At 37.3% G+C, this 57,671-nt stretch carries 51 protein-coding genes and 2 other annotated features; of the genes, 8 read left to right on the top strand and 43 right to left on the bottom strand.

All coding sequences use genetic code 11. The annotated features are described in order from the left end of the window. Positions 1 to 245 precede the first annotated feature (245 nt). From pheT to HF876_RS11915, 3 genes are all read right to left on the bottom strand, one after another. A complete protein-coding gene (gene pheT / locus HF876_RS11905) occupies positions 246 to 2,657 on the bottom strand; it encodes a phenylalanine--tRNA ligase subunit beta (protein ID WP_169360281.1) in 2,412 nt (803 codons plus the stop codon). 12 nt (positions 2,658 to 2,669) lie between these two features. After that, positions 2,670 to 3,707 carry a phenylalanine--tRNA ligase subunit alpha gene (gene pheS, locus HF876_RS11910; protein ID WP_169360282.1) on the bottom strand — a complete coding sequence of 346 codons (1,038 nt, stop codon included), beginning with the start codon at positions 3,705 to 3,707 and terminating at the stop codon, positions 2,670 to 2,672. A 47-nt stretch (positions 3,708 to 3,754) separates the two neighbouring features. Next, positions 3,755 to 3,987 (bottom strand) — a binding site (T-box leader). A gap of 55 nt (positions 3,988 to 4,042) precedes the next feature. Beyond that, complete coding sequence (locus tag HF876_RS11915) at positions 4,043 to 4,807, bottom strand: TrmH family RNA methyltransferase (RefSeq protein ID WP_169360283.1); 765 nt, start codon at positions 4,805 to 4,807, stop codon at positions 4,043 to 4,045. Between the two features lie 179 nt (positions 4,808 to 4,986). On the opposite strand from HF876_RS11915, the gene sspI reads away from it, so the two are divergent. Beyond that, the gene (gene sspI / locus HF876_RS11920) at positions 4,987 to 5,196 is read left to right on the top strand and encodes a small acid-soluble spore protein SspI (protein ID WP_169360284.1); all 210 of its coding nucleotides are present in this window, start codon (positions 4,987 to 4,989) and stop codon (positions 5,194 to 5,196) included. Between the two features lie 26 nt (positions 5,197 to 5,222). On the opposite strand, the gene HF876_RS11925 is transcribed toward sspI, so the two are convergent. Together HF876_RS11925 and HF876_RS11930 are read right to left on the bottom strand one after the other, a co-directional pair. Further along, on the bottom strand, positions 5,223 to 5,561 hold the full coding sequence (locus HF876_RS11925) for a DUF3221 domain-containing protein (RefSeq protein WP_169360285.1): 339 nt from the start codon (positions 5,559 to 5,561) through the stop codon (positions 5,223 to 5,225). A 16-nt stretch (positions 5,562 to 5,577) separates the two neighbouring features. Then, on the bottom strand, positions 5,578 to 6,168 hold the full coding sequence (locus HF876_RS11930) for a DUF2441 domain-containing protein (RefSeq protein ID WP_169360286.1): 591 nt from the start codon (positions 6,166 to 6,168) through the stop codon (positions 5,578 to 5,580). 189 nt (positions 6,169 to 6,357) lie between these two features. On the opposite strand from HF876_RS11930, the gene HF876_RS11935 reads away from it, so the two are divergent. Together HF876_RS11935 and HF876_RS11940 are read left to right on the top strand one after the other, a co-directional pair. Next, on the top strand, positions 6,358 to 7,752 hold the full coding sequence (locus HF876_RS11935) for an FAD-binding oxidoreductase (RefSeq protein WP_169360287.1): 1,395 nt from the start codon (positions 6,358 to 6,360) through the stop codon (positions 7,750 to 7,752). Position 7,753: 1 nt separating this feature from the next. Then, positions 7,754 to 8,737, top strand: a complete 984-nt coding sequence (locus tag HF876_RS11940) for a bile acid:sodium symporter family protein (RefSeq protein WP_169360288.1) — start codon at positions 7,754 to 7,756, stop codon at positions 8,735 to 8,737. A gap of 136 nt (positions 8,738 to 8,873) precedes the next feature. Here the strand turns inward: HF876_RS11940 and HF876_RS11945 are convergent, their stop codons facing one another. From HF876_RS11945 to dut, 6 genes are all read right to left on the bottom strand, one after another. After that, the gene (locus HF876_RS11945) at positions 8,874 to 10,181 is read right to left on the bottom strand and encodes a DUF4179 domain-containing protein (protein ID WP_169360289.1); all 1,308 of its coding nucleotides are present in this window, start codon (positions 10,179 to 10,181) and stop codon (positions 8,874 to 8,876) included. Further along, entirely contained in the window at positions 10,174 to 10,698 is a 525-nt protein-coding gene (locus tag HF876_RS11950) for a sigma-70 family RNA polymerase sigma factor (RefSeq protein ID WP_169360290.1), read from the bottom strand. The genes HF876_RS11945 and HF876_RS11950 overlap by 8 nt, the downstream gene beginning before the upstream one ends. A 647-nt stretch (positions 10,699 to 11,345) precedes the next feature. Beyond that, positions 11,346 to 12,311 (bottom strand): ornithine carbamoyltransferase, encoded by a 966-nt coding sequence (argF, locus tag HF876_RS11955; protein ID WP_169360291.1) that lies wholly within the window; start codon positions 12,309 to 12,311, stop codon positions 11,346 to 11,348. A gap of 143 nt (positions 12,312 to 12,454) precedes the next feature. Further along, a complete protein-coding gene (locus HF876_RS11960; RefSeq protein WP_169360292.1) occupies positions 12,455 to 13,543 on the bottom strand; it encodes a M42 family metallopeptidase in 1,089 nt (362 codons plus the stop codon). A 103-nt stretch (positions 13,544 to 13,646) separates the two neighbouring features. Continuing rightward, a complete protein-coding gene (locus HF876_RS11965; protein ID WP_169360293.1) occupies positions 13,647 to 15,569 on the bottom strand; it encodes a DUF2207 domain-containing protein in 1,923 nt (640 codons plus the stop codon). A 371-nt stretch (positions 15,570 to 15,940) separates the two neighbouring features. Continuing rightward, a complete protein-coding gene (gene dut, locus HF876_RS11970) occupies positions 15,941 to 16,375 on the bottom strand; it encodes a dUTP diphosphatase (RefSeq protein WP_169360294.1) in 435 nt (144 codons plus the stop codon). Between the two features lie 146 nt (positions 16,376 to 16,521). Between dut and HF876_RS11975 the strand changes: the two genes are divergently transcribed. After that, positions 16,522 to 16,908 carry a sigma-w pathway protein ysdB gene (locus tag HF876_RS11975; RefSeq protein ID WP_169360295.1) on the top strand — a complete coding sequence of 129 codons (387 nt, stop codon included), beginning with the start codon at positions 16,522 to 16,524 and terminating at the stop codon, positions 16,906 to 16,908. Positions 16,909 to 17,193: 285 nt separating this feature from the next. Here HF876_RS11975 and HF876_RS11980 read toward each other — a convergent pair whose 3' ends face one another. From HF876_RS11980 to hflK, 17 genes are all read right to left on the bottom strand, one after another. Beyond that, entirely contained in the window at positions 17,194 to 17,736 is a 543-nt protein-coding gene (locus HF876_RS11980; RefSeq protein WP_240949750.1) for an AAA family ATPase, read from the bottom strand. After that, positions 17,733 to 18,503, bottom strand: a complete 771-nt coding sequence (locus HF876_RS11985; protein ID WP_169360296.1) for a hypothetical protein — start codon at positions 18,501 to 18,503, stop codon at positions 17,733 to 17,735. Before HF876_RS11985 ends, HF876_RS11980 begins: the two co-directional genes overlap by 4 nt. Positions 18,504 to 19,089: 586 nt before the next feature. Continuing rightward, positions 19,090 to 19,374, bottom strand: a complete 285-nt coding sequence (locus HF876_RS11990; protein WP_169360297.1) for a DUF1294 domain-containing protein — start codon at positions 19,372 to 19,374, stop codon at positions 19,090 to 19,092. A 108-nt stretch (positions 19,375 to 19,482) separates the two neighbouring features. Further along, complete coding sequence (gene rplT / locus HF876_RS11995; RefSeq protein ID WP_169360298.1) at positions 19,483 to 19,842, bottom strand: 50S ribosomal protein L20; 360 nt, start codon at positions 19,840 to 19,842, stop codon at positions 19,483 to 19,485. Positions 19,843 to 19,889: 47 nt separating this feature from the next. Next, entirely contained in the window at positions 19,890 to 20,090 is a 201-nt protein-coding gene (gene rpmI / locus HF876_RS12000) for a 50S ribosomal protein L35 (protein WP_053588661.1), read from the bottom strand. Between the two features lie 30 nt (positions 20,091 to 20,120). Beyond that, positions 20,121 to 20,642, bottom strand: coding sequence for a translation initiation factor IF-3 (infC, locus tag HF876_RS12005; RefSeq protein ID WP_251553479.1), 522 nt, complete (start codon positions 20,640 to 20,642; stop codon positions 20,121 to 20,123). A 299-nt stretch (positions 20,643 to 20,941) separates the two neighbouring features. Further along, positions 20,942 to 22,870: a threonine--tRNA ligase gene (gene thrS, locus HF876_RS12010; RefSeq protein ID WP_169360299.1), complete on the bottom strand. Its 1,929-nt coding sequence runs from the start codon at positions 22,868 to 22,870 to the stop codon at positions 20,942 to 20,944. A 119-nt stretch (positions 22,871 to 22,989) separates the two neighbouring features. Continuing rightward, positions 22,990 to 23,216: a binding site (T-box leader), on the bottom strand. Positions 23,217 to 23,266: 50 nt separating this feature from the next. Further along, on the bottom strand, positions 23,267 to 24,208 hold the full coding sequence (gene dnaI / locus HF876_RS12015; protein ID WP_169360300.1) for a primosomal protein DnaI: 942 nt from the start codon (positions 24,206 to 24,208) through the stop codon (positions 23,267 to 23,269). Positions 24,209 to 24,217: 9 nt separating this feature from the next. Next, positions 24,218 to 25,573, bottom strand: coding sequence for a replication initiation and membrane attachment family protein (locus HF876_RS12020; RefSeq protein ID WP_169360329.1), 1,356 nt, complete (start codon positions 25,571 to 25,573; stop codon positions 24,218 to 24,220). A gap of 30 nt (positions 25,574 to 25,603) precedes the next feature. Continuing rightward, a complete protein-coding gene (gene nrdR, locus HF876_RS12025; RefSeq protein ID WP_169360301.1) occupies positions 25,604 to 26,068 on the bottom strand; it encodes a transcriptional regulator NrdR in 465 nt (154 codons plus the stop codon). Between the two features lie 118 nt (positions 26,069 to 26,186). Beyond that, positions 26,187 to 26,570, bottom strand: a complete 384-nt coding sequence (gene speD, locus HF876_RS12030) for an adenosylmethionine decarboxylase (RefSeq protein WP_169360302.1) — start codon at positions 26,568 to 26,570, stop codon at positions 26,187 to 26,189. A 274-nt stretch (positions 26,571 to 26,844) separates the two neighbouring features. Next, positions 26,845 to 27,849: a glyceraldehyde-3-phosphate dehydrogenase gene (locus tag HF876_RS12035; protein ID WP_169360303.1), complete on the bottom strand. Its 1,005-nt coding sequence runs from the start codon at positions 27,847 to 27,849 to the stop codon at positions 26,845 to 26,847. 124 nt (positions 27,850 to 27,973) lie between these two features. Continuing rightward, entirely contained in the window at positions 27,974 to 28,561 is a 588-nt protein-coding gene (gene coaE / locus HF876_RS12040) for a dephospho-CoA kinase (protein WP_169360304.1), read from the bottom strand. 13 nt (positions 28,562 to 28,574) lie between these two features. Further along, positions 28,575 to 29,450, bottom strand: coding sequence for a bifunctional DNA-formamidopyrimidine glycosylase/DNA-(apurinic or apyrimidinic site) lyase (mutM, locus tag HF876_RS12045; protein ID WP_169360305.1), 876 nt, complete (start codon positions 29,448 to 29,450; stop codon positions 28,575 to 28,577). A 12-nt stretch (positions 29,451 to 29,462) separates the two neighbouring features. Next, positions 29,463 to 32,090, bottom strand: coding sequence for a DNA polymerase I (gene polA, locus HF876_RS12050; protein WP_169360306.1), 2,628 nt, complete (start codon positions 32,088 to 32,090; stop codon positions 29,463 to 29,465). Positions 32,091 to 32,607: 517 nt separating this feature from the next. Further along, complete coding sequence (gene hflC / locus HF876_RS12055; protein ID WP_169360307.1) at positions 32,608 to 33,579, bottom strand: protease modulator HflC; 972 nt, start codon at positions 33,577 to 33,579, stop codon at positions 32,608 to 32,610. Then, positions 33,579 to 34,568 (bottom strand): FtsH protease activity modulator HflK, encoded by a 990-nt coding sequence (hflK, locus tag HF876_RS12060; RefSeq protein ID WP_169360308.1) that lies wholly within the window; start codon positions 34,566 to 34,568, stop codon positions 33,579 to 33,581. Before hflK ends, hflC begins: the two co-directional genes overlap by 1 nt. 294 nt (positions 34,569 to 34,862) lie before the next feature. Between hflK and HF876_RS12065 the strand changes: the two genes are divergently transcribed. After that, a complete protein-coding gene (locus HF876_RS12065; RefSeq protein ID WP_169360309.1) occupies positions 34,863 to 35,534 on the top strand; it encodes a 5'-methylthioadenosine/S-adenosylhomocysteine nucleosidase family protein in 672 nt (223 codons plus the stop codon). Between the two features lie 510 nt (positions 35,535 to 36,044). Further along, on the top strand, positions 36,045 to 37,421 hold the full coding sequence (locus tag HF876_RS12070; protein WP_169360310.1) for an IS4 family transposase: 1,377 nt from the start codon (positions 36,045 to 36,047) through the stop codon (positions 37,419 to 37,421). A gap of 427 nt (positions 37,422 to 37,848) precedes the next feature. Here HF876_RS12070 and HF876_RS12075 read toward each other — a convergent pair whose 3' ends face one another. From HF876_RS12075 to citZ, 7 genes are all read right to left on the bottom strand, one after another. Beyond that, positions 37,849 to 39,063, bottom strand: coding sequence for a carboxylate--amine ligase (locus HF876_RS12075; protein WP_169360311.1), 1,215 nt, complete (start codon positions 39,061 to 39,063; stop codon positions 37,849 to 37,851). A 12-nt stretch (positions 39,064 to 39,075) separates the two neighbouring features. Next, positions 39,076 to 40,608 (bottom strand): two-component system histidine kinase PnpS, encoded by a 1,533-nt coding sequence (pnpS, locus tag HF876_RS12080; RefSeq protein WP_169360312.1) that lies wholly within the window; start codon positions 40,606 to 40,608, stop codon positions 39,076 to 39,078. Beyond that, a complete protein-coding gene (locus HF876_RS12085; RefSeq protein WP_169360330.1) occupies positions 40,605 to 41,315 on the bottom strand; it encodes a response regulator transcription factor in 711 nt (236 codons plus the stop codon). Before HF876_RS12085 ends, pnpS begins: the two co-directional genes overlap by 4 nt. A 71-nt stretch (positions 41,316 to 41,386) precedes the next feature. Then, complete coding sequence (locus HF876_RS12090; protein ID WP_169360313.1) at positions 41,387 to 41,818, bottom strand: MaoC/PaaZ C-terminal domain-containing protein; 432 nt, start codon at positions 41,816 to 41,818, stop codon at positions 41,387 to 41,389. A gap of 279 nt (positions 41,819 to 42,097) precedes the next feature. Continuing rightward, positions 42,098 to 43,036 carry a malate dehydrogenase gene (mdh, locus tag HF876_RS12095; RefSeq protein WP_169360314.1) on the bottom strand — a complete coding sequence of 313 codons (939 nt, stop codon included), beginning with the start codon at positions 43,034 to 43,036 and terminating at the stop codon, positions 42,098 to 42,100. 82 nt (positions 43,037 to 43,118) lie between these two features. Continuing rightward, entirely contained in the window at positions 43,119 to 44,384 is a 1,266-nt protein-coding gene (gene icd / locus HF876_RS12100; protein ID WP_169360315.1) for an NADP-dependent isocitrate dehydrogenase, read from the bottom strand. A gap of 81 nt (positions 44,385 to 44,465) precedes the next feature. After that, positions 44,466 to 45,581, bottom strand: a complete 1,116-nt coding sequence (gene citZ / locus HF876_RS12105) for a citrate synthase (protein ID WP_169360316.1) — start codon at positions 45,579 to 45,581, stop codon at positions 44,466 to 44,468. Positions 45,582 to 45,772: 191 nt separating this feature from the next. Here citZ and HF876_RS12110 point away from each other — a divergent pair, with 191 nt between their 5' ends. After that, positions 45,773 to 46,747: an AI-2E family transporter gene (locus tag HF876_RS12110; protein ID WP_169360317.1), complete on the top strand. Its 975-nt coding sequence runs from the start codon at positions 45,773 to 45,775 to the stop codon at positions 46,745 to 46,747. On the opposite strand, the gene HF876_RS12115 is transcribed toward HF876_RS12110, so the two are convergent. From HF876_RS12115 to HF876_RS12140, 6 genes are all read right to left on the bottom strand, one after another. Then, positions 46,725 to 47,117, bottom strand: coding sequence for an FxsA family protein (locus HF876_RS12115; protein WP_169360318.1), 393 nt, complete (start codon positions 47,115 to 47,117; stop codon positions 46,725 to 46,727). The two genes, HF876_RS12110 and HF876_RS12115, sit on opposite strands and share 23 nt — an antisense overlap. Positions 47,118 to 47,211: 94 nt before the next feature. Continuing rightward, on the bottom strand, positions 47,212 to 48,972 hold the full coding sequence (pyk, locus tag HF876_RS12120; RefSeq protein ID WP_169360319.1) for a pyruvate kinase: 1,761 nt from the start codon (positions 48,970 to 48,972) through the stop codon (positions 47,212 to 47,214). Positions 48,973 to 49,009: 37 nt separating this feature from the next. Beyond that, the gene (gene pfkA / locus HF876_RS12125; protein ID WP_169360320.1) at positions 49,010 to 49,969 is read right to left on the bottom strand and encodes a 6-phosphofructokinase; all 960 of its coding nucleotides are present in this window, start codon (positions 49,967 to 49,969) and stop codon (positions 49,010 to 49,012) included. A 71-nt stretch (positions 49,970 to 50,040) separates the two neighbouring features. Further along, positions 50,041 to 51,006 carry an acetyl-CoA carboxylase carboxyl transferase subunit alpha gene (gene accA, locus HF876_RS12130; RefSeq protein ID WP_169360321.1) on the bottom strand — a complete coding sequence of 322 codons (966 nt, stop codon included), beginning with the start codon at positions 51,004 to 51,006 and terminating at the stop codon, positions 50,041 to 50,043. Continuing rightward, on the bottom strand, positions 51,000 to 51,869 hold the full coding sequence (gene accD / locus HF876_RS12135) for an acetyl-CoA carboxylase, carboxyltransferase subunit beta (protein WP_169360322.1): 870 nt from the start codon (positions 51,867 to 51,869) through the stop codon (positions 51,000 to 51,002). The genes accA and accD overlap by 7 nt, the downstream gene beginning before the upstream one ends. Then, entirely contained in the window at positions 51,870 to 52,514 is a 645-nt protein-coding gene (locus HF876_RS12140) for a FadR/GntR family transcriptional regulator (protein ID WP_481900289.1), read from the bottom strand. Between the two features lie 373 nt (positions 52,515 to 52,887). Here HF876_RS12140 and HF876_RS12145 point away from each other — a divergent pair, with 373 nt between their 5' ends. After that, positions 52,888 to 53,292, top strand: a complete 405-nt coding sequence (locus tag HF876_RS12145; RefSeq protein WP_169360323.1) for a hypothetical protein — start codon at positions 52,888 to 52,890, stop codon at positions 53,290 to 53,292. A gap of 373 nt (positions 53,293 to 53,665) precedes the next feature. On the opposite strand, the gene dnaE is transcribed toward HF876_RS12145, so the two are convergent. Then, a complete protein-coding gene (gene dnaE / locus HF876_RS12150; protein ID WP_169360324.1) occupies positions 53,666 to 56,719 on the bottom strand; it encodes a DNA polymerase III subunit alpha in 3,054 nt (1,017 codons plus the stop codon). A gap of 10 nt (positions 56,720 to 56,729) precedes the next feature. Next, the gene (locus tag HF876_RS12155; protein WP_169360325.1) at positions 56,730 to 57,662 is read right to left on the bottom strand and encodes a DHH family phosphoesterase; all 933 of its coding nucleotides are present in this window, start codon (positions 57,660 to 57,662) and stop codon (positions 56,730 to 56,732) included. Between the last annotated feature and the right edge of the window lie 9 nt (positions 57,663 to 57,671).

A 57,671-nucleotide genomic window follows, 5' to 3' on the forward strand; every position in this document is an offset into this window, starting at 1 on the left:
TCCCCTTAACGGATAAAGTAAGTATGTGTTTAGAATAAAGATAGTAATACATTTACACAAAATATTTTACATTCCCTCATCTCCGCAAGGTTTAGAGTCATCTCTGCAAGGTTCTAGCACATCTCTGCAAGGTTCTAGCTCATCTCTGCAAGGTTCTAGCTCATCTCTGCAAGGTTAGCTATTCTCCGCAAGGTTGTGACTCATTTCCGCAAGATTTTGCGTCATCTCTGCAAGGTGATCAGCCTTTATCCTCGCAGCTCGGCTCCTGCTTGCTCAGCTAATGCTTTTAGAACTTTGTTATGTGCATTAACTACTTCTTCATCCGTTAATGTACGCTCTGGATCGAAATACGTTAGAGAGAATGCAACTGATTTTTTGCCTGGTTCCATTTTTTCTCCTTCATATAAATCGAATAAATGTACACCCTTAAGCAATTTTCCACCTGATTGTTGAATAATTGCTTGCAGCTCTCCAGTAGCTTTTTCCTGATCCACTACTAATGCGATATCGCGCGTAATAGAAGGGAATTTAGAAACTGGTTGATAATACAATGTTCCAGCATCTTTGTTTAATACCTTCATTAAATTCAGCTCGAATACATACGTATCCTTTAAGTCACGTGCTTTTTGTTCAGCCGGGTGTAATTGACCAATAATACCGATCTCTTCCCCTGCCAATTGGATAATTGCAGTTCTTCCTGGATGCATTCCTTCCATTACTGTACGTTCAAAGGTTAACTCACTTGTATGACCAAGTAAATCCATTAAACCTTCAACAATTCCTTTTAAAACAAAGAAATCTACTGCTTTTTTCTCTCCTTGCCAGCTATGCTCAACCCACTTACCAGCAATAACGCCTGCTAAATGCTCTTGCTCATGAGGTAATCCAGATGCTGTTTCTCCTAAGAAAACAGAACCAATTTCATACAACGCAACGGTATCTGCTTGGCGAGCAGTGTTATACGTTACAGCCTCTAGCAAATGAGGGATTAAGCTTTGACGTAGCGTGCTACGCTCCTCACTCATTGGCATTAATAGTTCCGTTACAGGAGCAGTTTCTAAAGCAAACTTTTGTGCTACTTCTTTAGAAGTTAATGAGTACGTAATTGCTTGGTAAAGTCCTGCACCTTCCATAAAACCACGCACTTGGCGACGTTTTGCTTGGTAGGATGTTAAACCACCTGGTTTAGACTCTTCCACAGGTAACGTCATTGGAATCTCATCATAACCATACATACGAGCTATTTCTTCCACGATGTCCTCCGGAATTTTAATATCCTGACGTCTAGTAGGTGCTTTAATATATAAATATCCATTAGCTGCTTGGAATTCAAATTTCAAACGAGACAGAATAGATGTCATATCCTCTAAAGATATCTTCATTCCTAAACGACTGTTAATGAAGTCTGGAGAAACGATAACTTCAGCTGGAGATTTATCTAACTTATCTACAACTACGGAACCAGCTAGTACTTCACCATTTGCAAGCTCTGCTAATAGGCTTGCTGCACGCTCTGCTGCCATATTTACACGATTTGGATCCACACCTTTTTCGAAGCGAGCACTTGCATCACTACGTAGGTTATGGTCTTTCGATGTTTGACGTACAGATCCAGCTGCAAAGTAAGCTGACTCGATTACAACGGTTGTCGTGCCTTCATGAACCTCTGAATTAGCCCCACCCATTACTCCAGCAATAGCAACCGGCTCTTTACCGTTAGTTATTACTAAATGGTTAGATTTAAGTGTTCGTTCTTGGTCATCGAGTGTAACCATCTTTTCTCCTTCAGCTGCAAGGCGAACAACGATTTCCTTTGTTGCTAAACGGTCATAGTCAAATGCATGAAGTGGTTGACCAAATTCCATTAATACATAGTTAGTAACATCTACTACGTTATTATGAGGACGAATTCCAGCAGCCATCAGACGATTCTGTAGCCATAATGGAGATTCTTTTACTTGTACGTTTTTAACAACCTTAGCAATATACAGAGGATTTTCTTCTATTGCATCCACACGAAGCTTCAAATAGTCCTCTGCCTTTTCATTGCTTTCTGTATAAGCAGCCTCAGGATATTTCATATCCTCTGAAAGAATAGCCCCTACCTCATAAGCAACTCCTAGCATACTTAGTGCATCCGAGCGGTTTGGTGTTAAACCTAACTCTAGCACTACATCGTCCAGGCCTAATAAAGGAAGTGCACTTTCACCTGGTACAGCTGTTTCAGGAAGAACATAAATCCCTTCTGCATACGCTTTAGCTACTAGGCGACCTTCAATACCTAGCTCTTGAAGAGAACAGATCATTCCATTAGATACTTCTCCGCGTAGCTTTGCTTTTTTAATTTTAATGCCACCTGGTAGCACAGCTCCAGGACGTGCAACGATTACCTTTTGACCAGCGTCAACGTTCGGAGCACCACAAATAATTTGAGTGATTTCATCTCCTACATCCACCTGACAGATGTTTAGCTTATCTGCTTCTGGATGCTTCACTTTTTCCTTTACATAACCGACTACCACATTTGTCATGCCTAGAGAGCGATCAATCACTGCATCTACTTCTATTCCTGAGCGAGTAATTTTCTCACCTAAGTCTTTCGGGTCCAACCCTTGTGTGTTTACATATTCTGATAACCATTTCGTTGATACTAACATGTCATTTCCTCCTTACACTTCTGTTCGGTGGAATTGCGATAAGAAACGCACATCATTTGTATAGAAATGACGAATATCTTCCACTCCATATTTCAACATTGCAATACGCTCTGGTCCCATACCAAACGCAAAACCAGAAAGCTTTTTAGAATCATAACCAGCCATCTCAAGAACATTAGGATGAACCATACCTGCTCCTAGGATTTCAATCCAACCTGTTTTCTTACATACGTTACAACCACTTCCTCCACATTTGAAGCAAGAGATATCCATCTCTACAGAGGGCTCTGTGAATGGGAAGAAACTTGGACGCAGTCGAATTTCACGATCTTCTCCGAACATTTTTTTCGCGAATAAAGATAAAGTACCTTTTAAATCACTCATACGAATATTTTCACCGATGACTAAACCTTCGATTTGAGTGAATTGATGAGAATGGGTAGCATCATCATTATCACGACGATATACCTTACCAGGACAAATGATCTTAATTGGTTGCCCTTCTTTTGCTTCCATCGTGCGCGCTTGAACTGGAGAGGTATGCGTACGCAATAGAATATCCTCTGAAATATAGAAGGAATCCTGCATATCACGTGCTGGATGACCTTTTGGTAAATTCAATGCTTCAAAATTGTAATAATCCTTTTCTACCTCAGGACCTTCTGCAATTTCATAACCCATGCTTAAAAATAGATCTTCGATTTCCTCCACTACACGAGTGAGTGGGTGATGATTACCTGTTTTCACTGGTCTTCCCGGTAATGTTACATCAATAGACTCTTTTGCAAGCTGTTCTTGAATCGCTTGCTCTTGAAGTAATGTCATGCGTGCTTCTAGAACAGCAGTTACTTCCTCACGCACTACATTGACAAGTGCTCCCATTTTTGGACGTTCCTCGGCTGGGAGTTTACCCATACCCTTTAGTAAATCCGTAATCGGTCCTTTTTTCCCTAAATACGCTACTCTCACATCATTTAATTCTTTTGTGTTTTGTGAAGCTTCAATTTTTTGTAATGCTTCTTCTTTTAACTGTTGAAGTTGTGCTTCCATTTGAAAAATCCCTCCTAATTGACAAAATAAAAAATCCCCGCCCCTATAAAAGGGACGAGGACTAATTTCGCGGTACCACCCTGATTATTGCACAACTAAACGTGCAATCACTCAATTCGAATAACGGCTCTACACCGGCACACCTTTACAGTAAACACTGGTCCCGGTGGCAGCTAACGGGGTGAACTTCTATATGAATTCTCCATTTACGCTTCCAGTCTAGGCGCAAAATCCCTACATTCGAATAATCATATATACTTTTCCCGATGACAGCTTTTCTTATTTATCAAATTATTATCTATTATACGGACTTTTAAACATTTCATCAAGGGTATTTATCTCAATGTAAGCCCATAAAGAAGAATTCCTGTTGCGACTGCGACATTTAAAGATTCCGCTTGGCCCAATAAAGGAACAATAATATTTTGGTCCGTTTGTTCTAAAAGACTTGCTTGTATACCGCTACCTTCGTTTCCTACTATTAATGCAAACGCATCACTTTTCTCTACCTCATGAAACGGCGTTGAATTTTCAAATGCCGTGCCATATACTTTTACATTTTTCTCTTTTAGCAGATCGACCCAATAGCTTAAGTCACCTTTTAAAATGGGGATGTGGAAATGAGAGCCTTGAGCAGAGCGAAGCGTTTTAGAATTATACGCATCAGCTGATCCCTTTCCAAGAATAACAGCGTCTATCCCTGCAGCATCAGCCGTACGGATCATCGTTCCAATATTCCCAGGGTCTTGAACCGCATCGATTAATAAAAATTTACTCCAATTTTCTTGTTCATCTGCTTGAGCCGCATTTTGTTTACAATGTGCAAAAATGCCTTGGGTATGCTCTGTTTCTGCAAGCTCTTTTTTAATAACATCATTAATTTCTACTATTTCTAGATTGTCTACATCCCAACTGGCAGGAATTTCACTTGTATCGCTTAACATGATTGTTAAGACAAGTTCTTTTTGTTTGATTGCTTCTTCTACTAAATGATAGCCTTCAATAATAAATTCACCAGTTTTATCTCTTTCTTTTCGAACACTGAGTAATTTTTTCCAATGCTTCACTAAAGAGTTTTGAGGAGATTCGATTCGTTTCATATTTTGTACCGCCTTTTTCTAAAATGCTGCAAAACAAATAGTTTAGCATCTTTTCTTTGTAGAAGATTATATCATGTTCCTCGATTAGTTCATATGTTCATATTTATCTTCCGTCAATTCAAAAAAATTATGTATAGTTGACGAGACGTGGGGAAAGATGAAGACAAGGAGTGATGAAAATGGATTTTCAAATTCGAGAAGCAATAGCAGCTAACCTAAAGGGTAATTCAGCTACTGATATTAAAGAAGTGGTAGAAGATGCAATTAACCGAGGAGAAGAACATTTACTACCTGGTCTAGGCGTAATTTTTGAAAAATGGTGGAAATCTGCTGATGAATCCAGCAAACAAGCAATGCTAAATAATGTTTCTACTGCATTTGCTCAATAAGTATTGGCTAACGGAGACCGTAGATACTACGGTCTCTTTATTAATTCAATTTTAGTACCATGACCAGAGCTTGGTGAGCTTGTGTCCAAGGCATCATACCAAACTTTCACCTTGTCCCCAACCTCTATATTAGAGATTTGTTCGTCAAATCCAAAGGAAGAAGATTGAATAGATTTAGATGTAACTTCCTCCTTTGTTAGAATTCTATCTATTCCTGGTTGCTCTTCATAAATAAAAACATGAGCATCAGAGACCTCTGCTACTATCCCTTCCCTCACAAATTGATTTTCCTGACTTTCTTCTTTACAACCCCATAAACTAACTACGGATACAAGTATTATAAGAAACCCAAAATATCGAATCATTGTTAACCTCCCAACATTATTCATACTCTTCTAGAATTTCTACAACTTCTATTTTTCCGTCCACTAACATCTCAGGTAGTCCACTGATTACATTTCCTTGCCAATACTCTCTTGCCTGCTCTATTTTCTTTGCAAAAGATATACCATCTTCCTTTGGCAAAAAGCTAGCATCTCCCTCAAAAGTTTTACCATCAACTCGAAGCTTAACAAGCTGCAACACCTGCCGATTATAGGAATTAAATAAGTCTGCCCATTTGAGTGCATCCTCTAAGCTTTTTGTAGCATATAGACAGGATAATCTAGATGGGTAATTCGGATATTCCTCTAATCTAACCATTTCTACTATCGTTTCACGAATTGCTCTAGTCGTTTGGTCCAAATATTTATGGCCAACTTCTGCATCCTCTTTAGTTAAGTTAACCCCTTCATTTGTGTATTGGTTTTGAAAAATTTGAACAAAGTCTTCTCCCTTGGAATTTAATTGTTCTTTTTCGAAAAAGAAGTGATATAACGTATTCTTTTGGTTCTCACTAAAATCAATTATCTGCCCCACTCTCATCTTGTTTCTTGTAACAATATGATATACAACTAGTTCATTCTCCGTCATTTTTTTCTCCTTTTATTAATAAAATAGAAAACAAAACATTTCAATCCACTAAACTACTAAATTATTTTATTTATTAGATAATTTGTTCTTGATTTATATAATATACTGTATATAATTACTCTATGAGTTTGAATAATTAGAAAAATCATAAAAGTTATACATCTAAATTATAGCAAAGAGGCGAAGCGAATGAAGATTTTAATGGAAAATATAGTGGAAGCATTGCAAGAACACCTAGAGCAAGACCAGATCTCCACCAACCAAACTATCCGAGAATTACATGGAAAAGATGAATCCTACCATTCTATTAGCTTGCCAGACATTGTCGTTTTCCCTAAAAACTCGGCAGATGTGAGCAATATCATGAAGACTGCTAATAAACTTGGAGTTCCAGTCGTACCCTTTGGTCGTGGCACGAGTTTAGAAGGGCATGTGATTCCCTATGATAATGGAATAACGATCGATTTTTCTTTGATGGATAAAATATTGGAAATAAGAGAACAGGATTTACTTGTGATAGTCCAGCCAGGTGTAACGAGAACACAGCTGAACATGGAGTTAAAAAAGTATGGTTTATTCTTTTCGGTTGACCCTGGTGCTGATGCTACTCTTGGCGGAATGGCCGCTACAAATGCGAGTGGGACTACAACTGTGAAGTACGGAGTTATGAGAGATCAAGTTCGAGACCTAGAAGTAGTGCTTGCGGATGGAACAATCATACATACAGGAAACTTGGCAGCTAAATCTGCCTCTGGATTTCACTTGAATGGGTTGTTTGTTGGTTCGGAGGGTACATTAGGCTGTTTTACAGAACTGACTTTAAAGGTGTATGGCATACCAGAATTCACGACTGCTGCTAGAGCAACATTCCCTACTGTCAAACATGCAGTGGAGGCAGTAACCTCTATTTTACAGGCAGGTATACCGATTGCTCGCGTAGAGCTAGTAGATGAAAGCTCTATTCGTCAGGTAAATCAATTTAGTGAAACTAACTACGCTGAAAAGCCTACATTGTTTTTGGAATTCCACGGCAATGAAGCTGGACTTGCTCAAGATGTAGAATTTACTCAAGAAATTGTGAAGGACCATGGCAGTGAGGATATTCAATTTGAAACCGATAACGCTGCTCGAAACAAGCTTTGGGACGCAAGACATAATCTAGCCTATGCTTACATTCATGGAAACGTAGGAAAGAAGCTCATGGTGACCGATGTTTGTGTTCCTATTTCCGAGCTAGCTGACGCTGTCATATTTGCACGTAAGGAACTTGATGCTATCGGGTTGATAGGAGGCCTTACAGGTCATGTCGGTGATGGAAATTTCCATGCCCTTATCATGATTGATATGAACGATCCGGAAGAAATACAGAAGGCCGTGACCTATAACGAAAAAATCGTACGATACGCTCTGGAACGAAAAGGTACTTGTACAGGCGAGCACGGGGTAGGTGTAGGGAAGCAAAAATACCAGGCAGCAGAACACGGGGAGGCACTTCAAGTTATGGAAAAGATTAAAGTTGCTTTAGATCCCAACAATATTTTAAATCCAAACAAAATTGTAAAACTTGAAAGAGAAGGTGAGTAATATGAAAACATTAGAGAAAATCAGTAGCTTTGCTGGCAAATATTTTGCCCTCTTGGTTATCTTAATTGCTGTAATAGCTTACTTAATACCAGAAACCTTCCTGCCATTTCGTAGTTATATAACTCTCCTACTAGGGGTAGTTATGTTTGGAATGGGCCTAACGCTTAAAGCAGTAGATTTTAAGCTAATCTTAACTAATCCTAAACCAGTATTAATCGGTGTAGCAGCACAATTTGTCATCATGCCATTAGTTGCTTTTGCAATAGCCTACATGCTACAGCTTCCTAATGAATTAGCTGCCGGCCTTGTACTCCTAGGCTCTGTACCAGGTGGAACCGCATCAAATGTAATGGTTTACTTAGCGAAAGGAAATGTACCACTTTCTATTACAATGACGTCCTTCTCTACTCTCTTGGCGCCTTTAATGACACCAGTTTTACTTTTATGGTTAGCTGGGCAATGGATGCCGGTAAATGTAATGGATATGTTTATGTCCATTGTCCAAGTAATTATCGTTCCGATTGTTCTTGGTCTACTTATTAAAAAATTATTACCAACGGTTGTAGAAAAAAGCGCAAACGTTGTACCATTAATCTCTGTATTAGCTATTATCATCATTGTTTCAGCAGTAGTCGCAGGTAATGTTAATAACATCGCTTCTGCAGGATTATTAGTTTTTGTTGGGGTCTTCCTTCATAATGGTGCTGGTCTATTGCTTGGCTACTTCACTGGGAAAATGATGAAGCTATCTAGATCTGACTGCCGTGCCATTTCAATTGAGGTTGGTATGCAAAACTCAGGCTTAGGTGTTGCACTAGCAACTGCCCATTTAGGACCGTTAGCTGCACTTCCAAGCGCTCTAGGAGCTGTTTGGCACAATATCTCAGGCCCAATTATAGCAACTATTTGGTCAAAAAATGCAGCAGATTCCGAGGAAGAAGAGATGGAAGCGATCCCGTTAGAAAGTAAGCCTTCACAGATTTAAAATAGGAATGGCAGTGGATGTTCACACTGCCATTCCTATTTTGATTATCCATTACTTTAGATAGATCTCGATTTGCATTATCCAATGATAGATACATAAGAGAGCACTTACTCTCTGGAAGTACAAGTATCAAAAACTATTTGTCTGGTACCTGTAATTCAAATTCATCATACATAATAGGCTCAGGATATTGGAAGGTAGCTAAGTGTGCTCTTTCTATTTCACTTGCCTTGAATACTTGCTTAAAGCTATTACCTTCTATCCTTTTCGCAAATGGAGCTTCCTCTAGCACTAAACTATTCCCTTGTTCATCCTCTAACCATATCGGATTTCTAGTAAGTCTATTATCGTAAAGAGATTCACTGTTGACATCAAAATATACAATAATCTGCTCTTCATTTGACTGAATCTCTGTAACTGTAATAGCCCCGAAATCTCCTTGACTGAACTTAAATGGGTATTTCTGTCCTTCAAGCGGAATCATAACTTTTTCTAAGGGAAAATTGTTCTCTAGTTTATAAGGAATAACTCTAAGCTTTTTAGCTCCTTCCTTAAGTGGGCTAAAGAGATATCCTACTTGTGTTTCAACCACACCATTTTCCGTTTCACCATGTGCATCTTTTCCTAATTGGTCAAGTACATTTCCACCATCATCCACAACAAAAAATTCTAAGTCAAATGGCTGAAAATCCATTTCTTCTTTAGAATTTACTTGGACAGCTAGATCTGTACCGGCCGGACCAATTTTCAATGAGTTTATTTTGACGTTCGCTCCTTCAATCATTCTAACCTCTTCTGGACGTAAAACCATCACCTGATTCGACTGTTTCACATGGAATTGGAAATTCCAATTACCGGGAATTATTCCTATAGCATCTATCCTCATGTTCAGCTCGAATTCCTCTGGCAGCTCCTCAGTTGGATTGATTTCCACCATTCCTTTATACTTTTGTGGCGTGATAAAGTCCCCTGAATAGCTAGAACTGAAATTGATTTCTCTTCCATTTACCTCTAATGTTGGTCTTTCTAATTCTCCAATTGCAAACAATGATTCTTGTGTATAACCAAAAACAAGTCTTGTTCCGTCATAAAACATTTCAGTAATAGTTAAAGTAATACCACTATCCTTGGATGATTGATCGATTATTTGTGTTAATCCTTTTTGCCCTGCTATTTGTAAACCTTCATCTTGCACATCATTAAAAAATGTGCCAATAAGTGGAACGTGAGAAGCTATTTTAGCCATTGCAGGAGAAACACTAGCTGATCCTACAAAAATGAATAACGCCACCGCAGCTGCACCTGCCGTATAGGACACTATCTTTAGTTTAGATTTTTTCTTTTTCAACTGAGGAGCAGTATTTTGTATGATTTTATCTAGTTTTTCCAGTGGCACTTGTATATTATCCATTTCCTTCTTTAAATCTGGCCATTGCTTACTCATTTACACAATCCTCCTTCATAGTTTTTCTTAAAATCATTAGTCCCCGATGGATATTTGTTTTAATTGTTCCTTCTGGACATTCCAAAATTTCCGCTATTTGCTTAATGGAATAATCCTGATAATACCGCAACACTATTACCGACTTATATTTTTCATCTAGCTCCATAACAGCTTTTAACAAATCGATTTCGTTTTCAGGTGTAATATAAGGCTTCACTTTATTTTCAAGTACTTCTCTGTCCATCGGCACTACCCTACTCTTCTTTTTTATAAGATCTAAGGCAGTATTTATTAGGATGCGAGTCAACCAAGTTGAAAAATAACGTTCATCCTTCAGATTTTTAATGGAAATCAGCGCCTTATAAATAGTTTCCTGAAAAACCTCTAATGCATCCTCTTCATTTTTTACATACATAAACGCTATTTTATATAGCTTTACCTTTTGCTCTTCCATTAGCTCCTGGAATGCTTTATGACTCCCTTTCATGGCTTTTTGTACTTTCTTAATATCCGACAACTGAGTAATCCCCCTTTCGTTCTATACGTTAGATAAACAAGATATGTAAAACGTTTCATTTTTTTATTTTTATGTTATTGAAGCATAAATAGCATTTTACAAATTTAACCCAAACATTTTCTATGTATTGATTGTAGTTCTAGGCGGAGCCACAAGTAGAGGGATGAGTAAGACAAATAAGACATTCACAACCACGCTTGTTGTGCTGTGGTGATGGCTTTTCGCTCACACTGCTGAAAGCGTCCGCCAGAGCGGAAAACAATTTTTACCTCTATTCTTAGAAAGTATATAAGTGTCTTTACTCTCTTTTTATCGTTCGTGTTTATCTTCTTATAAGAATAAAATAGAATTCACCTACTGATGAGGATATAGTTATGCAGGTAAAGATACTGATTTTCAATAGATTTGAGGAGTTCCTGCTGTATAGATTGGAGATGAGAAAGAAGATATATCTGTACTGACCTATATTGGGGTATGGTTGTACATCACTTAGGTTTTAATTTTTGCCCAATAAAATAAAAAGCGATCCCAGCGTCTCCCGGAATCGCTTTTCCTATGTAGCGATGAGGTCATCCTTCTAGATAAGCAACATCGCATATATATAAACTGTAGGACACACCCTGTCGTTACAGCTTATTCAAAGATTTTTAAGCCATCAAAGAAGCAAGTACGGCTTTTTGTGCATGTAAGCGATTTTCTGCCTGCTGGAATATATATGAGTTAGGTCCATCTATTACTGAGCTAGAAACCTCTTCTTCTCGATGAGCCGGAAGACAATGAAGGAATATATAATCTGCTTTCGCATTGGCTACTAGCTTGTCATTAATTTGATAATCCTTAAATTCCTCCAAACGCTTAACAGCTTCCTCCTCCTGCCCCATGGAAGTCCAAACATCTGTATAAACTACATCTGCATTCACCGCAGCTTCTAGTGGATCATTAGAAACAAACAAGGAACCTTCGTTTGCAAGAGCAATTGCCTTTGCCTTTGCCATAATCTCTTCATTCGGCTCATAGCCGACTGGCGTTGCTACAGCAATGTGCATTCCCATGTATGCAGCAGCAATCACTAAGGAATGTGCCACATTGTTACCATCACCAATAAAAGCCAGCTTCAGCCCTTTTGTATGACCTTTCACTTCTTGTACTGTTAATATATCTGCTAACGCCTGACATGGATGGTAGAGGTCTGTTAGGCCGTTTATAACAGGTATACTCGCATGCTCCGCAAGTTCTTTAACCATAGCGTGTGAATTAGCACGAATCATAATGCCATCTAGATAACCCGAGAGGACATGTGCTGTATCATAAACAGATTCCCCACGACCAATCTGCAAATCTCTAGCGTTCATGAACATACCATTTCCGCCTAGCTGCTTCATCCCCACCTCAAACGAAATCCTTGTACGAGTAGAGTGCTTTTCAAATATCATTCCTAATGTCTTCCCTTCTAACAATGGAGGACATTTACCAGCCTTCGTTAAAGACTTTAAGTTTGTAGCTAGTTCTAGTAATTCAGTCACTTCTTCCTTAGAGTAATCCAATAGTGTTAAAAGATCCTTTCCTTTTAAACTATCAACTAATTTAAGATTTACCCACTCCAATAATTTCATACTCATAATCCCCTTTACCCGTATCTTCTGTAATTGTTATTATAAGTATGAATATTTATAAAGTCAAGCGAATTTATATACATTTTTTATACATAAAAAAACTAATGAGGAATACTGCTGTATTCTTCATTAGTTTTGTTTAATTAGTTAAAAGTTATATTGTTTACTGTATCACGATCAAGCTTTTTAATAACTTCAACAATCAATTTAACTGTATTCTCGTAATCATCTCTATGCAGAATTCCTGCATGTGAATGAATATAACGAGTAGCTACACCGATTGACAAGCAAGGTACACCATTTAAGGAAATATGCATAGAACCTGCATCTGTTCCCCCACCAGCAATTGTTTCAAATTGATAAGGGATATTGTTTGCTTCTGCTGTATCCACTACAAAATCGCGTAATCCTTTATGGGATACCATAGATGCATCAAATAGGACGATTTGAGGGCCATCTCCCATTTTACTAGATGATTCTTTTGGAGTGATTCCTGGAGTATCACCAGCAATACCCACATCAACTGCAAAGCCGATATCAGGGTTAATTTTTGCTGTAGAGGTTTTAGCTCCGCGAAGACCTACTTCTTCTTGAACATTCCCGACACCATATACGATATTTGGATGATCTTGGCCTTGTAAATTTTTCAATACATCTATTGCAATAGCACAACCAATACGATTATCCCAAGCTTTTGCAAGTAGAAGTTTATCGTTGTTCATTACAGTGAATTCAAAATATGGAACGACCATATCCCCTGGTAATACTCCCCATGACATAGCTTCTTCTTTAGAGGAAGCACCAATATCAATAAACATTTCTTTAATATCAACAGGCTTTTTACGTGCTTCTGGGCTAAGAATATGTGGTGGTTTAGAACCGATAACACCTGTAATAGTTTCGCCCTTACGAGTAACGATCGTTACACGTTGAGCTAGCATTACTTGTGACCACCAGCCTCCCACTGTCTGAAAACTCAAGAATCCCTTGTCGTCAATTTTGGAAATCATAAAACCAACTTCGTCTAAGTGACCTGCAACCATGATTTTAGGTCCGTTAGCATCTCCCACTTTTTCAGCGATTAAGCTACCGAGGTTGTCAAATTCAATTTTGTCTGCATAAGGGGCAATATATTTTTCCATTACTTTACGTGGTTCACGCTCGTTACCGGGAATCCCTTTTGCATCTGTAAGTTCTTTTAGCATTGTTAATGTTTCATCTAATTTTGTCATTATTTCGCCCTCCTAAATATACTCACCAGTTAATTATATGATAAATTGAATGCTTATTCAAAATATATTTTTAAAATTCTAAAGATACACAAATACACCTGCATTAATCGGCACCGGCGCCGCCACCACTATCCCCGCTGCCACCTCCGTAGCTTCCTCCGCTATCTGAATATGTAGCGGAGCCTCCAGAAGAACCAGCTCCAGAAAATAGATATCCTTTTGTCCATCTCCATGAATCCTCTACAAATTTCATAGGGTCAGTGTCTGTTAACAGCAATCCAGCCAATGGGACAGCACGCGCTGTTTCTAGTGGATAAGACTGGCGACTTCGTTTAAACAAATAGGCTCGAATGATCCGCTTATCTTCCTTGTGCAATACAGTATGATCTTGTTTGCTTAGTGCTTTTCTAAAAGCCCTTATAGAATCCTTAGCTCTGACTGCATTCATCGATAAAATATTTCTTGGTACAGTAAAATATAATACAATGAAAGCAAGTAACAAATCATACGTTTGATGAAGTAATGCTTCATCTACTAAATTTACGCTAGCAAAAAACATGAAACCCATATATAAGAATAATAATCGTTTTGATTTTTTCTTACACCATAGCATTCCGATATATATAAGAGACACTGTTATAATGCAGACAATTCCCCAGATGCTTCTTAAGTCTGCATAATATGCAATAGAAAATAGTATAGCCATTATAATGGTCGCTATACTTAAAATCATAAGTGGGATACGGTTATTTAAGGCACCAGCCTCGATCATCTCTGATTCAACTGCTAACTCCCATTGCTTCTGCTTTTCTTTAAATATTTTTTTCCGCTGAGCAAAATAGCCATTTTGCCTTTTCTCATCTCTTGCTGCTCCAGCGACATCATGCAAATTAAACGTCCATTTGTTTGATCCATTTTTTACTCCGAATAGCCAATCTATCATTGTATTTTCAAAATCGGCATTCACTAGACTTCGATTGACCAGTTGAAACTCTAATGTCTCTCTAGGAGCCTTTGGATCATTTTGAAAACGAACTGCCGCTTTTCCTTTGCTTACCTTTACTGTTCCTTTTTCTACTAATGAAAATAACCCTGCCAAAAAGCTTTTTTTATGAGTCTTTCCGATTTGATCAACAAAAAACATGTACAATGCATCCGTCTCTATCACATCTTTTTCAGAGCCAGTCCTCCAAAAATGTCTCTGTGGTAATAAAACAATTAAGAAGATAGCGACAATAAGCATTCCCATCATAACTTTTGGGATGAGACTCTTTACCATTTCAATGTAATCTAAACGACTCAGCATCTTATCAAATTGTTTTTGCTCTAAAGCAATGGCTCCACTTAAAGTTTGTGCGGACTTAATTTTCGGCATTGCTGTCATTACGGAAGAAGGAAAATAGAAACTAGTCTCCGTAGTAGAATACGCTTCCGATTTAGGAGTCACAAATCGTATACCATATTGGTTTTTTTCTCGTTTTCCCGCATGTCGATCAAACATAAATCCATCGAAAGTATCAGGATTTAGTGGTTTCGGAAGTATAAAATCTATTGTCACATTCTCGTAAGCTTGATCATGTGCATCCCCGCTAAAGTACGTCACCTTTACCTCACTGTAATTGTCATATGTCTTAACAGCATTCTTTAAGGTATAAGCATAGAAGTAAGATACCTTCTCATTAGTTTTCTTGATGTTTGTTCGAAAATGGCCTTCCTCAAAGGAGACAGTTAATGGAATCATCGATTCTGCTCCCACAAAGCCTGGCTCCATGTCTAAGCTAGTAAGCTCATAGGAATAAAAATCTACTACCCGCTCATTGTATGTATCAGGAAATTCTCTATAAAGGTTATGAAAGGAACCATTAAAAGTATAGGTAAATACCTCATTAACTAATAAGTCACCGTTTGGTTGAATCCATGACTTTATATGTACTTTGTCAATGCTATAAGACTTTGCTTCTCCTATAGGGCTAAAGGAAAGGAAAGCTACCATGAATAACAAGAATGTAATAATAAACTTTTTCATATGACAACCTCCCACTACTTCCAAGATAACTATCGTACGGAAAGTAAAACAAATAAGTTTCAGCTTTAATAAATAAGCTACTACATTTAAAGGCCATAAATAGGTAGGAACACTATAGATTTTCTTTTATTTCGCATATAGAGTTCTCCAAAATCCAAAAAAATACCTCGAAGAATTCATATTCGGGGTATTTTTTATTGTTAAGGAAATTATAAAACTCGGAACCTGTGGATAAATTGATGTCTAGCTCCACCGCCTTGCCCCTCGGGTCAAATGGATAATAGCTCCGGTGGCTGAGGAACTGCCTCCTCGCTTTTCTCCATTTGCCTGTCGGGGCAGACATAGGCGCTTGCGCTTTTCTTGTTTAAGCTCTACTTCCCAGATGAACCAAAGCCCCCTCTTCCTCTATCAGATTCGGTTAAGCTTTCCGTTTGCTCTATTTTCACTTGTAAAACTGGAGCTATAATCATTTGAGCGATCCTCATATGTTTTTCTACTGTAAAGTCTTCTAAACCATGATTTATTAATATGACTCTAACTTCTCCCCTGTAGCCCTCATCTATCGTTCCAGGACTATTTAAAACAGTGATGGAATGCTTTAACGCCAAACCACTTCTTGGTCTAACCTGTGCTTCTGTTCCTTTGGGCAGTTCCATCTCAATTCCTGTTCTGATTAATGCTGATTTTCCAGCTTGTATTACCTTTTCTTCAATTGAATACAAATCCATTCCTGCATCGCCTTCATTTGCTCGGTTCGGTACCATTGCATCTTCATGAATTAATTTTACTTTTAATGTTTGTTCCATTTAAATCCTTCTTTCCTTTGTATAGATTTATATGTATTGTGAAAAAATATATTTATTTTCTTTCAAAAAAAATAAATTATTTTGAAACCAAACTACTTCTTCTATCGTATAGCAGGTATCATGTATTTTACAAGGAGGACATTTTAATGGTCCATATTATACGATTACTAATAATTATACTTATTATATATGTATTCTATAGAATATTACGCTATTTATTTGATCCGAGACGAAAGCTGGACGAAGCAAATGAAAAAGAACAATATTATTTCTATGACGATATAAAAAATGTACGCAAAAATTTCTTTATTACGTATAAAGGTGCCATGTTTGAGGGCGAAAAATATCTTGGTACTACTGATCAGGCTTTCGAGGTAGTATCTATTTTCATTTGGATTAAAGATCCTTCTAAACTACAGGGATTCACAAAAGAGGACTTCCACTTCCTTCAAAACGAAATACGGATGAATTACCCGAACGCTAAAATAAATTGGAAGAGTCCAATTGAACAGCTGATGAAGGAACAGGATTAAAAAATTCTATTGCTGTAAGAAATAGGAGGAGATTGTATTAAGAAATTTGTAGTTGCTTTTATACTAGGGTTTTTAGTTTATTTTATCATTACAACCATAATTAATTTATAATTGAGTCAGCTTCCTCCGCTACAATTATTTAGTTGTATATGGATTTTCGTATTTAATCAGTAATTTGCTATTTATGAAATATACTAAATTAACATAAAAGAACTCGACTTGTACGATTTTTATAAATCATTCAAGTCGAGTTATTTATTTAGGAATATCCAGCTGTTATTCAATTTATGCTAATCGGACAATTTCTTGAACGATGGTTTGTACATCCTCAGTACGTTTTACTACGAAAAAATAATCCCCTTCCTCATCGGATGGATCTTTAACCTCTTCTTCATTTTGGCGATTAAGAACTTCTTCAAAACTTAAGGCCGTCCTTAAAATAGAAGTGCTTCTTTCGCTTACCTTTACTCTTTCAAACAACACTACTTCTGGTATATCAAAGTAAACAACTATCGTCAAAAAGCCTAGACTCTTATAATACGTTAGAAACTTTTTTCTACCACTCATATCTCTATTAGAGTTACACAAGATTACATGGCAATTAGTCTCTTTTACCGTATAATCGACAATCATTTGGGTAAGCCCGTATTTTAGCTTATTTTTTGATGTCTTCGGTAAAAGAGATTTGTAATATGTATTTAAGAATGCTGCATGATTATCCTGATCGATGACAACTGAGTTTGTTAAATTTTTTTCTAACATTTTAGCAAATGTAGTTTTTCCACTATGCGTTTTTCCAACGGTCATGATTACCATTCTTTGTTTCATATGATGGACTCTTTGTCTAATGAGATAAACAAGTTCTCGACGTTAAAATATGTACTTAGAGATTCTTTTCTTCCTGCCTCGCACCATTCGTTGTAACGTTTAAAGACTTCCAAAGGATTATTATTTGCTTGCTCTTCTACTAAATACTTTATAGTTAAAAAGCTCCTACAGTAATCAAACATGATGCTAGTTATATCATTAGAATAAGAGTCAGTTCCAAATTGATCTATACTTCTACTTCCAAACTTTTCATTGAAATAGGCCACAACTGCACTTTCTACTTTAGTGATTGTTTCAAACGATTCAGGGGTCATTAAATTTTTTCGAGCAATATAGTCGCACATTCCTTCTTCAAACCAAATACTTTCTCTTTCTTCATCAAACTCATCTGGGAACAAATCGATATGGTGAACCATTTCATGGCCAGCTATTGTCAGAATATCCTCCTCTTTAAAATTCCGATAAAAATCCTTTATAAACTCACTTTCCACGTTCCCATATATATTCATAAAAAAATTTCGCCATTCCATAATATCTGGGGTCATATAGACTAAGTGCCGATTTGTATACGCTGGAATGGGAACATCTGAAAAGACACTGGTTGCTATGTCCCCTGGAGTCCAAATGAATCCTCTCGGAGAATCATTTAATTCATATTCTTTTTCTAATAAGGCTTTAAATTCATTCAGTTTAACTTTAAAGGATTCTATGATTTCTAGATATTTAACTGCTTCATATGGCGTTTCAAATGCATAAATATGCTTCATTTCATCCATCACTCCATTTTATTGTAAATTGAATCAATCATTAATATGATTTTTATAAGAATGTAGAATTGATTTCAGCTATGGCGACGTCTTCTCTATCTCACTACTTGCGTTGCCGCTTATTGCTGCAATTCATAGTTAAATTATATATTAATTTAATTAAAAATTCATATTTTTGTAAAAAACTCCATCGCTAGTCATACTATTTCTGCCAGCTCTAAGCTCCTATTTATGATTTTCATTATTTTTTTCCAATAAAAAAGAACCTAACAATCTAGGCTCGTTCTAAGGCTTACACTCATTTCTTACACTCAAAGGAATATTCACTTGTTAGGTTATTATGTATTTCCAAGGTTGAAGCTCCCCCTGCTTCAGTGCAACCGCTGGTGAGTAAGTTAATTTCCTTTGTATTAAAATAACTAGATGTAACAGTTAGAAAAAGGAGCACCATTACAACCACTCCTATTAAACCTATTATTGATAGCAAATACTTATTGTATTTGGTCATTATCTCAGCTCCCCTCATAAGTTTTATACGGTTTGCCCAGTAAAAAGTTTCATAGATTTAATTGTTCTACTATTTAGCCTAGAATATTACTGCACTGTTATCTGTCAGTAACCAAACAATTAGAAAGACGTACACGATTAATAACATAAGAAAACCTACACGAAAGCTAGTATGCAATGTTTTATGACGAAATAGCTGCATCCCTAAATAGGCTCCTATTCCTCCACCAAAGATTGCGAAAGTCCATAATGTTTTTTCCGATATCCGTTGTCCCCTTTTCTTCGCTTGGGACTTATCATAGCCCATCAAAACGAACGCAGACACCGACATTAATAAAATAAAAATAAGAATCACATTAACCATAATAATCCTCCTTAGAAAAGCATAAGCCCCTATCTCTGCTCTGACAGGCAAACTAAATTAGATTGTAAAAAAAGGCTGATAGAAAATCTATCAGCCTTTTCATCTAACTTATTTGTTGATTGCTTTTTTTGCTAAATCAGCAATTTGTGTAAATGCTGCTGCATCAGTTACAGCTAATTCAGCTAACATTTTACGGTTTACTTCGATTTCAGCTAATTTCAATCCGTGCATTAAACGGCTGTAAGAAAGTCCGTTCATACGAGCTGCCGCATTGATACGTGTGATCCATAGTTTACGGAATTCACGTTTCTTTTGACGACGGTCACGGTATGCATACATTAAAGATTTCATAACCTGTTGGTTTGCTACTTTATATAATGTATGTTTAGAACCGTAATAACCTTTAGCTAATTTTAATACCTTTTTACGACGCTTGCGCGTCACTGTTCCGCCTTTTACGCGTGGCATGTTCATTACCTCCTGCTATTCTTTCGAATAATTTGATTTCGTTTAAATTATTTCATGTAAGTAAGTAAAGTTTTGATACGTTTGTAATCGCCTGAAGAAGCTACTTTAGTTTTACGTAGTTTACGTTTAGCTTTAGTAGATTTGTTAGCGAATAAGTGGCTTCCAAAAGCACGGTCATGTTTTAATTTACCTGTACCCGTTTTTTTGAAACGCTTTGCAGCTCCACGGTGAGTTTTCATTTTCGGCATGTCGAATTCCTCCTAAACAATTGTACTCTATTACTGTTTTTCGTTCTTAGGTGCAAGCACCAAGAACATACTGCGTCCGTCCATTTTCGGTTTTGACTCGATAGTGGATACTTCCGCACAAGCTTCTGCAAATCTATCTAAAACTCGTTGTCCGATCTCTTTATGAGTAATGGCACGACCTTTAAAGCGAATAGATGCTTTCACTTTGTCTCCTTTTTCAAGGAACTTGATCGCGTTTTTCAATTTCGTTTGGAAATCATGCTCATCGATAGTCGGGCTCAAGCGAACCTCTTTCATTACGATAACTTTTTGATTTTTACGAACTTCACGATCTTTCTTTTGCTGCTCAAATTTGAATTTACCATAGTCCATGATACGAGCGACCGGTGGCTTGGCTTGAGGAGCCACAAGGACAAGATCCAAATTTACACGACCTGCTATTTCAAGTGCTTCGTTACGTGTTTTTAAACCTAATTGATCACCATTTTGATCAATAACGCGTAGTTCGCGTGCTCGAATGCCATCGTTCACATACATGTCTTTGCTAATAATGATCCACCTCCAGATAGTGTCGCGAATACATGGTTTGGGCATAAATTCCGTAGAAACGAATCAGTCACGCCGTTTTCGATCCAATAAAAAAGCGAGCAGACATCTGTTAATGTCTGCCCGCCGATATGAGAAATATGTAGCAACTACATATTACAGTCGATCGTGTGCTTACCAGTCAACAACCAATGTGTCGAGCAGGTGAGAAGCGGGCAGCCTCTTCTTATACCACAAACTTGTATTCAATAACCTAAATAACTATACCATCCACAAAACTATTTGTCAACAATATAATTATATAATTAATTATGTGCTACTTCTTCTTGCAGACGAGCTAAAAATTCGTCGAACGGAATACTTTCGGATTTTTGCTCTCCATATTTACGAACGTTTACATTACCTGATTCTAACTCTTTATCTCCTAGCACTAGCATATAAGGAATCTTTTGCATTTGTGCTTCGCGAATCTTGTAGCCAAGCTTTTCTTCACGGTCATCCATTTCTACACGGAACCCAGCTGCAACTAATTGCTCTTCAATTTGCTTAGCATACTCGAAATGTACTTCATTAGAAACTGGAATAATCTCAACTTGCACTGGTGCCAACCAAGTCGGGAAAGCTCCTTTGTATTCTTCTATTAGGAATGCAACAAAACGTTCCATAGTAGAAACTACTCCACGGTGAATAACGACAGGACGATGTGGTTTTCCATCTTCCCCTACATATGTTAGATCAAAGCGCTCTGGTAGTAAGAAGTCTAATTGAACTGTTGATAATGTTTCTTCCTTACCAATAGCAGTTTTTACTTGAACATCTAGTTTTGGACCGTAGAATGCAGCTTCGTCTTCTGCTTCAATATAATCTAATCCTAATTCATCCATAGCTTCTTTTAGCATGCTTTGAGCTTTTTCCCACATTACATCATCATCAAAGTACTTTTCTTTATTGTTAGGATCTCTGTAAGATAAACGGAATGAGTAATCTTTCAAGTCAAAGTCTTTATAGACAGAGATGATTAATTCAACAACCTTTTGGAATTCCAATTTAATTTGATCTGGACGTACAAATAAATGGGCATCGTTCAACGTCATCCCACGTACACGTTGAAGTCCTGATACTGCTCCAGACATTTCATAGCGGTGCATTGTTCCTAGCTCCGCGATTCGTAGAGGAAGGTTACGATAAGAATGCATACCGTTTTTGAATATCATCATATGGTGAGGACAGTTCATTGGACGTAATACTAGTGTTTCGTTATCCATCTCCATAGGAGGGAACATAGAGTCTTGGTAATGCTCCCAATGTCCTGATGTCTCATAAAGTTCTTTAGACCCTAAAACTGGTGTGTAAACGTGTTTGTAACCAAGCTTTAGCTCCTTGTCTACGATATAACGCTCAATTACGCGTCGGATAGTTGCACCGTTTGGTAACCATAGAGGTAAACCTTGTCCAACCTTTAAAGAGTTAGTGAAAAGCTCTAGCTCCTTACCAATTTTACGATGGTCACGTTCTTTTGCCTCTTCCAACATTTTAAGATGCGTTTGAAGGTCCTCTTTTTTAAAGAAGGCAGTTCCGTAAATACGTTGAAGCATTTTATTGTCACTGTTACCTCTCCAATATGCTCCTGCAATGCTTAGCAGTTTAAACTCTTTTAGCTTTCCTGTAGAAGGAACATGAACACCACGGCAAAGGTCAAAGAAATCTCCTTGCTCGTAAATCGAAACTTGTTCTCCAGCTGGTATCGCTTCAAGCAGCTCTACTTTATACTCATCATCCTGAAACTTTTCAAAAGCTTCTTCACGAGAAACGTCATGACGAATAATTTCGATGTTTTCATTAATAATTTTTTTCATTTCTTTTTCTATTAAAGGTAAGTCATCAGCTGTTATTGGTTCTGGTGAGTCAATATCATAGTAGAAACCATTTTCAATGACTGGTCCAATTCCTAGCTTAACATCTTTAAATAGACGCTTTACAGCTTGTGCCAGTAAGTGAGCTGAACTATGACGCAGAATTTCTAACGCTTCATCTGACTCAGGAGTAATAATCGCAATCTCTCCATCCTCAGTAATCGGTGTTTTAAGATCGATCAGCTGACCGCTTAATTTACCTGCTAAAGCTTTTTTTCGAAGCCCTGGACTAATAGATTGTGCTATTTCTTCTGTAGTTGTTGATGAAGGAAACTCTTTTACTGCTCCATCTGGAAATTGTAACTTAATAACATCTGCCACGTTGAACACTCCTTAATAATTTTGGATTAAGTATCAGCCTAAAATCGCTCTTCCCTTGAGCAGATTAGCTGGTTTAGGTAAGACGATTATTTTAGACAAAATAAAAAACCCCGTCCCGGTAAAGGGACGAGGTTTAAATCGTGGTTCCACCCTTCTTCTATCTATACGAATATAGACGAAGCTTTGCATCGGTTAACGGACCGGTGACCGGCAAGCTGCTACTACAATTTCACAGCTGCTGCTCGGAGGTGGTAAATCGATTGCCGGTGCTTAAGAAGCTTTCAGCCAAGGCTTCTCTCTCTAAAAAGTCGTACAAACTGATTATTATCCTCTTCAACGCATCTACTTGTTCTTATGAAAATGATTATACGCCACGACTTTAGCATTTGCAAGTAGTTATTTATGCTCTCTCCAGTTCTTCCCTTGAAGAGCAACTGGGATAGTCAGCGCTTTGATCCGTTCCATAATACGTCCTGCTTTTACTACCTCTTTTTCTCCTCGTTGAGTATAAGAAAGATGATGCTGTAATTCATCATAGTTAAAGTTAGAAGACATAAAGGTTGGAAGCTGTTCTGACATCCTGTAGTGGAGAATAGTTCCTATAATTTCATCACGCGTCCAGCTAGACATTGTTTCTGCACCAATATCGTCTAGCATAAGCACAGGTGCTTTTTTTACAAACTCTACTTTTTCAGGAAGAGATTGATCTTGTATAGCCTGTTTCATTTCGCGAAGAAATTCAGGGACGTATACAACTACTGAATGAATATGTCTAGCTGCTAGTTCGTTTGCTAGTGCGCCCAATAAGTAGGACTTACCGACTCCAAACTTTCCGTAAATATAAAGTCCTTTTGCAGGTAATTTATTTGTTCTTTCCCATTCATTTAAGAAGTCCTTAGCAGCTCGAACTGCTACAACACGACTATCATCTTGTAAGTCTAAGCTTGAGAGACTAGCCTCCATCACCTCTTTAGGCATATGAATACTGTCTATCATAGAGGTCACTTTTTTACGCTCATCCTCTATAACCCCTCGTTTACACCTTACATACTCAACATCTATTAGGCTTCGGTCTAACACTAGCTTCGGCTCATAGCCCTTCATAAAATTCGCACATTCGTCTAAGGAAGGACAGCCCTTGCAATCATGAGACTGTGATTTATATTCATATAACTTACTCAAGCTCCGATTGATTACCTGTTTAGATATTTCATCTGAGTTTTCCTCTATAAATGCTTGTATATTTGGTTCCTCTAATACTTCCTGCTGCAGCTCATCCAATCGAGAAGTAAATTCAGGAGTGACTACTCTTTTGAGCGTTTCATTAATCCGTTCCATTTCCTTCACCTACCTTTTCATCATTCCTAGTTCTTCTAATAGCTTTTGTCTTTCAGCATCTATATCTTGTATGCCATTCGTTTCTTTTCCTGTACGCTTTAACTCGTCATCTTTTTTATAAAACCAATCTGGCACCTTTTCTTCTCTAGTCGGTTTTTTCGAATATGTCTTTTGCTTAGATCCTTCGCTTTTCCATTTCATGTACTGCTCGTGCTCGTTTCTTGCTAATTCCATAGCTTCCTTAGCTGTCTTAACGTCCTTACGCATCCAGTGAGAAGCAATCTTTTCAGCATAATTCTTCGTCAGCTTCATGTCTGTACGAAGAAGCACATACTGTAACAGAACATTAACTACCCCGATCGGCATTTTATAATGCGTGACAAAATAATTGGCTAACTGAACGTCTGCAAGTATAGGTTCTTTCCCATTAGCAATATCCTTCAAGACCTTTGCAGGAGCAGTCGTTTCCAAATATTGAATCAGCTCTTCTTCTTTGGTTAGTTTCTTTTCGTCTGTTTGTACTACTTTCGAAGCTGGTTCTATTTTTTGAATAACTGGGGCAGTGCGAGAGACCGTTAGCTTATAATACTCTGCACAAGCTTTTTTCAATCTAGCATCCGAAAGACGAAGTTCATCATCCAAAGCTAGAATAACGACCTTTTGCATTTCTACTGGCGATAGATTATACAAAAATGCAAGCTTTGCAATTACTTCCTTAGCTTCTGTTGTCATGGCAGACTTCGGAACCAGTTGCTCAGATAGGCCATCTTGCAGCAAGGAGAAATCGAAATCCTCGTAATAGAAAGGTACAGAACTATTTCGTGTCTTTGACTGGAAATTTTCTTCCGTTGATGCAGGTAAACCTGTTTTAGTAGTTGGTTTAAAAACATCCACAAAGGTTCTTGAGACGTCTGTATACTCATGTTGCCAGTTAGACGTTTGAATGTAACGGCTTCTAAGCTGTTTATATGCACTTTCCCCAATTTTGTTTAGTAGGAACATGGATAACAAAGGATCCTTTAGAAAAGATTCCGCATCTAGAGGAGCTTCAAGTTCATAGCAGAAGCTGCGTCCATCTCCATTGGGCTTTTGCCAAGTGCGCAGCAGACCAATTGCTTCTAGTGCTATTCTCGCTTGAAAAACTTTCCCCAATGATAAGCCAAGGACATTTAATAAATGATAATGTGTCCATTGGTTTTCACTTTGCATTTCTCCATCAGCCCATAACGTCAAATAAAGGCTCATGCTTTCTGCTCCGACTAGTGGCTGATAAAATAACGTTAGCAGCTGACGATCATAATCAGAAAAAGAATACGGCAAGCGAATCATATATGTATCTGTCGAGTGTAGCTCCTTATATAACATCACTTGTTTACCTACTCCTTAAATAATTGCTTATAATGAAGGATTCTTTTTTAAGATCTCCTTTAACTCATCAATGAAAACATTTATGTCTTTAAACTGGCGATATACGGAAGCGAATCTTACATAGGCAACCTCATCAATCTCAGCAAGCTTGTCCATGACCTTTTCGCCAACTTCCTCTGATTTAACTTCAGAGTTACCTGTTCTTCTTAGTTCCTTTTCAATATAAAACACAACTTCCTCTAATTGGTCAAGTGCAACAGGTCTCTTCTCACATGCACGTATTAGCCCTCGCAATATTTTCTCTCGGCTGAATTCTTCACGAGATCCATCTTTCTTTACGACAATTAAAGGAGTTTCCTCTACCTTTTCAAAGGTCGTGAAGCGAAACCCACAATCCTCACACTCTCTCCTTCTTCTAATTGCCTTATTATCATCTATCGGTCTGGAATCGACCACTTTAGTGCCATTAAATTGGCATGCTGGGCATTTCATAGAACCTCTCCTAAACGTTTGCTTTAATTTTGTATACCTATTATAACAACTTTTCCTCATAAAATCGAAAAAGCAGAGGAATAAATTCCTCTGCTCACTCAGTTTTGTTCATGTTTCATTACACTTGAACTGTCATGCGTTCTTTAGGTGCCTTGACTGGACCCATTCCACGTGGCATTTCGAGCGTTTCGCGTGTTCCAGCATTAAGAGCATCTGCAATATAGTTAGCCGCGATTGATGGATCTAAATCACCACAAGTATACACATCAATGCTTGCATAACCGTGCTCTGGAAAGCTGTGAATCGTTAGATGCGACTCGGAAATTATAACGACTCCACTTACACCTTGTGGTGCAAATTTGTGAAATGCAACTTCTCTAACTTCTGCACCTGATTTTAGTGCAGCATCAACAAATGTTTGTTCGATAAATTGCATATCGTTAAGTTTGTCGAAATCGCACTCCCATAGTTCTGCAATAATGTGACGTCCCATTGTCTCCAATGTCCGTTTCCCCCTTTGATAAGTTTTATTTTTAACATCAAAGTTGACTACCACGGGGGAAAGTTAGTCCTAAGAGGTCCTAACCCTTTAAGTAGTCTATGTACTAGAAGTACACGATTTCCATTATAAAACATTTTAACTAATAGTGCAATATAAAAACCTCTTTCTAGTAATACTAGAAAGAGGTAGGTATTATGTTAATATTAGGAAAAAATATTCATTAGTAAAGCATAATGTCAGACTCAATTAAATTAAATAATAAGTTATTCCGATATTACAATCCACTTGCAACTTTTTTAGCTAAGTCTACCACTCTTGCAGAATAACCCCATTCATTATCATACCAAGCAAGTACTTTAACTTTTGTTTTACCCATTACCATAGTAGTCAGTCCATCTACAGTACTAGAATTAGTAGTTGTATTGAAATCAATCGAAACCAATGGCTCATGCGTAATTCCCAAAATGCCCTTCATAGAGCCCTCGGCTGCTTTTTGGAACGCAGCATTTACTTCTTCCGCTGTCACTTCTTGTTGAACATCCACAACTAAATCTACTAAAGAAACATTAGGAGTAGGAACGCGTAAAGCCATTCCATGAATCTTTCCTTCTAGCTCTGGCAATACAAGTGAAAGGGCTTTCGCTGCACCGGTCGAAGTAGGAATAATAGATTGCCCGCATGAACGCGCACGTCTTAAATCTTTATGGGGATTATCTAAATTATTTTGGTCATTTGTATAGGCATGAACTGTAGTCATTAAACCGTTTTCAATACCAAAGGCATCGTTTAATACTTTTACTACTGGTGCCAAACAATTAGTTGTACAGCTTGCATTTGAGATGATTTGGTGATTTACTACGTCTAGCTTTTCATCGTTTACACCAATGACAATCGTTGCGTCTTCATTTTTGGCAGGCGCTGTAATAACAACCTTCTTAGCCCCAGCTTTTATGTGACCAGAAGCTTTTTCTCCATCATTAAATTTACCTGTAGATTCAATTACGATATCTACATTCAATTCTTTCCATGGAAGCTTTTCTGGCTCACGCTCGTTGACGATCTGTACATGTTTACCATTTACGATTAGAGCATTATCCCCAATCTCAATTTCTCCAGAGAAAGTTCCATGTGTAGAATCATATCTTATTAGGTGAGCTAAAGTTTCTAATGGGTATCTAGCATTAATAGCTACTACATTAAGTTCCTCTTGTACGATCGCTTGGCGAAATACCATTCTACCGATTCTTCCAAAACCATTGATTGCAATTGAAGCTGACATATAATAAGTCCTCCTATAACGTGTGATACTTTTTCTTTTATATTCATGCATTAGTATAACACAATTTTAGAATTATGTAGCCTTAAAATACCCTGTTTTTAAATTCGTTATTTTCAAATAATTATTACTTCCAAGCTCTAAGAATTTTTTCTAGTTGCTCCCTAGTTGACTCCAAAGTGCCGTTATTATAAATGACAGCATCTGCGCCCTTCTCCTTAATAGACAAAGGCAACTGAGATTGAATTCTTGCTTTAGCTTCCTCTTTGGAATAATTATTTCTAGCCATTAGCCTGTTCAGTTGAGTTTCTTCTGATACTGTAACGACAATAATTTTATCCACGTAAGATTGTAGCTTACTTTCAAAAAGCAATGGGATATCCATAATAATAACCGGATGACCTGCTAGTAACATTTCCTCTTTTTGTCTCATCATTTCCGCTCGAATGGCTGGATGCATGATATCATTCAGCTGCTTTCTTTGGGCGGGCGAAGAAAAAATTATTTCACCTAGCTTCGGACGATTTAGTTCACCATCCACATTAAGTATCTCGTCTCCAAAAACCTCCGTTATTGCTTGAAGAGCATCTGTTCCTTTTTCCACAACGATTCTTGCTACAAGATCTGCATCAATAATCGGATAGTTCATTTCCTTCAACATATTTGCTACTGTACTTTTACCGCTGGCAATACTTCCAGTCAAACCAATAATCATGATGAATCCTCCATTACTTTTGACACGAACCACAATAGGTAGATGTTCGGCCAGCTATTGTTTTCTGCTTAGTAGCCTTCCCACAGATTGGGCAGCTTTTTTTACTATACATTTGTAGTCTATGCTGCATCGTTCCTGCTCCGCCATTTATAGAACGATAATCTGAAATAGTACTTCCACCATTTTCAATGCTGTCTAATAGCACTGCTACAATTTCATGGAACAACTGAATTTTTCTAGCTTTACTAATTCTTTTTACTGTCCGTGCAGGATGTATTCTAAGATTAAATAATGCCTCTGTAGCATATATGTTGCCACAGCCTGAAACGACATGACCATCCATTATAAATTCCTTGATTGCCTTGTTTTCATAACGAGGTAAGCTGCTCATATAGAGGAAATGCTCTAGTGCATGATCAGCAAAAGGCTCAGGGGCCATCAAAAGTAATGGGGGATAATCTGCCTCTGTTTCTAATAGACGCAGCTCGCCAAAGCGACGTATGTCCGCATATACAAGCATGTCTCCCTCTTCAAAGTTAAGCGTGACGTGACTATGCTTTTTAAACTTTTCCTCTAAGATGTCATCCAAGGTCCTTACATAGAACCAAGCACCTGACATACCCAAATGAGAAACAAGCAGAAATGGTTCTCCATTTTGGTTTTTCAAATGAAAGTAAATATATTTCGAGCGACGTTCAATTCGAGCGATCACCATACCAGGAAGAGCAGCCTGGAATGACTCCACGTCTGCTCCCTTGATAATAGCTTCCTTTCCAACTTGCTTTGATTTTATGATGGTTGGAGAAACATCCACTGATTGAATCAACTTACCTGTGACAACAGGCTGAAGTCCTCGAACAACACCTTCCACCTCTGGTAATTCTGGCATACATAAAACTCCTTACTTTGTATCGTACCAAGATGATCCAAATGCATACTCCACTTTTAGAGGAACGTTTAGCTCAATCGCAGATTCCATTACCTCAGGAACAATCTTCTCAAGCAGTGCAATCTCTTCTGGAGGAGCCTCGAATATTAGCTCATCATGTACTTGAAGAAGCATCTTGGTTTGCATGTTTTCTTTTTTAAGTCGTGCTGCCATATCAATCATCGCTTTTTTAATGATATCTGCTGCGCTTCCTTGTATAGGCGTGTTCATAGCTGTGCGTTCAGCAAAGCTTCTCAAATTAAAATTAGAGCTAGTTATTTCCGGCAAATATCTTCTGCGATTCAAAATGGTCGTAACGAACCCTTTTTGCTTAGCTGTTTGAATACTGTCATCCATATATTCCTTTACCCCTGGGAAGCTTTTCAAATACTTTTCGATAAATATAGCAGCTTCTTTACGAGTAATATCTAAGCTTTGAGATAGACCGTAATCACTAATTCCATAAACGATACCAAAGTTAACTGCTTTTGCTGCGCGGCGCATATTTGAATCGACAGCGTCAGCCTCGACATGGAATACATCCATAGCTGTTTTAGTATGGATGTCCATATTATTCTTAAAGGCTTCCATCAAGTTTGCATCCTCTGCCATATGGGCAAGCACTCGTAGCTCTATTTGAGAATAATCGGCTGCAAACATAACCCATTCAGGATTACTTGGTACAAACGCTTTACGAATTTTTCTACCTTCCTCAAGACGGATTGGAATGTTTTGTAAGTTAGGGTTGATAGAGCTTAAGCGTCCTGTTGTTGTAAGCGCCTGTTGGTATCTCGTATGAATTTTCCCGTCACTCTCATGGATTTCTTTTAAAAGTCCTTCGATATAGGTTGAATTTAACTTCCCTAATTGACGGTACATTAGAATCTGTTCAATAATTTCATGCTCACTAGCTAGTTTCTCTAACACATCAGCTGCTGTAGAATAGCCAGTCTTCGTTTTCTTAATAGGTGGCAGCCCTAGTTTTTCAAAAAGGATAACGCCAAGCTGCTTTGGTGAATTAATATTAAATGCTTCTCCCGCTAAAGCATGGATGTCACCTTCAATTTGCTTCAGCTTGATTTCTAAATCATGTCCCATCTCAACAAGTACTTGCTTATCCACCTTTACTCCATCCGATTCCATTGTTCCTAAAATAGATGCTAGTGGTAATTCCAGTTCCTTGTAGAGCTTAAATTGTTCATTTTCTTTTAATTTCTTTTCAAGTATAGGTTTTAAATGCCATAAAGCCAGTGCCTTTCTAGTGGCATGCTCCGCAAGCTTCTCTTGCTCGGGAACAGACTTTTTGGCTCCTTTTCCGTAAATTTGCTCATTGCTTAATACGTTATAATAACCATATTCTTTCCCTATTGTTGCAACATCATCTGCAGTCAAAGATGCATTATCTATATAGGCTGCCAGTGTTAGGTCAAACTCCACCCCAGCAATGCTTACTCCATGTTTTCTACTTACTGCTTGCGTTGCTTTTGAATCCACCACATATTTTATTTTGGACTCATCCTCTAGCCAAGCACAAAATTCTTTTGATTGGAAAGCTGTTTCGCCAGGAATAAAATAAGATTTTTCCCCATCTGACAATGCAATGCCCAATAAATCCGCTCTATGGTACTGTTCATCATATAATTCTAGGTGCAGGGACATTTCATCTACTAAGAAACTAGAGTTCACGTTCTCTACAATTTCAAAAGTCGTTTCCGTGGTAGAATGCTCCTCTGCCACATACTCCGTTTTTTCCAATAAAGTTTTAAAGGATAGCTCCTTCCATATGGAAATGACGTCATCCATGTTTGGACCACTATAAGTGATATCCTCAAGTGACACCTCGATAGGAGCGTTTATTTCAATAGTTGCAAGCTCCTTGCTCATCTTCGCCTGCTCTTCATTGGCTATAAGCTTTTCTTTTAGCTTAGCACCACTAACTGAATCGAGTGCTTGGTATAGTTGCTCAACAGATCCATGCTCCTTTAAAAGTTTAATGGCTGTTTTTTCACCAACGCCTGGAACTCCCGGAATGTTATCAGAGGAATCCCCCATTAATCCCTTCATATCGATGATTTGAAGTGGTGTAAGTCCGTATTTTTCTTGAACGTGCTCTGGTGTATATTTCTCTATGTCTGTTATTCCTTTTCTCGTAATATACACTGTAGTCGAATCAGTAGCTAGCTGAGTTAAATCCTTGTCACCTGACACAATGACAACCTGCTGTCCCTTCTTTTCAGCCTGTCGACTTAGAGTCCCTATAATATCGTCTGCCTCGTACATTTCCAGCTCATATCGTTTAATGCCATAAGCATCTATAAGCTTGCGTAAATATGGAAATTGCTCTGAAAGCTCGGGTGGAGTCTTCTGTCTTCCTCCCTTATATTCTTCAAAAGTGGAATGGCGGAAGGTAGTTTTTCCTGCATCAAATGCCACGAGCATGTGTGTAGGATTCTCTTCATCCATAATTTTTTGAAGCATCATTGTAAAGCCGTAAACAGCGTTTGTATGTATTCCATGTTCGTTCGTTAATAAAGGAAGGGCAAAGAATGCACGATAAGCTAAACTATTCCCATCTAATAATAGAATTTTTTCAGATGACATGAATTATTCACTCCTTAGTTATATTGTTTTACATTTACTAGTATTTAAAATATTTTTTATTGGCGATGTTAAAGGTTAGGGTTGATTTATAATCCAAAGAAATCTTAGATCAGAGAGTAGAATTGATTTCCGCCCCAGCCGGACGCTTTCCTCGGGGTGAGCGATAAGCCACCACCCATCGCTAGCGCGCGTGGTTGTGGTGTCTTATCTGTCTCACTCATCCCGTAGGAGTTGCCGTCTGGCGCTCCAATCAATAAATGGGAACAGCTTTAGCATTGATCGCTAAAAAATTTACTCGCATAAATAAAGCAGAAAAACTGTCACCAATCCCAATTTCATCATCTATTTATGTTCTTAATAGCCATTTGAAAGTTCCTGTGCGCATGTTTATAGTCACAATAAAAAAATTGTTATTCTAAATCAACCAATAACTTTAACAAAGCTTTTTTATTAAATAAAATAAAATCGTCATTCCCTATATCTTACCACGACAGTAAGGGGAATGACGATTCATATACTATTCTAAGTATCCAGATAGGATGTTGGCATAAGGTGAATCGGACGGAATAACAATCATTGTATCTTCACCGATTGTCTTCTTATAGGATTCTAACGTTCTATATAAAGAATAAAATTCAGGGTCCTTTGAAAAGCTAGTATTATAAATTCTTGCAGCCTCCGCATCCCCTTCAGCTCTTAGAAGAGCAGCCTCTTTTTTAGCTTCAGCTATCATCTTCGTAACTGTACTATCCGTTTCCGCTTCAATTCTTCTCTTATCAGCATCACCAGTAGACAAAAACTTTTGAGCAACACTTTCACGGTCGGAAATCATCTCGTTATATACAGACTGCTCATTTTCTTCTGGCAGGTCAGTTCTTTTAATACGTACATCTACTACTTCTATTCCATATTTATCTTTAGATAGAAGTTCATTTACTTCTTTAGTAATCTGGTCATTTAAACTACCACGAGATGAATTTTCATCATTAATGATTTCACTATAATTTAATTGACCCAGCTCTGATCGCACTACTGAATAAATAAATTCCTCCATACGAGAGCTTGCATTTACTATGTTACCAGCATTAGAAATCATGTCCTTTGGATTGACTACTCTCCAAACTGCATAATTATCGATAATTATACGTCGCTTATCCATTGTATTGATCTCTGCCTCAGATAAATTATGATTCATTTGGTATTTTGGAATGGTAGTTACACTTTGTATAAATGGTATTTTCATATGCAAGCCGGGAGAATCTTTAATACTTTTAATCTCACCGAACTGACGAATAACTCTATATTCCCCCTCCTTGACTACATATATATTAGCGAGGGCAATTACTGCAAGTACAAAGACTACAAAAATTGAAATGAACGATTTAGTATGCTTTTTATAATCAATGGGAGTCTTTTCTTTTTTAGGTTTGTTAGGCACAGTTTTAAACTTTGACTCTAAATTTGCAAAAGGGTTGTTGTTATCTGACATTATTGTCCACTCCCTTCTTCAGGCTTTTTCTCAGTAGTAGTGCTAGGCGGTGGTGCACTTTGTTTAGAGGACTCTATTTGTTGAAGTGGTAAATACTTCATCGTCCCACCTTCATCATTCATTATATAAATTTTAGCATTAGGCAAAACAGCTTCCAATGTTTCCATTACTAATCGCTGTCTAGTGATTTCCTTATTATTTTGATATTCGGCATATAGCTTATCAAATAAGGCAACATCTCCTTTTGCCTGTTCAATACGTGCTGTTTGGTAGCCTATAGCCTCTGATTTAATAGCATCAACTTCACCTTCAGCCACACTAACCTTTTCATTTACATACTTTTCTGCCTGGTTTACTTTTGTATTTTTAGTTTCTTCCGCATCCGTTACCGCTGTAAATGCAGCCCTAACTTCTGCATTCGGAAGCTCTACGTCTTGTAGCTTTACCGTCAACACAGTAATACCAATTTCATATTTATTAATCAATGAAGCAAGCAACTCATTTGTATCTGCTTCAATTTGAGCCTTACCTGAAGTTAAAGCATCATCAATTTTCGAATTTCCGATTACTGAACGAATAGATGCTGAGGTTGCATCATGTAACATTTCCTTTGGATTTTCAGAATTAAACAAGTATGCTTTAGGATCTGTGATTTTATACTGAACAACCAAGTCTGTTAAAACGATATTGTCGTCTCCAGTAATCATTTTAGTATCCTTGTCATAAGAAGTGATTTCCCCATTCGCGTCTTGCTTATAACCAAACTGTAAACTGAAGGTTTCTTTCGATAGCTTTTCTACCTTCTGTATTGGCCAAGGAAACTTAAATTTCAATCCTGATTCTGTTATTGGCTCGCTTGCATCTCCAAATGTAATGACTATTGCTTGTTCGGATTCATCTACTGTATACCAAGATGTAAATACTGCGGATAGAAGAACAATGCCAACAATAGATACAGCGATAATAGTTAACAATCTTTTTGTACTCATATTTTTCCCCCTTCTCTATGTATAGTTATTTTACGGACCTGATGAAGGAAAGTTTCAAAAATTTCAAAACTGACTATTTCTTTTTGGCACGGCTTAGATAAGGGGTGTTTTTCGAAGCGTGGATATCTTTCGTGAAATGTTACATTTAAATGTGCGGAAGCGAGCTAGTAAAAAAGGATATTTGCCTATTAATGTTTAATAGGTAATGAACAGAGTAAAAAAAGAATAGTCAAATGATAAAAAATGAAATTAAAACGTGTAGGGGACAAACTTTATTTGTAGGGTGATAAATCGATGATTGGAATAAGCATTGCAACGAAGTGGGAATACGAAGCGACCTTGGAGTACTTTAGCATAAAAAATAACGTACGTTTCAGTTACCCATACGGTGATTATTTCATAAGAACAATTAATGATACTGAACTTGTTTTTTATAGTACAGGTGTAAGAAAAGTAAATGGTGTTGGTGGCAATCAGTATATGATTTCTAAATTTGATTTAACTAAAGTGATCGTTGCCGGAACATGCGCAGGAATAGATGAGAAGTACAGAAATTTGGATATTTTTGTACCCAATAAAGCCGTTCAATATGATTGTACAGTAAAAGAAATTGAGCCTTTTATTAAACCCTCCTTCATAGTCGATATTGATTTATCTAAATATGGAGATGATTTTTATACAGGAACCATTGGCACTGCTGATAAAGCAGTTGTTATGTGGGAGGACTATTTAGAACTTAAAGATCACGAAATAACAATTGCCGATACAGAAGCGAGCGCAATTGCTTATATCTGCAAGAAGAATGATGTTGAATGCATTATTATTAAAGGAATATCTGATTTTCCGACAGATGAAAGAAACTCCAATAAACTTCAATCGAACATAGAACAAATTAATGTTTATTTAGAAAATACGCCCAAGGTTATGAACAAAATATTTGGAAACTATTTAAAAAGATTCATTTAAATCAATTTTCTTAGAACTTCTTTGCAAGGGACACGTATTTAAAGTAGGCTAGTTTGGAGGGAGATTTATGCTCTATGATAACATCAGTCAGTTCTTAATAAATTTATTCATTTGGTGGGGTTTCCTACTCATCTTTCAAAGATTGAACAACCGTTATCCCAAAAATAACACTTGGAAAAAAGATATAATATCAACTTTCATTCAAAGTATGGTAGTCTTACTTGTTTTGTTTCCTATTTTATCTTTCATTTTATAATCGTGTGTTAGATATACTTTGATAATTTTGGTGAAGTTGCTTGTTCAAATGAGGAGCATTTTAATAGATGAAGTTAAAGTAAGCTTAAAGATAATGTTTGTAGCAAGCAATTTATAATCTCTTCTTTTGTGCCACACCCCCTATGATTGTAGCGCAGGCGGCGACTCCAGTGGGATGACATAGCTATCAAGTTAAGAAGTTTATAAAAACCCTCGAGGTTGGTATAGAAAACTAACCAACAGGAGGTGCTTCACATGAAAAAAACAGATTTAGACGAATGGAAACTCTTAATGGAACAATTGTATAAACTATTTTCCCCAGATAAGTTGGATTGTTGGGCCAAAGAATCAGGATGGATCAAACGAAAACGAAAGCTTGATGCGTATTCATTTCTCCACATCCTTCTTTATCATTGCGGAAACCTGGCCGGCAGTTCGCTACGCGAGCTCAGCCTGTCATTAGAAGAAACCTGTCATATTTCTATGACTCCAGAGGCAATAAACCAACGTTTAAATAAAGAATTAATCGTATTTCTAAAAAAGTGTTTGGAACATTTTATACAAGTGGAGTTAAATTATCAGTTGCCGATCAGTGACGAACTACGAAAATTTTGTGAGAGGATCCGTATAATAGACGCGACCATCCATTCCCTTCCTTCGGATTTGAAGGAGACTTTTCCTGGCGTCTATCGAGCCGAATTAAAATGCCAACTGGAGTATGAATTCCTGACAGGACAGTTCATATTGGCTGACTGGATGAACGGAAAGGAAAACGATTCTCTATATGGGAAGAATCGATTAGAGACGGTCTCACCTGGCGATTTATTTCTACAAGACTTGGGTTATTTCCATCTACCCACCTTCCAAAAAATTGATGAGTCCGGGGGCTATTTCGTCTCTAGAGTTCGACCAGATTGTTCTATCTATACAGGGAATCCCAACCCTCGTTACCATGCCGATGGCAGGGTCGTCAAATCCTCTTTTTATCAGAAGGAATCTTTGGCAGAGCACCTGGAACAAATGGAGCGTGGCTCCGTAAGGGAATGGGAGGAAGTTTATGTGGGGTATGACTATAAATTCCCTACCCGTTTAATTTTGTATCGCCATACAGAGGAACAAGATAAAAGTGATCAGTATAAACGTAAACATTCACGTTACCAGACAAAGGAGCACGTAAGAGCGCTAGATGGGGCGACGATTATTATGACAAACCTCCCGGATACTATCCCAGCTGAGAAAGTGATGGACCTTTACCGATTGCGCTGGCAGATCGAGTTATTGTTTAAAGGATGGAAATCTAATTTCCCGACCACTTTTTATAAACAGATAAAGGAAGAACGTGTCCTATGTCATTTTTTCGCTCATTTATTATTGTTTCTAATCACAACTACAACAACTTATCAGGCACGTTTATTCTTGCTAGAGAAATCTAGAATAGAGATAAGCATTCAAAAGGGCATCTCAGTTGCACTACGCTTTATTCGCTTGATGTTTGAAAGCATAAAAAAATACACCAAGCTTACCAATGGGGTACTGAAAAGGTTTCATGGTGCTCTTTGTAAACATGCATTGAAAACAAAAGGGCCACCTGAAAAGGATCCATTGATTATACTCGGTGCAAATTACAGTTAGTATTCTATGCCCTGTATAGAAAGAAATTAAACTCACATTTTTTGGTTAAACCAAAAAGTGTTAATTTCATATGGTCTAATTTTCAAAAATACCAGTTCATATGAGAGTGAATGACGTAAATTTTTCTTAACTTGATAGCTATGCAGTGGGATGAGTGAGACAGATAAGACATCACAACCACGCGCGTTAGCGATGGGTGATGGCTTATCGCTCACCCCACGGAAAGCGTTCGCCTAGAGCGGAAATCTCTCCTCTCTTATTCCTTATATCCATATAAAGTTTATAATGGTGAAATGAGATTAATTCTACAAATTAAAAGGCCAGCAATAAATGCTGGCCTTTTAAAATATTTCATTTGGAAAAGGGGGTCTACCTAAACTCTATCAAAGCATTGTAAATGGCATGTGAATTTCTTGTAAAAATTTACTTACCACTGATTATTTTTGTACTTTTTATAATAATTCACCTGACGAGCCATCAAATATAACTTACGTTTGAAATGCTTGTCCCCTTTATAAAACAACGGGTTACCCCACTTACCTTCCCCTAACAGTAAACGAATTTCCTGCTGGATAGATAGATTATCCACAAATTTCTTCAACACTATTTTAGGAACAACCGTAAATAGGTAATGTTCATTTAATAGAGTCAAAGGCTTTTCTTTGTTATAAATAACGTCATCCACAATATATCGTGCCATGTTATGTCCCAGTGCAGTTACATAATAGCTTGATCTACCTTGTCTAATATTGACTTCAAAAACTTTATATTTTCCGTCTCGCTCATCGTATTTTAAGTCGAAGTTAGCAAAGCCAACGTATCCAACTGCCTCTAAGAAGTGTTGAAGTTTTTTCATTAACTCTTCATCGTAACGAGTAATAAGAGCAGTATAATTTCCTATTGCAGTCACTGTATGCTCTTGTAAAACTACTTGAGCAAGTGTACTTAGCTGTGCCTGCCCTTTTGAGCTAACATAAAATACAGAATCCCACATGTAAGTATCGTCTCCAGGAATATAATCCTGGATGATCAAATCTTCCTTATAGCCGCTCTCATTTACTTTGCGAATAACTTCATCTAATTCTTGCTGAGACTCTACTCGATATACTTTTTGTTGACCAGCAAATTTATGCTTATAATATTCTACACCGTTACTAGGCTTAATGATTAACGGGAAAAGCACCTCTTCAGTAAAAGGTTGTTTTTTAGAGCATGAGTAGAAATATGTTTTAGGTGTGTCGATTCCATGCTCTTCACAAAGCTTATAAAAGTTCGATTTTACTAAAAGGTTGTTCATTAGATCCTCGGTCATATAGTTAAACACATACATTTCTTTTAAAACGTCTGCATTCTCAATGATTAAACGAACATAAAAATCATTCGTGCCGATTAATAGTAACTGCTTATCTGCTGTTTTATATTTTTTTGCTACTTCTGTCAAAACGGATACAAAAGCAGATTGGTCCCATAAGTTTGAGTGTATTTCAATATGTTCAATGACACTGCTTAATTTAGTGAAGGACATTTCTTCTTTACCTACTAAAATTGGTTTAATACCATACTCCTCGTGAAAGGAAATGGACATATTGTATGCGTTCATATCTGTCCCAATTATAATAGGGATAAAGGGTTGATTATTCATGATGGACCTCCATTAACTTTTCGTGAGTGGAATATACACAGTAAAAGCTGTACCTTTTCCAATCTCACTTTCAACTTTTATTAAACCATGATGAGCTTCTACGATATGCTTGACGATTGCCAAGCCTAATCCTGTACCACCTGAATTACGACTTCTTGCACGGTCCACTCGATAAAAACGTTCAAATATGCGTTCTACCTCTTCTTCCTTAATACCAATTCCTTGGTCCTTAATTGTAAAGTAACCATATTTTTTGTCTTTTCCTATATTCACCGTGATGAAGGTATTTTCGGATGAGTAGGTAATAGCATTGGTCAATAAATTCATCATAATTTGCATAATTCGGTTGGAATCTCCCAGGACCTCTACCTTCTCATCTAAGGATAGAGTTAATTCCATATTTTTTTCTTCCAATAAATGATTTGTCATTTCCATACTTTGCATGAGTACATCATATAGTTTTACTTTACTTAACTTAATTTCATACCCTGCTTGTTCTACTGTTGATAGGTCTAATAAATCATTAATAAGCATTTGAAGACGATTGCTTTCCTTGTATATGATTTCTAAAAAAGATAATAACGTATCTTCTTTTTTATAGGCACCATATAAAAGGGTTTCCGAAAATCCTTTAATGGAAGTCACAGGAGTTTTTAATTCGTGTGAAACATTCGCAACAAAGTCTTTTCTTACCTGCTCCAGTTTAATCAATTCAGTGACATCATGAAATACTACGACAATCCCAAGCCATCTTCCATGCTCCCCGATTACAGGGGCACCGTATGCTACGAGGTGGTATGTACTTAAATTACGCTGTATTTCAATTTGTTCCTTGCTTAGCATTTCCGTCAAAAACAGCTTTTCTATAAACGTTTCTATTTGTTCGGGTAATCCAATTTTACGAAATTGTTTTCCGTCTACTTGTTCAAAGCTTAGCTGCAACTGGTTAAGAAACGAGCGATTAACTATACTCACTACTCCGCTGCGGTCTATCATGATTAATCCGCTTCCCATATTCTCAATGAGCGTTTTTAATCGTTCTTTTTCGGTTTCACGCATGATAGATATATCTTGAAGATTTCTAGCTAATATATTAATCGAATTTGTAAGCTTGGACATTCCTGAAAAACCATCCTCAAAAGCTCGTATTCGATAATTTCCTCTAGCTAGCTCCATTGCAGTTTCCGTTAAGTGCTCAACTGGCTGCGAGTATCTTTTCATTATATTAAAGCTAATGATTAAAGCAATTAGATAAGCTAATATAAGGATAAACGCTAATGCAATCCATAAATTCATTTGAATAAAATTCACATCTTCTTCTAACAAAGAAGCATTTAAATGATTAATGATTTCTTGTCTTTCCTCGGAAGTGATATTTGTTGTACTTATATAACTTTCGATATCCTCAATTTTCCCATCAATACTCGTACTAGTAGTACGCTCGATAAAAATAGGAAATATTTGAGCCAATACTAAACCGACTCCAAGTAGAATTAGTCCGATTAAAATAGAATAAATACGAAATATTCTATTGTGAAAACTCATATTGACTTTGGCTCCTCAAACTTGTATCCAAGCCCTCTAATGGTTTTAATATACATAGGCTTACGGCTATTTTCTTCAATTTTATCTCTAAGATGACTAATGTGAACATCTACAATCCTTGTATCACCCGCAAAATCGTAATTCCATACTGAGCTTAACAGCTGATCACGAGTTAACACTCTATTTTTGTTTTCAATTAAATACACTAGCAGCTCAAATTCTTTTGGGGTAAATTCTAAGGGCTGGTCATTCAAAAGAACTTCAAAGCGATCAGGAAATATTTTTAAACCGCCAAAGGTATAGTTGTCATCCGCATTTTTCTTTTGATGCTCGGATGTTAATACACTTCTACGAATCATCGCCTTTACTCTCGCAGTAACCTCTCGAGGGCTAAATGGCTTTGTCATATAGTCATCTGCTCCTAGTTCGAGTCCAAGTACTTTATCAAACTCTTCCCCTTTGGCTGTCAGCATGATTATTGGTGTTTGTATCTTTCTTAGCCTTAGCTCCTTACACACTTCCATACCATCTAGATACGGTAACATCCAGTCCAGAACGATTACATCTGGCTTTTCCTCCACAGCATAATTCAAGCCTTCACGCCCATCAGCAGCAGTAATAACTTGAAAACCAGCTTCCTCTAAATTATATTTCAATAAAGTTACAATCGAACTTTCATCATCTACTACTAATACTTTTTTCATTATCCTAGCCTCCATAGTCGATTTGAAACCCCCATTCCAAATCAGCCAACTAAACCGATACTTATTATAGTATGTTAAGGTTGTAAAGTGGGAGGAGCTACAAGAAACTTACCTTGTAAAACTGTTTCCTTTTCCTCGTTACGGCCTTCAACTTCTATACTAACTTCATTTTTATGTACATTAATATCGGTAATTACAAACGTAAATGTTATTAAGGAATAATGGTACGCAGGTACAGGAAACGTAATCTCTTGCCTATAAACATGAGAACCTGGACCAGGAAGATATTTGGATATTGCAGAAGTTACAATACCAGTCAACATAATCGTAGGTACAATTGGTTTTTCATATTCTGTTTTGGAAGCAAAATCATGTTGAATATAAAGAGGATTGTTATCATTTGTCAATCCTAAGTATAGTAGTATATCTTTATCCTCGATTTTCTCTGTGATAGACAGTTTTTCTCCGATGATTAAATCTTGTATACTCTTTCCGATTCTAGACATTCTCCCTAGCAATTATGTTTCAACTCCCTACATTTAAGTTACCTATATCTTATCAATAATTATTAGAGGAACGCAACAAACGATACTACTATATTCACGTATGGCTGAATACACTCTTTTCAACAGACGTTCCTCTGAAGGAAATGTTGCATTAGGTTTCGTCCATTAAACAAAAAGTGTTTCTTATTAATTGAGAATGCGCCATTTGTTAAACTGACTAAGTTTAACTGCATAACAAAAAATGAGTGAGAAATTAATCTCACTCATTAGATCAGACTATTAAGCTAAAACCTTCATTACTGCTTTTACTGCATCAGCAGATTTACTTAACAGATTTTTTTCTTCTTCCGTCAGATCAAGTTCTATAATCTTCTCAATGCCACCTGCTCCTAGAACGGTTGGAACTCCAAGGTAAATACCTTCCATACCATATTCCCCTTCTAAGTATGCAATGGATGGAAGAACACGTTTTTGATCCTTTAGGATAGCCTCTGCCATTTCTACAAGTGAAGCAGCCGGTGCATAGTATGCAGAACCATTGCCTAAAAGGTTAACAATTTCTGCTCCACCTTTACGAGTTCGATCCACAATAGCCTCCAGGCGATCTTTATCCATTAGTTTTTCTAAAGGTATGCCGCCAGCATATGAGTATCTTACAAGTGGAACCATGTCATCGCCATGACCTCCAAGAACAAAACCAGTTACGTCTTTAACAGATAGGTTTAATTCCTGTGCAACAAATGTACGGAACCGGGCAGTATCTAAAACTCCCGATTGACCGATCACTCTTTCCTTCGGTAGACCGGATTCCTTAAAGACAGTGTATGTCATTGCGTCAACTGGGTTGGTTAATACTAAAATCGTTGTGTTTGGAGAATATTTTATAATTTCTCCAGTAACAGCTTTCATTACTTTTTGGTTTGTCTGAACTAAATCGTCACGGCTCATGCCAGGCTTACGTGCAATACCTGCAGTAATAATTACTAAATCCGAATTCTTCGTATCTTCGTAATTAGAAGTACCAATGATATTAGCATCGAATCCTTGAACTGGTCCAGCTTCCGCCATATCTAAAGCTTTGCCTTTAGTAGGGTTTTCAGCTTGTGGTATATCCACTAATACGATATCTCCCAATTCTTTTTGTGCCAATAGGAACGCTGTAGTAGCACCTGTAAACCCGCTACCGATAACTGAGATTTTATTACGTTTCATTGTCATGTCGTAACTCTCCTTTTGTCCAAAATTGGAAAAGAGAGGAATTAATCCTCTCTTTCGTTAAACCAAATTTCATAACTTTCGATTAAAGATTTTTAATCAATTCGTCAGCAAACTCTGAACACTTAACTTCTTTAGCGCCATCCATTAGACGAGCAAAGTCGTAAGTTACTACTTTAGATTCAATTGTTTTTTCCATGGAATCCATGATTAGTTTAGCAGCTTCGTTCCAGCCAAGGTGTTCAAGCATTAATACACCAGAAAGGATTACTGAAGATGGGTTAACTTTATCTAAACCAGCATATTTTGGAGCTGTACCGTGAGTAGCTTCAAAAATAGCATGTCCAGTTACGTAGTTAATGTTAGCTCCAGGAGCGATACCAATACCACCAACTTGTGCAGCAAGTGCATCAGAGATATAATCTCCATTTAAGTTCATAGTAGCAACTACATCGAACTCTTTTGGACGAGTTAAGATTTGTTGTAAGAAGATATCAGCGATTGAATCCTTAACTAGGATCTTACCAGCTGCAATTGCATCCGATTGAGCTTTGTCAGCTGCTTCAGTACCTTGTTCTTCTTTAATTTTATCGTATTGATTCCAAGTGAATACTTTGTCACCAAATTCTTGTTCAGCCACTTCATAGCCCCAAGTTTTGAAAGCTCCTTCAGTGAACTTCATGATATTTCCTTTGTGTACTAATGTTAAAGAAGTACGACCTTCTTTAATAATGTAGTTTAATGCAGCACGCACTAAACGTTTAGTACCTTCTTCAGAAATTGGTTTAATACCGATACCTGAAGTTTCTGGGAAACGGATGTTTTTAACACCGAATTCTGTTTGTAAGAACTCGATTAGTTTTTTAGCATTGTCTGTACCTTTTGCATATTCAATACCAGCATAGATATCTTCTGTGTTTTCACGGAAAATAACCATATCAGTGTCTTCAGGACGTTTAACTGGAGATGGAACACCAGTGAAATAACGAACTGGACGTAGGCAAGTGTATAGGTCTAATTCTTGACGTAGAGCTACGTTTAATGAACGAATTCCTCCACCGATTGGTGTTGTTAAAGGTCCTTTAATAGCGATTAAGTACTCATTGATTACGTCTAAAGTTTCTTGTGGTAACCATTCACCAGTTTGGTCGAATGCTTTTTGTCCTGCAAGTACTTCTTTCCATTCAATTTTCTTTTCGCCGTTATAAGCTTTTTCTACTGCAGATTCTAATACGCGTGAAGCTGCTGCCCAGATATCAGGACCTGTTCCGTCACCTTCGATAAATGGAATGATTGCTGTGTTTGGTACGTTAAGTACACCGTTTTCTACTGTAATTTTACCAGATGTCATTATTATTTCCTCCTACTATCATAATCATAGGGCCAATAACACACCATGTGTTTTAGCCCTAATCTTTACAAACAATTGATATTATCGTTCTTCGATTGGAACGTATTTTTGCATACCAGGTCCAACGTATTCTGCACGTGGACGGATTAAGCGGTTGTCTGAATATTGCTCAAGAATATGAGCTACCCATCCAGATACACGAGAAACTGCAAAAATAGGTGTAAATAAATCATGATCAATATTTAATGAATGATACACAGATGCTGAATAGAAATCTACATTTGGTGGTAAGTTCTTTTGACCAGTTACGATTTCTTCAATGCGTACAGACATATCATATAATTTTGACTCTCCGCGAAGAGCTGTTAGTTTTTTAGACATTTCACGTAAGTGTTTTGCACGAGGATCACCTTTTCTATAAACGCGGTGACCGAAGCCCATGATTTTCACTTTGTTGTCTAATTTATCTTGAACATAGCTATCTACGTTTTCAAGAGTATCAATTTCAGTTAACATTTTCATTACTTGTTCGTTTGCTCCACCATGAAGTGGCCCTTTAAGAGCACCGATAGCTGAAACAACACCTGAGTAAATATCAGAAAGAGTTGCTACACAAACACGTGCAGTGAATGTAGATGCATTTAATTCATGGTCTGCATGAAGTACTAATGCTTTGTTAAAAGCTTCTACTTCAATTTCTTCTGGCATCTCACCAGATAGCATATATAAGAAGTTTGCAGCGTAGCCTAAATCAGATTTAGGAGCTACTGGCTCTAATCCTTTACGTACACGAGAAAATGCAGTTACTAAAGTAGACATTTTAGCTTGTAACTGGATAGCTTTAAGGTAGTTTGCTTCCTCGGACATATCCTCTGCAGAATCATCATATAATGCTAGCATAGATACAGCTGTTCTAAGAGCAGTCATTGGATGAACTTTATCAATAGGATATGTTTTGAAATGATTTAAAACTTCTTGAGGTACTGCCATGTTATCAGCAAGTTGCTGTTTTAGCTCTGCTAGTTCTGAAGCATTTGGCAGACGTTTATGCCATAAAAGGTAAACTACCTCTTCAAAACTTGCATTGTTCGTTAAATCATCAATATCATAGCCGACGTATGTAAGGGTGTCATCAATAATAGAGCTTATTGCTGACTGTGTCGCTACGATTCCTTCTAAACCACGAGTTGACGTCATTAGTAATCTCCCCTTCTACAGAAAAACTGCATTATCTACTTGTCTCGTAAATAGAGTTTTACCTGTATTTAATATGTACCTTTAAATTGCTTACTCTCGTATTATAATCAATTTTGGCTATTTTGTGAATGAAAACGCTTAAAATTATTAAAAAATAACTTTTCAATCAATTTATACTGAGAAAAGAATGGATGAATATAGTTAGTTTTCAAATAAACAAGAAAGATATTATATCTTATTGGATGCCAATTGGAATCATTGGATTAATCCTTTTCATTGCTTACCCTTTAACGTTATCTATCCTGTGCGGTTATCTATTATTTCCAACGTCTAATTTCTTTCACAAGAAACTCAGGCTGCCAATTATAGTGAGTGTACTATTAACAGAGGTAATTATATTAAGTAGCTTTTTACTTTTCGTATATTTTATCTTTCAATCATTAGTCACGCTTATACCTCTTCTACATGAGCATCTTTTATACTTACCCTTTGATGACTTGCAAAAGCATCCTATATTTCTAATGTTTGAAGACAAGTTCCAAGAGCTATTAAATACAATCTTAAATAATTTATTGGTGAATCTTACTCATCTGCCTACCTATGTTTTTGAAGTACTTCTTTTTAGCATTGGACTTTTTTTTTCGTTGTATGAGTCTACAAAGAATAGACTTTGGTTCCTGATCTATTTCCCAGTCAAAACAAGAGAATTCTTTCATAAAGTAGTCATGAAATCTTCGGAGGTAGTTAATAGCTTTTTGGGCGTGGAAGTGAAGTTATTGTTAATTACATTTATTTTACTTTCTATAGGCTTTAGCGTGCTTGGTCTACATAACCCGATAAAAAATGCTTTTTTAATTTCTTTAGTAGATAGCATACCTTTTCTTGGGACTGGCATAATTTTAATACCAATGAGTATTTATTTCTTCCTGCTAGACGCGAAACTATTTGGCAGTATTATTTTATTGCTTTATATTTTTGTGCAGCTTACAAGACATATAGTAGATAATTTACTTTGGTCGGCTTCTATGCAGATTAAAGCTGTCCATGTATTCTTTTTAAGTGCTGCGGCAGTATTAATATTTGGCTTTGTTGGTATTCTATTCAGCCCATTCATCTATTTAATAGCTAACAAATGGGGAGGGTCTATGAAGACTTCATCACGATGACTTGACCATTTTTCATCTTTTTCTTAACCCATCTATAAAACAAAGGTTTGAACAGCTTACGCGTTGGTGAGAACAACAATAAAAACCCAAGAATATCAGAGATAAATCCTGGTAGTATTACTAAAATAGCACCAATGAAAATACATATTCCATTAATCGCTGATTCACCCGGTGCTTGGTAGTTTTTCACACTATCCGAAACCTCGCGGAAAGCTTTCATACCTTGACGCTTTGCTACAAGTCCACCAATTATTCCAGTGGCCATGATTAGTAAAAGTGTATTGAAAGCTCCTAATGACTTGCCTGCTAAAAGTAAAATATATAACTCAACTGCAGGAACTACTACAAACAAACCTATGATCCATTTCATAAAGACACCGTCCTTCTATACTAAGTATAAAACAAGTGCCTCACTTTATGTGAGGCACTTGTCTTGAGAATATATAAATTCTTAGAATATCATATTAAATAATGCTAGCTTGCCCGCTGTAGATTACACCACTTTCAGCATCTAACGTAAGCTCTTGACCATTTTCTATTAGTTTCGTTGCATCTTGAACCCCAACTATTACAGGAATTCCAAAGCTTAAACCTACGACAGCAGCATGACTTGTTAAGCCACCTTCTTCTGTGATCAAGCCTTTGCAATTCTCAATAGCAGGAACCATATCTTTGTCAGAACCAATGGTCACGATAATACTATTACTTGTATCTTGACCTTCTAGTTCCTTTGCGTTATTAACAACGATTGCTTTACCAAAGGCAGTTTTCTTTCCGATACCTTGCCCCTTAGCCACCATGTCTCCAATAACATGAACTTTCATTAAGTTAGTAGTACCTGCTTGTCCAACTGGAACTCCTGCAGTAATTACCACTAAATCTCCGTGTGTCACATAATGCTGTAAAATACTTTCCTCCACAGCAATTTCTAGTACCTCATCCGTGGAATGTGCTTTCTTTCCAACTATCGGATACACTCCCCATACTAATGTAAGCAATCTAGATGGTTTTACAGTAGATGTCACAGCAATAATAGGCACACCAGGTCTAAATTTAGAAATCATTTTAGCTGTATGTCCACTTTCTGTCGGAGCAATAACCGCCTTAACCTTTAAGTTAATGGCAGTATGAGCAACCGCTTGCCCTATTGCATCTGTCAGATTAACTTCTCTTGCCTTGCTTAGTTTGTTAACAATAGCACGATAATCAATTGCATTTTCGGTACGTTTTGCGATTTTATCCATCGTCTGAACTGCTTCAAGTGGATATAGCCCTGCAGCTGTCTCACCAGAAAGCATAATAGCATCTGTACCATCAAAGATTGCGTTTGCCACGTCACTTGCCTCTGCACGTGTAGGACGAGGATTTCTTTGCATGGAGTCTAACATTTGTGTTGCAGTAATAACCGGCTTACCTGCTTCGTTACATTTTTGAATAAGTGATTTTTGTACTAATGGAACTTCCTCAGCAGGAATCTCTACTCCAAGGTCTCCCCTTGCAACCATTAAGCCATCAGAAACTTGAAGGATTTCATCAATATTATCGACACCCTCTTGGTTTTCAATTTTAGGTATGATTTGAATATGAGATCCATTATTATTTTCTAAAAGCTCACGGATTTCCTGTACATCTTTAGCTCTACGAACGAAAGAAGCAGCGACGAAATCTACATCCTGTTCAATACCAAAGAGAATATCTTTTGCATCTTTTTCTGTAATACCTGGTAATTGCACAGAAACTCCTGGAACGTTAACGCCCTTATTGTTCTTTAAAGTTCCAGCATTTTGTACATACGTATGAATAATTCCATTTTCTAAATCTATTCCCTTCACGATAAGCTCAATTAGCCCATCATCAAGTAATATAATAGATCCTTCCTGTACATCCTCTATTAACTTTTCATAGGAAATAGAGAAACGCTCATTATTGCCCAGCACTTCTGTCATAGAGATATCAATGGATTGCCCAGATGCAAGCTCAATCGCATCATTTTCCATCTTATGTGTACGAATCTCAGGACCTTTTGTATCCAGTAAGATTCCAACGATTTTGTCTAATCTTTTAGCTACTTTTTTAATACGTTCGATTCTTCCAGCATGTTCTTCATGGCTACCATGAGAAAAGTTTAAGCGAGCAACATTCATGCCAGCTTCTATTAGCTTTTCTAATGTTTCCTCTGATTCACTTGCTGGTCCAATTGTACAAACTATTTTAGTTTTTCTCATACATCTAATCCTTCCTATTGCTGTAATTTATGTAATCTTAAATAGACAACTCTTTAGATAAGCGATACATTGCTTGATCAAATTCTTCCGTTTTTTCAAAGGCTTCCGTCATATCATAGTCTACCACTTGATGATTTTGTATTCCAATTGCACGGCCTCCAGTACCAGCCATTAACACTTCTACAGCTTTTGCCCCAAATAAACTCGCCAACACACGATCTCGTCCTGTAGGAGAACCACCGCGTTGAATATGCCCTAACACTGAAACTCTCGTCTCGATATTAGCATGCTCCTTAAGTTTTGCAGCAAATTCCTGTCCACTCATTACACCTTCAGCAACAACGATAATACTATGTTTTTTTCCACGTGCCGTTCCACTTTCTAAGCGTTCCACTACCTCTGTAATATCCATCTCTACCTCAGGAACGATAATGGTTTCTGCTCCTCCTGCAAGCCCAGCCCATAAAGCTAAGTCTCCAGCATCTCTTCCCATGACTTCAATGATAAAGGTGCGATCATGTGAAGTGGCAGTGTCTCTAATTTTATCAATACATTCAATTACTGTATTAAGCGCAGTATCAAAACCTAATGTATAATCAGTTCCTGGAATATCATTATCGATAGTACCTGGAATCCCAACACATGGGAACCCGTTCTTTGTAAGAGTCATAGATCCACGGTAGGATCCGTCTCCCCCAATAATCACGAGTCCATCAATTTCATTAGCCTTCAACTGTTCAATTGCCTTTAATTGGCCTTCTTCTGTTCTAAATTCTGGACATCTCGCAGAGTAAAGCTTTGTTCCACCTCTTTGGATGATGTCACCAACAGAACCCAGATCCAGCTTTTCCATTTTTCCTTCTATTAATCCTTGATAGCCATGTAAAATACCGACAACTTCAATACCTTCAAATATGGCCTTTCTTACCACTGCTCGAATTGCAGCATTCATACCTGGAGCGTCTCCGCCACTAGTTAATACACCAATACGTTTCATCTCTCTATCCCCTCCAAACTTACCTCTATTAACTATAAGTGTAACATGAGAAACTTTCAAAAAAAATGCGTCTATAAAGACGCATTTTCTTTAAATTGACCAATTTGCTTAAATTTTTTGTAGCGTGTTTCTACTAATTCTTCTGGTGAGAGCATGGATAGTTCTCTTAATGAGCTAACAAGCACGTCCTTCATGTACTCTGCTTGCTTTTCAATATCTTTATGTGCTCCTCCATGAACCTCTCTTATAATTGTATCAATTATATTCATTTTTTTTAAGTCTGGAGCGGTAATTTTCATCGCTTCTGCTGCTTCCTTCGCGAGCGAGGCATCCTTCCAAAGAATAGACGCAGCTCCCTCCGGTGAGATAACAGAGTAGGTAGAGTTTTCAAGCATATGAATATGGTTAGACAAACCTAACGCTAACGCTCCTCCGCTTCCTCCTTCTCCGATAACAACGCTAATTACAGGTACCTTTAGGCCAGCCATCTCTACTAAATTTCTAGCAATTGCTTCACTTTGCCCTCTTTCTTCAGCAGCCTTACCTGGATAGGCACCCTTTGTATCTATAAAACAAATGATCGGACGATTAAACTTTTCTGCTTGTTTCATCAAACGAAGTGCTTTGCGATATCCTTCAGGATGAGGCATACCGAAATTCCGTTTTATATTTTCCTTTGTATCTATTCCCCGCTGATGCCCAATTATAGTAATTGGATTTCCGTTCAATTGTGCTATTCCAGCTATAATAGCAGCATCATCGCCGTATGACCGATCTCCATGAAGCTCTATGAAATTAGTAAACAACCGTTGTATATAATCTCTAGTAGTAGGACGGCCTGGATGTCGAGCTACTTGTACTCTATCCCATGGCTCCATATTCTCATATATATCCCTCTCTAGTTTTCTTAGTCTCTCTTCCAGCTTTTCAATCTCAATAGACATATCTACTTCTGCTGTTGCAGTGTACTCTTTAATTTCTTCTATTTTATTTTTAAGCTGTACGATTGGCTCCTCAAATGGAAGTACCTTTACCATACGACTACCTCCTTTTGGACATGTAAGTTAACTAGATTCGCTACCGTGTCTCTCATTTCTTGTCGGTGTACAACTGCATCCAGCTGTCCATGCTCCATTAAAAATTCAGCTGTTTGAAAATCGTCTGGCAGCTTCTCACGAACGGTTTGTTCAATGACTCGTCTTCCAGCAAATCCGATAAGTGCACGTGGTTCTGCTAGATTAATATCTCCGACTGAGGCAAAGCTTGCGGAGACTCCTCCAGTAGTTGGGTGAGTTAAAATAGAAATATATAATAAACCATGATCGCTATGTCTTCTTAAAGCAACAGATGTCTTTGCCATCTGCATTAAAGACAATACGCCTTCTTGCATTCTTGCTCCACCGCTCGCTGTATAAATGATAAAAGGAACTTTCAGCTCCGTTGCTTTTTCAATTGCTCTCGTAATTTTTTCGCCGACTACTGATCCCATAGATCCCATACGGAAATGGGAGTCCATTACTGCCACTACAACCGTATGTTCCTTCAGTTTCCCAATGCCAGTTAAAACCGCCTCATTCAAGCCTGTTTTGTTAGAATCTGATTTAACCTTTTCCGTGTAGCTAGGAAAATTTAATGGATTTACTGTTTCTAAATGATCATCCATTGAAACAAAGGTGTCTTCATCTAGAAAAATATCAATACGTTCTTGAGCTGTCATTTTCATATGATGTTCACAGGAAGGACAAACCTTTAAGTTTTTCATAAGATCCTTGGTGAAAACATTCTTCCTACACTCCGGACATTTAACCATAATTCCTTCAGGAACATCATGTGCTTTCTCCGATGGTATAGTCGCATATTTTCTTTTTTGGTTCTTTCTAAATATATCTCGAATGCTCATTTAAACATCTCCCCTGTTTAGTAACAATAGCCAATCCTCAAAAAAAGAAATTCCTTTTTTCTCATCTCCTAGCTTTATACATTCTAGCAATTGAGTCCAAATTCCTTTCTCTTCTAAAGTCATGTAGCTACGATAAGGCTCTTCACCATATTGCTTCAATAAAAACCAAATTTTCAAGCCAAGGCGATTGTCCGATAAGATTAGGATTTCTCTAATAATGTCTTCTCTTTGCACTTCTTCCAACTGCAATTTTTCTATAAAAGCATCCCAAATTAAAAGTTTATGTAGCTTTTCGGAAAGACATACCTTTCTAATAGCATCTTTTTCAAGTGCCTCTCTTGTGATATGGACATCTTCCTTTGGCTTAGCCTCCTGCAGAATAAAGGTCGATAGCACTTCTACCAGTTTATGTTTTCGATAATCTGAAAGAAAAGTTCCTTCTCCCCTTCTAGTCTCTATTAAGCCTAGTAATTCCATGCTTCGAAGTGCTTCTCTTACGGAAGATCTTCCAACTTGTAGTCGTTCTGCAAGCTCTCTTTCCGAAGGTAATTTTCCACCAATAGGTACTTTTTCATCATGAATAAGCTGTCTCAGTTGTTTTACAATTTCCAGAAACATTTTTCTTGAGGCCTTATCTGAATTCAAACTACATCACTCTTCCATAAATTACAAAGTGGTCAGACCACTTATAAATAATAGGATACATAAAATCTTCCATTACGTAAAGAAAAAACATTAATTACTTTATTTATCAAAGATTATTTGAGTGCAGAAACAAATGTTGTGGCAACTAATTCACCAAACGTCGGCAAAAATAAAAGTATCTCATTGATTAACAGATATGGTGACACGTATACCCTACGTCTGTTTAAAATCAGCTCACGTCAACTGGATATTTATGTTAAAATTAAATCGAGTTTGTGAAGTAGAAATTGAGTAATTGAGCGTTTTTTCTTTTAAGGAAAAGTTCTTTATAGGTATGAAAAAGAGTGAGATTCATTGAAGGGGGAATATATATATGAAACTTAGTCAAATTATATCTTTTACAATCAGTGTATTCTTTTCAATAGTTTTACTTATTTTGTGTTTTTTGAGGAAACTATTATTGACTACCTATACACCAGTCACTTATAGCATGGAAGAGTTGAAATCATTCATTTTTTTAGCAGCATTAACAACTTTTTTTTTCGTATTAACCCTGATATTTGCGTCAAAAATACAATTGATAGTAATGACGGTTATTTACTGGATTTTATTTGTTCCTAATTTCATAGCATATATTAAAAGAAATATTAATTTCCCAGATTATGAAATGCTTAAATTCCTGGATGAAACGATGTTAGTAATATATTTATTTCCTTGTATTTTAGGAATTATTTTATTAGTAATCAATAAATCAGATAAAAAAATGGCTATCCGATAAGAATATTCTAGTTAATCAGGAAGGGTGCAAGGACAATGAATAGATTTGTATTACCACACATGTATTTGTTTTTTGGAATCATATTATTTATTTTGGCGCAGTTCACCGTTCCAGCAGGAAGCTTTTATTGGCTTACATTTTTCCTTTCAATAATATGCATTGTTATTGGGTTGATATGGAATGTCATTTTGTTATTTAAAAAGAGAAGTTAATCGAATAGCATAAGTACCGGACGCGTGTGACACTTTTCCCTTTAACAATAGCCTTATGAACAACAAAAAAATAAGCCATCACCGTCGCTATGCGCACGTGGTGATGGCTTATCTTTCTCACACTAGGTAACCATATCCAAAATCTTTGAACATATTAGTAATCAACAGGTAGAGATATTCTTCGCAATTATTTGTACTCTACCATTTCTAGTCTCTTTCTTACCTTCTATAAAAAGAATAGCTTGTTCTTTTAGAAGGGTATTAAATTTAGCAAAATCATCCGGAAATAAAGTAATAGAAACTGTCCCGGTATCATCTTGGACGGTGACAAAAGCCATTGCTTCTCCTTTTTTTGTCCGAATCCTTCTAATATCCTCCACCATTCCAATAACCTTCACATAAGAATCCTTCGAAGACTGTTGAATATCCCAAATATGCTGGATGTTATTATCCATCTTTTTCTTAGAGACTGTTGGATGCTCTGAAAAATATTGACCAAGCACTTCTTTTTCAAATTCTAACTTTGACATGATTGGTAACGGATCCATTTTAATATATTTTGATTTTCCGAAAGGAGAAGAGTCTCCTTCAAATAAATCCGTTTCCTCTGTAGGACTGACAAGCTCCGCATATTTTACGGCAGCATCTATAGTTGCTAATAACGTAGAACGTTCCACTCCAAATTCATCCAAAGCTCCAGCCTTTACAAGTGGCTCGATATTTTTCCTAGTAAAGAAAACAGCAGACAAATCAGAAGCCATGTCAAAAATATCTTCCCATTTCGCTGGCCGTTTATGCCTTTGCTGTAGAAGCTTTTGCGTGAATGGATACGAGATCCCCTTTATCGCCTGAAGGCCAAAGCGAATTCCATTGTTCTCTACACTAAAGGATGACTGGCTTTTAAAAATAGAAGGAGGTAACACAGCTATACCTCTTTGTTTCATCTCGATTACAAGCTGATTAATCTTTTCCTGATTCCCTATCGCAGTACTTAAGAGAGCACCGTAAAATTCTAATGGATAGTGAGCCTTTAAATAAGCCATTTGATAAGAAATAACGCTATATGCAACCGCATGGCTTTTCGGGAACCCGTAATCTGCAAAACGTACGATTAAATCATAAACAGAAGTGGCTGCCTGGTCCTCATGACCGAGCTGTTTGGCTTTTTGGACGAAGTGATGACGTTCCTTTTCCAAAACTTCTCTATTTTTTTTACTAACGGCTCTTCTAAGCAAGTCAGCCTCGCCAAATGTAAAGCCAGCCATTTTGGAGGCAATTTGCATGATCTGTTCCTGATACACAATAATTCCATATGTTTCTCTTAATATCGGCTCTAAAACTGGGTGCTCGTAAGTAATAGGTGCCTGTCCAAGCTTACGTTTTGCATATAGAGGGATGCTATCCATCGGGCCTGGTCTGTAAAGTGCATTAACTGCTACAATGTCTTCAAATCTAGTCGGTCTAATTTGCTTTAATGCATTGCGCATACCAGCTGATTCTAACTGGAATACTCCCGTTGTATCGCCTTTTTGAAGAAGGCTAAACGTCTGTTCGTCATTTAATGGTATATCCTTTAAAGAAATAGAAGACTTCTTACCATGAATCGATTTAAGAATTCGCTCAATTATTGTTAAATTTCGCAATCCTAAAAAGTCCATCTTTAATAAGCCTTTTTCCTCCACTTCCTTCATTGGCCATTGCGTTAAATAAATCTCATCATGCCCCTTTTGAATTGGGACAGTATTTACTAAAGGTTGTGGGGATAACACTATTCCTGCGGCATGGGTAGATGCATTTCTTGGTAGTCCCTCTAATTTTAGAGCCACTTCAAACCACTTTTTACGCATATCTTCTGTTTGAATAAATTCTCTTAGTTTAGGTGACTGGTCGTAAGCCTCCTTTAAAGTAATTCCTAGTTTGGAAGGTATAAACGAGGAAATGGCGTTCATGGTGCTAGCCTCAAATCCAAATACTCTTGCTACTTCACGGGCAGCTGCTTTCGCTGACAAGGTACCAAATGTAATAATTTGAGAAACATGATTTTGTCCATACTTTTCCGCTACATAGCGAACTACTTCCATTCTTTTTGAGTCAGCAAAGTCAATATCTATATCGGGCATCGTGATACGTTCAGGGTTTAAGAATCGTTCAAATAGGAGTCCATATTGGAGAGGATCTACATCTGTAATATATAAAGTATAAGCTACAAGGGAGCTGGCAGAGGAACCCCTTCCCGGTCCTGTTAAAATATTGGAACGCTTTGCATACTTCATGAAATCCTGGACGATTAAGAAGTAATCTTCATATTGCATCTGACTTATAACGTCTATTTCATATTGCAAACGGTCTAAATAAGCTTGGGTATAAAGTGGAACTCGCTCTTTTAGTCCTTCCTTGCAAAGAGATACTAAATAATCCTTGGCATTCCCATCTACTGGCAAAGGATATTTCGGCATTATATGCTTTTTCTTATCGAATACAACCATACAACGCTCTAACATTGTTTTTGTATTAGAGATCCAGTCTGGGACATCTGCAAACCATTCATTCCATTCCTCGTAAGAAAGTACGTGAGCGTCTGGCTTTGGTTTTTTTCTTTGAAAATCTGTCATCTTTACGGACTGGTCCATTGCATGCAGCACTTCAAAAGCAAACGCATCCTCTTTATCTACATACCGACACTCGTGATAAACAGTAAGCGAAATGTCTAGTTCTTCAGCTGTTTCTCTAACTAAATTCTCTTCCTCCGTCGGTTTTCCGCTAGGACGCTCTATCCCAATGAATAAGCAACTCGGTTTAAATATGGCCATTAGTTCTATCAGATTATCTTTTGAGAGCAAGGAATCCGCTTTATACACAGCTATTAATCCTTCTCTGTATGCACTCAGCCATTTCTTTGGTAGTAAATCTAGCTCTCTCGTTTCCATTGCACTTGAAATTTTTAAGATGTTTTCATAGCCTTTATTATTCTCCGCATAAACTACTAAAGACACCGGGCCATTGTCTAGCTGCACCTTGATGGTTAGCCCAATGACCGGCTGTATGTCATTTTTAATAAGCGTATGCCAAAAAGGCAACACACCATACAACATACTGTTTGTAATGGCTGCCACCTTTGTATTATTTTTTTTCAGCTTTTCAATGAGCTGCTCCAATTGAATTGTACTTTTCAGCATATCCGCTGAGGTTACAATTTGGGGATATACTGTTTGCATTCATAACACCTCAATTTACAGCTTTTTTTAAGTCCACTAATACTTCGTCTGCTTCCTCCCATGAATAAGCAGTAGCTCCAGCAGCCAAAGGATGTCCCCCGCCACCATACTTTTTAGCCACTCCATTAATAACTGGACCCTTGGAACGTAATCGAACGCGGATTTCCTTTTCGTCTTCTATAAAGAAAACCCAGCATTTCATCCCTTTCACGTCTGACAAGGCACTTACCAATAAGGAAGCCTCAGATTCTGACACTTGGTATTTTTGCAGAAGTTTTCTTGTTAATTTCATATGTCCTACGCCATTTTCCATTTCAAAATTAGCGTAAATATAGCCTTTTAACTGAAGCATGTTGCACTCTACTTCATACATACCATTAAATAGTTCTGTTCGATCAAAACCGTAGGAGATTAGTTTACCTGCATAAAGCATTGTTTGTTCTGTTGTGCTTTGGAACATAAATCTTCCAGTGTCCCCTACAATTCCTGCGTATAATAGGCGGGCAATAGTCGAATCCATTTTCCATCCCTTATATTCCTCCCCATCGAAGAAGAGCTCACAAATCATTTCACTTACAGAACTCGCCTCTGTATTTACCCATAATAGGTCTCCGTACGCATCTTCGTTCGGATGGTGATCTATTTTGATTAAAAATTTACCTAAATTATATCTACTGTCATCTATTCTCTCTGTATTGGCTGTATCCGTCACAATAACTAGTGCATCTTTAAAATCCTCGTCTGTAACAGTATCAGGCTTTGCTAGGAAGTCTAATGTACTATCATGCGTGCCTGTTGCCCATATCTTCTTATTCGGGTAATTTAAAGCAAGTAATTCCTTTAAGCCAATTTGGGAGCCATAGGCATCAGGATCTGGCCTCACATGGCGATGTATAATAATCTTGTCATAGCTCTCGATTGTGTCAATGATTTGTCTTTTCATAATTTTTCC

This window comes from Psychrobacillus sp. BL-248-WT-3 (assembly GCF_012843435.1).
Lineage (GTDB): Bacteria > Bacillota > Bacilli > Bacillales_A > Planococcaceae > Psychrobacillus.

Excerpts from the sequence above, each read along its gene's own strand:
- pheT (WP_169360281.1), bottom strand. The coding sequence starts at position 2,657 with ATGTTAGTATCAACGAAATGGTTATCAGAATATGTAAACACACAAGGG.
- pheS (WP_169360282.1), bottom strand. The coding sequence starts at position 3,707 with ATGGAAGCACAACTTCAACAGTTAAAAGAAGAAGCATTACAAAAAATT.
- HF876_RS11915 (WP_169360283.1), bottom strand. The coding sequence starts at position 4,807 with ATGAAACGAATCGAATCTCCTCAAAACTCTTTAGTGAAGCATTGGAAA.
- sspI (WP_169360284.1), top strand. The coding sequence starts at position 4,987 with ATGGATTTTCAAATTCGAGAAGCAATAGCAGCTAACCTAAAGGGTAAT.
- HF876_RS11925 (WP_169360285.1), bottom strand. The coding sequence starts at position 5,561 with ATGATTCGATATTTTGGGTTTCTTATAATACTTGTATCCGTAGTTAGT.
- HF876_RS11930 (WP_169360286.1), bottom strand. The coding sequence starts at position 6,168 with ATGACGGAGAATGAACTAGTTGTATATCATATTGTTACAAGAAACAAG.
- HF876_RS11935 (WP_169360287.1), top strand. The coding sequence starts at position 6,358 with ATGAAGATTTTAATGGAAAATATAGTGGAAGCATTGCAAGAACACCTA.
- HF876_RS11940 (WP_169360288.1), top strand. The coding sequence starts at position 7,754 with ATGAAAACATTAGAGAAAATCAGTAGCTTTGCTGGCAAATATTTTGCC.
- HF876_RS11945 (WP_169360289.1), bottom strand. The coding sequence starts at position 10,181 with ATGAGTAAGCAATGGCCAGATTTAAAGAAGGAAATGGATAATATACAA.
- argF (WP_169360291.1), bottom strand. The coding sequence starts at position 12,311 with ATGAAATTATTGGAGTGGGTAAATCTTAAATTAGTTGATAGTTTAAAA.
- HF876_RS11960 (WP_169360292.1), bottom strand. The coding sequence starts at position 13,543 with ATGACAAAATTAGATGAAACATTAACAATGCTAAAAGAACTTACAGAT.
- HF876_RS11965 (WP_169360293.1), bottom strand. The coding sequence starts at position 15,569 with ATGAAAAAGTTTATTATTACATTCTTGTTATTCATGGTAGCTTTCCTT.
- dut (WP_169360294.1), bottom strand. The coding sequence starts at position 16,375 with ATGGAACAAACATTAAAAGTAAAATTAATTCATGAAGATGCAATGGTA.
- HF876_RS11975 (WP_169360295.1), top strand. The coding sequence starts at position 16,522 with ATGGTCCATATTATACGATTACTAATAATTATACTTATTATATATGTA.
- HF876_RS11980 (WP_240949750.1), bottom strand. The coding sequence starts at position 17,736 with ATGAAACAAAGAATGGTAATCATGACCGTTGGAAAAACGCATAGTGGA.
- HF876_RS11985 (WP_169360296.1), bottom strand. The coding sequence starts at position 18,503 with ATGAAGCATATTTATGCATTTGAAACGCCATATGAAGCAGTTAAATAT.
- HF876_RS11990 (WP_169360297.1), bottom strand. The coding sequence starts at position 19,374 with ATGGTTAATGTGATTCTTATTTTTATTTTATTAATGTCGGTGTCTGCG.
- rplT (WP_169360298.1), bottom strand. The coding sequence starts at position 19,842 with ATGCCACGCGTAAAAGGCGGAACAGTGACGCGCAAGCGTCGTAAAAAG.
- rpmI (WP_053588661.1), bottom strand. The coding sequence starts at position 20,090 with ATGCCGAAAATGAAAACTCACCGTGGAGCTGCAAAGCGTTTCAAAAAA.
- dnaI (WP_169360300.1), bottom strand. The coding sequence starts at position 24,208 with ATGGAACGGATTAATGAAACGCTCAAAAGAGTAGTCACTCCTGAATTT.
- HF876_RS12020 (WP_169360329.1), bottom strand. The coding sequence starts at position 25,573 with ATGTTATATAAGGAGCTACACTCGACAGATACATATATGATTCGCTTG.
- nrdR (WP_169360301.1), bottom strand. The coding sequence starts at position 26,068 with ATGAAATGCCCAGCATGCCAATTTAATGGCACTAAAGTGGTCGATTCC.
- HF876_RS12035 (WP_169360303.1), bottom strand. The coding sequence starts at position 27,849 with ATGTCAGCTTCAATTGCAATCAATGGTTTTGGAAGAATCGGTAGAATG.
- coaE (WP_169360304.1), bottom strand. The coding sequence starts at position 28,561 with ATGATTATTGGTTTGACTGGAAGTATTGCCAGCGGTAAAAGTACAGTA.
- mutM (WP_169360305.1), bottom strand. The coding sequence starts at position 29,450 with ATGCCAGAATTACCAGAGGTGGAAGGTGTTGTTCGAGGACTTCAGCCT.
- polA (WP_169360306.1), bottom strand. The coding sequence starts at position 32,090 with ATGTCATCTGAAAAAATTCTATTATTAGATGGGAATAGTTTAGCTTAT.
- hflC (WP_169360307.1), bottom strand. The coding sequence starts at position 33,579 with ATGTCAGATAACAACAACCCTTTTGCAAATTTAGAGTCAAAGTTTAAA.
- hflK (WP_169360308.1), bottom strand. The coding sequence starts at position 34,568 with ATGAGTACAAAAAGATTGTTAACTATTATCGCTGTATCTATTGTTGGC.
- HF876_RS12065 (WP_169360309.1), top strand. The coding sequence starts at position 34,863 with ATGATTGGAATAAGCATTGCAACGAAGTGGGAATACGAAGCGACCTTG.
- HF876_RS12070 (WP_169360310.1), top strand. The coding sequence starts at position 36,045 with ATGAAAAAAACAGATTTAGACGAATGGAAACTCTTAATGGAACAATTG.
- HF876_RS12075 (WP_169360311.1), bottom strand. The coding sequence starts at position 39,063 with ATGAATAATCAACCCTTTATCCCTATTATAATTGGGACAGATATGAAC.
- pnpS (WP_169360312.1), bottom strand. The coding sequence starts at position 40,608 with ATGAGTTTTCACAATAGAATATTTCGTATTTATTCTATTTTAATCGGA.
- HF876_RS12090 (WP_169360313.1), bottom strand. The coding sequence starts at position 41,818 with ATGTCTAGAATCGGAAAGAGTATACAAGATTTAATCATCGGAGAAAAA.
- mdh (WP_169360314.1), bottom strand. The coding sequence starts at position 43,036 with ATGACAATGAAACGTAATAAAATCTCAGTTATCGGTAGCGGGTTTACA.
- icd (WP_169360315.1), bottom strand. The coding sequence starts at position 44,384 with ATGACATCTGGTAAAATTACAGTAGAAAACGGTGTACTTAACGTACCA.
- citZ (WP_169360316.1), bottom strand. The coding sequence starts at position 45,581 with ATGACGTCAACTCGTGGTTTAGAAGGAATCGTAGCGACACAGTCAGCA.
- HF876_RS12110 (WP_169360317.1), top strand. The coding sequence starts at position 45,773 with ATGAATATAGTTAGTTTTCAAATAAACAAGAAAGATATTATATCTTAT.
- HF876_RS12115 (WP_169360318.1), bottom strand. The coding sequence starts at position 47,117 with ATGAAATGGATCATAGGTTTGTTTGTAGTAGTTCCTGCAGTTGAGTTA.
- pyk (WP_169360319.1), bottom strand. The coding sequence starts at position 48,972 with ATGAGAAAAACTAAAATAGTTTGTACAATTGGACCAGCAAGTGAATCA.
- pfkA (WP_169360320.1), bottom strand. The coding sequence starts at position 49,969 with ATGAAACGTATTGGTGTATTAACTAGTGGCGGAGACGCTCCAGGTATG.
- accA (WP_169360321.1), bottom strand. The coding sequence starts at position 51,006 with ATGGTAAAGGTACTTCCATTTGAGGAGCCAATCGTACAGCTTAAAAAT.
- accD (WP_169360322.1), bottom strand. The coding sequence starts at position 51,869 with ATGAGCATTCGAGATATATTTAGAAAGAACCAAAAAAGAAAATATGCG.
- HF876_RS12145 (WP_169360323.1), top strand. The coding sequence starts at position 52,888 with ATGAAACTTAGTCAAATTATATCTTTTACAATCAGTGTATTCTTTTCA.
- dnaE (WP_169360324.1), bottom strand. The coding sequence starts at position 56,719 with ATGCAAACAGTATATCCCCAAATTGTAACCTCAGCGGATATGCTGAAA.
- HF876_RS12155 (WP_169360325.1), bottom strand. The coding sequence starts at position 57,662 with ATGAAAAGACAAATCATTGACACAATCGAGAGCTATGACAAGATTATT.